Source organism: Desulfovibrio sp. An276 (genome assembly GCF_002159665.1).
In the GTDB taxonomy this organism is placed as follows: Bacteria; Desulfobacterota; Desulfovibrionia; order Desulfovibrionales; family Desulfovibrionaceae; genus Desulfovibrio; species Desulfovibrio faecigallinarum.
Genome location: NZ_NFJC01000019.1, coordinates 1 through 57,479, shown reverse-complemented (window position 1 = coordinate 57,479; position 57,479 = coordinate 1). Strand labels below are relative to the sequence as shown.

The 57,479-nt window shown below is 55.0% G+C and carries 37 protein-coding genes; 15 read left to right on the top strand and 22 right to left on the bottom strand.

Annotated features, from left to right (window positions below; all coding sequences use genetic code 11):
* Positions 1-259: 259 nt before the first annotated feature.
* The 4 genes from B5F76_RS08935 to B5F76_RS08920 all read right to left on the bottom strand — a co-directional run bounded on the left by B5F76_RS08935 (position 260) and on the right by B5F76_RS08920 (position 3,805).
* Entirely contained in the window at positions 260-1,177 is a 918-nt protein-coding gene (locus B5F76_RS08935; protein ID WP_162608780.1) for an IS630 family transposase, read from the bottom strand.
* 240 nt (positions 1,178-1,417) lie between these two features.
* The gene (locus B5F76_RS08930) at positions 1,418-1,702 is read right to left on the bottom strand and encodes a hypothetical protein (protein WP_087353439.1); all 285 of its coding nucleotides are present in this window, start codon (positions 1,700-1,702) and stop codon (positions 1,418-1,420) included.
* 46 nt (positions 1,703-1,748) lie between these two features.
* Positions 1,749-2,291: a hypothetical protein gene (locus B5F76_RS08925; protein WP_144268440.1), complete on the bottom strand. Its 543-nt coding sequence runs from the start codon at positions 2,289-2,291 to the stop codon at positions 1,749-1,751.
* Between the two features lie 215 nt (positions 2,292-2,506).
* Entirely contained in the window at positions 2,507-3,805 is a 1,299-nt protein-coding gene (locus B5F76_RS08920; RefSeq protein WP_144268439.1) for a hypothetical protein, read from the bottom strand.
* A gap of 371 nt (positions 3,806-4,176) precedes the next feature.
* On the opposite strand from B5F76_RS08920, the gene B5F76_RS08910 reads away from it, so the two are divergent.
* Together B5F76_RS08910 and B5F76_RS08905 are read left to right on the top strand one after the other, a co-directional pair.
* Positions 4,177-5,418, top strand: coding sequence for a hypothetical protein (locus tag B5F76_RS08910; protein ID WP_087353431.1), 1,242 nt, complete (start codon positions 4,177-4,179; stop codon positions 5,416-5,418).
* Between the two features lie 87 nt (positions 5,419-5,505).
* A complete protein-coding gene (locus B5F76_RS08905) occupies positions 5,506-7,593 on the top strand; it encodes a type IV secretory system conjugative DNA transfer family protein (protein ID WP_087353429.1) in 2,088 nt (695 codons plus the stop codon).
* Between the two features lie 252 nt (positions 7,594-7,845).
* Here the strand turns inward: B5F76_RS08905 and B5F76_RS15135 are convergent, their stop codons facing one another.
* The 6 genes from B5F76_RS15135 to B5F76_RS08880 form a co-directional block, all read right to left on the bottom strand.
* Complete coding sequence (locus tag B5F76_RS15135) at positions 7,846-8,496, bottom strand: Fic family protein (protein WP_204218363.1); 651 nt, start codon at positions 8,494-8,496, stop codon at positions 7,846-7,848.
* On the bottom strand, positions 8,493-9,215 hold the full coding sequence (locus B5F76_RS15130) for an AlbA family DNA-binding domain-containing protein (protein WP_204218362.1): 723 nt from the start codon (positions 9,213-9,215) through the stop codon (positions 8,493-8,495). The genes B5F76_RS15135 and B5F76_RS15130 overlap by 4 nt, the downstream gene beginning before the upstream one ends.
* A gap of 580 nt (positions 9,216-9,795) precedes the next feature.
* Entirely contained in the window at positions 9,796-10,296 is a 501-nt protein-coding gene (locus B5F76_RS08895) for a PepSY domain-containing protein (protein ID WP_087353427.1), read from the bottom strand.
* 68 nt (positions 10,297-10,364) lie between these two features.
* A complete protein-coding gene (locus tag B5F76_RS08890) occupies positions 10,365-11,144 on the bottom strand; it encodes a creatininase family protein (protein ID WP_087353425.1) in 780 nt (259 codons plus the stop codon).
* Positions 11,145-11,278: 134 nt separating this feature from the next.
* Positions 11,279-12,505, bottom strand: coding sequence for a type II toxin-antitoxin system HipA family toxin (locus B5F76_RS08885; protein WP_162608779.1), 1,227 nt, complete (start codon positions 12,503-12,505; stop codon positions 11,279-11,281).
* A complete protein-coding gene (locus tag B5F76_RS08880; RefSeq protein WP_204218361.1) occupies positions 12,498-12,821 on the bottom strand; it encodes a helix-turn-helix domain-containing protein in 324 nt (107 codons plus the stop codon). Before B5F76_RS08880 ends, B5F76_RS08885 begins: the two co-directional genes overlap by 8 nt.
* A 235-nt stretch (positions 12,822-13,056) precedes the next feature.
* On the opposite strand from B5F76_RS08880, the gene B5F76_RS08875 reads away from it, so the two are divergent.
* From B5F76_RS08875 to B5F76_RS08860, 3 genes are all read left to right on the top strand, one after another.
* Positions 13,057-14,280, top strand: coding sequence for an MFS transporter (locus B5F76_RS08875; RefSeq protein ID WP_087353421.1), 1,224 nt, complete (start codon positions 13,057-13,059; stop codon positions 14,278-14,280).
* 907 nt (positions 14,281-15,187) lie between these two features.
* Positions 15,188-27,973: a VCBS domain-containing protein gene (locus B5F76_RS08870; RefSeq protein ID WP_087353419.1), complete on the top strand. Its 12,786-nt coding sequence runs from the start codon at positions 15,188-15,190 to the stop codon at positions 27,971-27,973.
* A gap of 686 nt (positions 27,974-28,659) precedes the next feature.
* The gene (locus tag B5F76_RS08860) at positions 28,660-29,637 is read left to right on the top strand and encodes a glycosyltransferase (protein ID WP_087353415.1); all 978 of its coding nucleotides are present in this window, start codon (positions 28,660-28,662) and stop codon (positions 29,635-29,637) included.
* Positions 29,638-29,825: 188 nt separating this feature from the next.
* Here B5F76_RS08860 and B5F76_RS08855 read toward each other — a convergent pair whose 3' ends face one another.
* From B5F76_RS08855 to B5F76_RS14515, 3 genes are all read right to left on the bottom strand, one after another.
* Positions 29,826-30,827 carry a DMT family transporter gene (locus B5F76_RS08855; RefSeq protein ID WP_087353413.1) on the bottom strand — a complete coding sequence of 334 codons (1,002 nt, stop codon included), beginning with the start codon at positions 30,825-30,827 and terminating at the stop codon, positions 29,826-29,828.
* A 391-nt stretch (positions 30,828-31,218) separates the two neighbouring features.
* Positions 31,219-32,292, bottom strand: a complete 1,074-nt coding sequence (locus tag B5F76_RS08845; RefSeq protein WP_087353409.1) for an AAA family ATPase — start codon at positions 32,290-32,292, stop codon at positions 31,219-31,221.
* A 484-nt stretch (positions 32,293-32,776) separates the two neighbouring features.
* Positions 32,777-32,962, bottom strand: a complete 186-nt coding sequence (locus B5F76_RS14515; protein WP_144268438.1) for an NAD(P)(+) transhydrogenase (Re/Si-specific) subunit beta — start codon at positions 32,960-32,962, stop codon at positions 32,777-32,779.
* A gap of 708 nt (positions 32,963-33,670) precedes the next feature.
* On the opposite strand from B5F76_RS14515, the gene B5F76_RS08830 reads away from it, so the two are divergent.
* Together B5F76_RS08830 and B5F76_RS08825 are read left to right on the top strand one after the other, a co-directional pair.
* Entirely contained in the window at positions 33,671-35,047 is a 1,377-nt protein-coding gene (locus B5F76_RS08830) for a sodium-dependent transporter (RefSeq protein ID WP_087353403.1), read from the top strand.
* Between the two features lie 238 nt (positions 35,048-35,285).
* Positions 35,286-35,510: a hypothetical protein gene (locus B5F76_RS08825; RefSeq protein ID WP_087353401.1), complete on the top strand. Its 225-nt coding sequence runs from the start codon at positions 35,286-35,288 to the stop codon at positions 35,508-35,510.
* Positions 35,511-35,616: 106 nt separating this feature from the next.
* Here B5F76_RS08825 and B5F76_RS08820 read toward each other — a convergent pair whose 3' ends face one another.
* From B5F76_RS08820 to B5F76_RS08800, 5 genes are all read right to left on the bottom strand, one after another.
* Complete coding sequence (locus B5F76_RS08820; protein ID WP_087353451.1) at positions 35,617-35,895, bottom strand: type II toxin-antitoxin system RelB/DinJ family antitoxin; 279 nt, start codon at positions 35,893-35,895, stop codon at positions 35,617-35,619.
* A gap of 203 nt (positions 35,896-36,098) precedes the next feature.
* Positions 36,099-37,520 carry an alanine/glycine:cation symporter family protein gene (locus tag B5F76_RS08815; RefSeq protein ID WP_087353399.1) on the bottom strand — a complete coding sequence of 474 codons (1,422 nt, stop codon included), beginning with the start codon at positions 37,518-37,520 and terminating at the stop codon, positions 36,099-36,101.
* A gap of 168 nt (positions 37,521-37,688) precedes the next feature.
* Positions 37,689-39,056, bottom strand: coding sequence for a Y-family DNA polymerase (locus B5F76_RS08810; protein ID WP_087353397.1), 1,368 nt, complete (start codon positions 39,054-39,056; stop codon positions 37,689-37,691).
* 28 nt (positions 39,057-39,084) lie between these two features.
* Positions 39,085-40,452, bottom strand: coding sequence for a sodium-dependent transporter (locus B5F76_RS08805; protein WP_239407009.1), 1,368 nt, complete (start codon positions 40,450-40,452; stop codon positions 39,085-39,087).
* An 84-nt stretch (positions 40,453-40,536) separates the two neighbouring features.
* Positions 40,537-41,571 (bottom strand): pseudouridine synthase, encoded by a 1,035-nt coding sequence (locus B5F76_RS08800; protein WP_239407008.1) that lies wholly within the window; start codon positions 41,569-41,571, stop codon positions 40,537-40,539.
* 1,350 nt (positions 41,572-42,921) lie between these two features.
* Here B5F76_RS08800 and B5F76_RS08795 point away from each other — a divergent pair.
* The 3 genes from B5F76_RS08795 (at position 42,922) to B5F76_RS08785 (ending at position 46,730) form a co-directional block, all read left to right on the top strand.
* Positions 42,922-44,997 carry an autotransporter family protein gene (locus B5F76_RS08795; RefSeq protein ID WP_087353393.1) on the top strand — a complete coding sequence of 692 codons (2,076 nt, stop codon included), beginning with the start codon at positions 42,922-42,924 and terminating at the stop codon, positions 44,995-44,997.
* Positions 44,998-45,351: 354 nt separating this feature from the next.
* A complete protein-coding gene (locus B5F76_RS08790; RefSeq protein ID WP_087353391.1) occupies positions 45,352-46,296 on the top strand; it encodes an alpha/beta hydrolase in 945 nt (314 codons plus the stop codon).
* A 209-nt stretch (positions 46,297-46,505) separates the two neighbouring features.
* The gene (locus tag B5F76_RS08785; protein WP_087353389.1) at positions 46,506-46,730 is read left to right on the top strand and encodes a hypothetical protein; all 225 of its coding nucleotides are present in this window, start codon (positions 46,506-46,508) and stop codon (positions 46,728-46,730) included.
* Between the two features lie 509 nt (positions 46,731-47,239).
* On the opposite strand, the gene B5F76_RS08780 is transcribed toward B5F76_RS08785, so the two are convergent.
* The gene (locus tag B5F76_RS08780) at positions 47,240-48,796 is read right to left on the bottom strand and encodes an outer membrane homotrimeric porin (RefSeq protein ID WP_239407007.1); all 1,557 of its coding nucleotides are present in this window, start codon (positions 48,794-48,796) and stop codon (positions 47,240-47,242) included.
* A 55-nt stretch (positions 48,797-48,851) separates the two neighbouring features.
* Positions 48,852-49,643: a class I SAM-dependent methyltransferase gene (locus B5F76_RS08775; RefSeq protein WP_239407006.1), complete on the bottom strand. Its 792-nt coding sequence runs from the start codon at positions 49,641-49,643 to the stop codon at positions 48,852-48,854.
* Positions 49,644-49,839: 196 nt separating this feature from the next.
* Between B5F76_RS08775 and nikA the strand changes: the two genes are divergently transcribed.
* Genes nikA through B5F76_RS08750 form a run of 5 tightly spaced genes read left to right on the top strand, consistent with a single transcriptional unit; the run spans position 49,840 to position 54,921 of the window.
* Entirely contained in the window at positions 49,840-51,468 is a 1,629-nt protein-coding gene (gene nikA, locus B5F76_RS08770; protein WP_239407005.1) for a nickel ABC transporter substrate-binding protein, read from the top strand.
* A 24-nt stretch (positions 51,469-51,492) separates the two neighbouring features.
* A complete protein-coding gene (gene opp1B, locus B5F76_RS08765) occupies positions 51,493-52,428 on the top strand; it encodes a nickel/cobalt ABC transporter permease (protein ID WP_087353387.1) in 936 nt (311 codons plus the stop codon).
* Complete coding sequence (opp1C, locus tag B5F76_RS08760) at positions 52,428-53,279, top strand: nickel/cobalt ABC transporter permease (protein ID WP_087353385.1); 852 nt, start codon at positions 52,428-52,430, stop codon at positions 53,277-53,279. The genes opp1B and opp1C overlap by 1 nt, the downstream gene beginning before the upstream one ends.
* Entirely contained in the window at positions 53,276-54,106 is an 831-nt protein-coding gene (locus tag B5F76_RS08755) for an ABC transporter ATP-binding protein (RefSeq protein ID WP_204218359.1), read from the top strand. The genes opp1C and B5F76_RS08755 overlap by 4 nt, the downstream gene beginning before the upstream one ends.
* Positions 54,103-54,921, top strand: coding sequence for an ABC transporter ATP-binding protein (locus B5F76_RS08750; protein WP_087353383.1), 819 nt, complete (start codon positions 54,103-54,105; stop codon positions 54,919-54,921). The genes B5F76_RS08755 and B5F76_RS08750 overlap by 4 nt, the downstream gene beginning before the upstream one ends.
* Here B5F76_RS08750 and B5F76_RS08745 read toward each other — a convergent pair.
* The gene (locus B5F76_RS08745) at positions 54,903-56,255 is read right to left on the bottom strand and encodes a GGDEF domain-containing protein (protein ID WP_162608778.1); all 1,353 of its coding nucleotides are present in this window, start codon (positions 56,253-56,255) and stop codon (positions 54,903-54,905) included. The genes B5F76_RS08750 and B5F76_RS08745 overlap by 19 nt on opposite strands.
* Positions 56,256-56,703: 448 nt before the next feature.
* The gene (locus B5F76_RS08740) at positions 56,704-57,336 is read right to left on the bottom strand and encodes a hypothetical protein (RefSeq protein ID WP_144268437.1); all 633 of its coding nucleotides are present in this window, start codon (positions 57,334-57,336) and stop codon (positions 56,704-56,706) included.
* Positions 57,337-57,479: the final 143 nt, after the last annotated feature.

The window sequence follows — 57,479 nt, the reverse complement described above, 5'->3', positions numbered from 1 at the left end:
CACAATACTTTCCCACTTATACCCACCGCATCTACCTTCGTGCCTTCCGTGCAGCTATTGGACTTTGAGTCTCGATGCCCTCTCATCCGACACGCCAGCCTCATATGCGGTTTCTGTTCGTTTGGTCAGTGGTTTGCCATAGACTTCCTTCAGAACTTGCCTCACGACAAGCCCCTTGTCTTTCGGCTCGAGGTTCCCGCTGCCGGGCCCTCAGAGGTCTTTCACCTCCTAGAGCGTTTTCCGAATGAAAATTTATATTTTAAGTGGCGTATCCAGCCTCACGATACCAGCCTCTGATATCAGATTGGGTTACCGCATCAAGGGCCTTGGCGATAGCCTCCTCCAGCGCTTCTACGGTCCTCGCCTTGATACCTCGGAGGATGTCTTTCACCTTGCTCCACAATTTTTCAATTGGATTTAAGTCGGGGCTATAAGGGGGAAGATAAATTATATTAATCCCATTATCGCTGCATAATTTTGTTATAAGTTCAGATTTATGAGAGCTAAGATTATCTAAAACTAATGTATCTCCTGGTTTAATGCATGGAAGCAAAAATTTTTCAAGGCAATTTTCAAAAGTAATTCTATTTAGTGCTCCAGGAAAAACAACCGGACAAATATCACCATACAAGTTAAACATAGCTAAGATTGTTAAAGTTTTCCAAGAGCTTGGAGCAGAGTCGACACATCTGGTTCCTTTGTAACTTCTTCCATGGGTGCGCGTCATATCTGTACGTGTGGCCGATTCATCTAAAAAATGTAATCTATATGGATCTATTTTTAAAATAATTTCAAGAAAGTCTTTCCTAGCTTTGATTACTTCTTCACTGTCCCGTTCATCTGCATGTAGGCTTTTTTTTTTGAATGTAAACTTTATTTTTTGTATTGCTCTAAAAACTGACGAAAGAGAACAATTTTTTCCAAAATGTTCTCTTGTTTCTTCAAGGGTAGCATCTACATTATTTTCTATAAATTCTTTTAATTTAGGCAACTCTTCTTCTGAAAATGCAGCAGCTCTATGGCCTTTTGGTTTTACTGTATATTCTTCATTTCTGCAACACTTACCAATTATAACGCGAGAATAACCAGTTACTCTGCTTGCTTCTGTTTGGGTAAATTTGCCTGCTTTATATCCATCAATGACCATCTTGCGAACATCATCAGAACCATGTTTCATGCTGCTCTCCAGGACGTGGGCGATTTTGTATGGGAGGAGAGGGAGGGGCCCCTCCCTCTCTGACGATGACAGAAGTGTAGCTGGAAACTGAAAAAATTCAACCGGAAAGCGCTCTAGTACTGCGCCATGCCGGGCGCACATCAAGGTGGCCCAGACGCTTGCTCGTCTGGGCCACCTCTTGGAGTAAAAATGACAACAAAACGTGATACTTGTTGTGCTCTCTTGCTCTAAGGCCTCCTGCTACGCAAAACCCGGGGTGGGACAGTGGCTCATGCTGTCTTCAGTCTCGGGCTGCCGGGAAGTTTGCGGCGCGCTTGCGTAGTCTTCTCCCATTCCCGGCATGTTGCGCACTGTTTGGGGAACGCGGATGGTGTAGGTCTTGCCGCCAAAACCCATGAGGGTCAGGACGGGGAAGAGGGTGTTCTCTTCCCCTCGGGATGCGTCCTCAACCCCAGGCACAGCGTTGGTAGGCTGTGTCCAGTCCACGTTCCTGGTCCTGCTGGGAAAGCTCTTGCCATCCCGCATAAAACCTCGCTTGTCTGTTGCCTGTTTTTGTGTCTGCCCTCCTGTCCTAGCGGCCAAGGGAGCGGAAGCTCTCTTCTTCCTGCAGCCTGCGCGCCCTGGCAAGAAGGTAGTTTGCCTCGTTCAGATCCTCGCGGTTGCAGCCTCGGGACACACGTCGCAAAAATTCGGCCTCGTGGTAGGTGAGACTGTCCGCTTCCTCGATGAAGTCCATGATGTAGCCATTGAAGGGATCGTCAATGGAGATGGAGGCAGGTCTTGTGTCCGCAAGCTGCAGCGCCCTGTTCAAGACATACTGTGCCCTTGCTATGCGCTTTCGCGTAAAGCCCTGGCAGGCAAGGCGGATGAGCTCTGCCTGATGGAAGTTCAGGCGGGACTCTGCGCCCTCAAGGAAGGCCATGATGACATCATCGGACATGGATTGCTGCTCGTCGTCCATGGCGGACATATGTCCCATGGACTGGTATGGGGCTGGCTGCTGGCCCGCATTCACGGGGGGATTCATGGCAGGATTCATGCCTGCGCCCATGGATGCATGGGCTGCCACGGCTTTGTCCAAAGCTTCTGGCTGGCCTGCGTCAGACCGCGGCATATTGTTTCTGGGCATATCATTTCGGGTCATATCGCCTCTGTTCATGTCGGAACCTCGTTCTGTCATGGTCAAATCCTCGCATCGTGCCCCGCGGGGCAGGGTTTGTTGTGGGTATTTGGGAACCCCGGGCCTTCGCGCACAAGGCCCGGGAGATGGTGTTTCGGGGTGCGCGCCCCATATATGTCTTCCTGCCTGGCATGCCAGGGAAGGCTGGGTTATTTGGTGATTGGTCCTGCCTTGCCCGTACCGGTCCCTGCGGGAGTCATGGGCTTTTGGGAAACGGTTGCCTGGGGCTTTTGCGTCCCCTTTTCCTGCGAGAGCCTGAACCCCTTGCTCAGGCGTACCCTGGCCTGCTCGTCCGTCAGGGGCAGGGGAAAGGAGGGGCTGTTGTGGCAGGAAGCAAGGGCCATGTCCGCGTAGTGCTCCCAGGCGGAACTTGTGACAGCGTGGCCCATGAGGGACGAAACAAAGCTCGCGTCAAAGCCCATCTCTCGTGCCCTCAGCTTCATCTCGGCAGCAAAGAGGTGCCGCATGGAGTAAAACTGAAGGAAGACCTTCCTGCGCTTGGCAGTGCGCAGACAGTCGTCTGTCTGCACGATTCTCAACACATGCTGGCAGCGCCTGTATATCTTCTCGAAATCCTCCCTTGTTGGTTTTGTTGCGCCCATGGCACTGTACTGGGCAGAAAGTGCGCGCACAAAGGTGTCCACGCAGACAAGCTTCTCGTCGTTTGGGCCTTGCGCAAAGAAAAGGTGTCTGAAGGGACCGTTGCCGGCAAGATTGCTTGCCACGTACTTGGAATTGCGTACGCTCAATATCCCGCCGTCTTCGGTTTTGTAGAGGCGCGCATCAAACCACTCGAAGGGCCGAAGGCCACTTGCAAGAGTTGCCTTAAGCCACAGAAGGGTCAGGGTAGCCATGGGCGTTCCCCAGTTCTCGAGTCGTGCGAAGATGTCGCGCACCTCGCTCTCCCTTGGCTCGCGCAGGCGTTTTGCGGACGTCCCCAGATTTTCTCCCACAAGGGCGTTTGCGTCGAGTGCGCAGAGCTCCTTCATGGCGGAAGGGTTCATGACGCCCTGAAGGGCCCACTTGAGAGCCTTGCGCTCCGAGATAAAGCCCATCTTTCCTACCTTGCGTTCTTGCATGCGGTTCGCAAACCAGGCAGGAAAAAGGTCCAGATCCTCGGGGATGCGCAGCCTTTCCACCTCGTCTTCCGCGCTTTCTACGCCCTTGCCTGCAAAATTGTCTGTTCTGTCCGCCTCCTTCGGGTACATGTCCCTTGCAAAGTGCCGCAAAAGGCGCCTGACCCTGCAGCAGCGGGAAAGGACCGTTGACGAGCGCAGGTGGGCAGCTCCGGGAAGGGTGCCGGTGTCCAGCATCTCCCAAAATCTGTGCCTGCTCCTTCCAGGCATCGGGGGCGAGGGCATGGCTCTCTCCCCTGTATCGAGCAATGATTTCGGGATCTGTCCAAAGACTGCTTCCCCTGGCATAGCATCAAGTGAATCTTGCGTCATGGCGTATCCTTGAGCACAATACCTGTCATGCCTTCTTTTTGAAGATTGTTCCGCGTTGTGCGTACTCCTCCCTGTACGGGAGAAATATGCATCCCCAGCCTTTTTGAAAGTAGTGTTTGAGGTTTATACAGCCTTTCCCGGGGCTCTTCGGTCGCCCATCCATGCGCAAGGGCTGCCCTGTGCTTGCCCGGGAGAGTCGGGATGACCGCCATCCCGCATTCCATGGGTTACTTTTATCCGATGTTACTTGACATGTCAATAGGTATGTTGTAGTTTTTTTGTCAGGCGATAAAAACAGCCTGTCACGAAAAAAACAGCCCTGAAAGATACGGGGCAAAGCCCCTGCGTGGAGCAGGGAAAGGGAGAAAGCAATGAGGAAAGGCAATCCGGCTCCCAATCGGAATACCCTGTATTATTATGATGGAGATCCGGGCCTGGCGGTCTGTGTCATCGTGTGCCTTTTGCTCTGCCTTGTTATACCCGTAAAGGCGCAGGCAGCAGGTGCAGGCCTTGCTGGCGCAAGTGTTGGCACTGTCGGCGGGGACGCGAGCGGCACGAGCATTACCGGCGAGGCCTGGAGCGTCGGGCCAGGCCTTGCCACTGCGGGAAACCAGGTCCTTGGCATGCAGCAGACGGTTTTGGCAGCGCGGGCCATCTGCGCCCAGCTTGCGACCTTCAACGCTGCCCTGCAGACCAGGGCAGGAGGCAGCGTCACTGCCCAGGCAGAACTTTTGCAGGGCGCCACACGGGAGATTGTGAAGGCCCTTGAGCGGCATGCGGCGTCTTTGAGCTCCGACATGGAGGCTGCCCAGCACAATCCCCTCATCCAGGAGCCCCCTTGCGCGGACATGGCAGCAGCTCTTGCCAATACGGGTCAGGCGCGCTCGCGCTCAACCCTTGATACCTTGCAGGAGGAGGCCCTCGACGAGACAAGGAGGGATGCGACAGCGAAGAACTTCCCCCAGGCCCAGGGCCAGCAGGACGTGATACTGCTCGATTCCGAGCTCATGAAGGAACAGAAGGTCTTTCGGCCAGGGTGGCTTTTGCCGGCAGGCGGGCTCATAGAGGAGCAGGCAAGGGCCAACTACATGATTGGCGTGCTCTCGAACCCTACCCCCATGCCGCGTGTGGCCAGGGAGGCACGGCTTACGCCAGGCGGTCGCAAGGGGGCGTCCGCCATCAAGGTGAAGTCCGCCCAGACCGGCATGGCCGAGGGTGCCCTGCGCTTTGTTTCCCAGTTCTACCTGCCCATAGCCAACTTCAACCAGGCCATACCCGAACTTGAGGAGGAGAGTGGCGTAGCCCAGGCCGATCGCATGAAGCGCGATTCCCAGGGCTACAGCCTCATGCAGTACTACACGGCCCGTCAGCAGTACTTTGCGGGCAATATCAACAGACTGCGCAAATCCGCCCTGTGGAACAGTTCGGACACGCTGAAGAACATCTACATCCTTTTGGCAGAGGACTACCACATGCGGCTCGAAAGCCTGAAAAACGATCTCTACCAGACTGCCCTTCTGGCAACCCTTGTTGGCATACAGACCAGGGAGCAGAACACGGTCATAGAGAAGTTCCTGGTGCCCAGGCGCCAGAACTCGGGGCAGACAGACTGACATGGCAATATGAGATGACAAGACGACTCAAGGAGGTCTTTGCCTGATGCCTGAACAAGTGCACCCGAAGAGTGCTGGGAGGTGCCCGTGACAAGGGATGACGGACAGCTTCTGTATGGCGTACACCGCGATCAGGAGCACAGGAAGGAAGAGTTTTTGCGGGACGTTGCACCCCTCTCCACGCGCATGTACTCTGCCCTCATGCGCAGGGAGGGCTACGTTCTTGCCCTTTGCATGGCGGCCTTTGCCATGATCCTCTACCCCCAGACCATGCTCCTCGGCATGCCCCTGGCGCTTTTGCTGCACCTTGTGCGTATGAAAAGCCTTGCCAGGGACCATCTGCCCATGCGCCTGCCCGAGACCTCCGGGAAGGTGGACTACAGGGATGTCCTGGCAAAAGGAGGCTGGCACAGGGCCAGGGGAAGCTTCTTTCTTGGCAACGAGATGGATACGGGCCGGGAGCTCTGGATTGGGCGCGGGGACGCGCTCACCCACATGCTTGTGCTTGGCACAACCGGTGCCGGCAAGACCGAGACCCTCGTGTCCTTTGCCTTCAACTACCTTGCGAAGGGATCGGGCCTCACCTATGTGGATCCCAAGGCAGCACCAAGGCTTGCAGCCCAGATTTACACCATGTGCCGCATCATGGGCAGAGACGACGATTTTTTGCTGCTCTCCTACATGGCCGACAAGAAGGCCCAGGAGGCCATGCGCCTGAAGGGCCACATGCGCACGCCACTTCGCCAGTCCAATACGCAAAACCCCTTTGCCCACGGCACTGCCAACCAGCTGACCCAGCTTCTTTTCGCGCTCATGCCCGAGGAGGGAAACGGCAACGCCATCTTCTCGAACAACGCCCAGACCCTCATCTCCGGGCTGCTCTTTGTTTTGGTCGAAATGCGAGACAGGGGCGAAATACCGCTCTCCATCAGCATCATCCGCAAGTATCTCATGAGCCTTGCGGAAATCGATGCCCTGGCAAGGCGCACGGACTTGTCCGAGAAGAGCATTCTGGCCTTGAGGGCCGGACTTGCGACAGTTGGCTGGGACATGTCCAGGCATCTTGCCCAGCAGCCCAAGAACTTTGCGGAACAGTACGGCTACGCCAGGGCCTACTTCGGCAGGGCGCTCTCCCTCCTTGTGGACAACTACGGCCGCGTTTTCAAGACAACGCACGGCGAGATAGACGCAGTAGACGTGATAACGAGTCGCCGTATCTACGTGACCCTCATCCCATCCATGGACAAGGATCCGCGCGAGCTCAAGAATCTGGGGCAGATATGCCTTTCCTCCATACGCAATGCCTGTGCCGTGGGGTTGGGGGACGTTGTGCAGGGCAGGCTCTCGGACGTGTTGGGATCGCTTCCTACGGACGCGGCAACGCCCTTCGGCATGGTGGTGGACGAGTACGCTGCTATCGAGACCCCTGGCTTCGAGATTTTGCTTACGCAAGGCCGAGGTCTTGGGATTGCGGTCACCGTGGCCTCGCAGGACTTTGCAGGCATACGCAGGGCTTCGGAACACGCGGCAGAGCAGATAGTCTCCAACTGCAAGGTGAAGTGCTTCATGTGCCAGGAGGATCCGCGCCAGACCATGGACCTTATCCGCTCCATGGCAGGCGAGGCCTGGGTGCAGAAGAGCACAGGCTGGTCCGTGCCCCCTGGGGCTTGCGGCCTCGCCTATCAGGACAACATGGCCGTGGCAGTGGACAGGATTGCCAGGGTGGACTTTCGCGACCTGCAAAAGCAGGTCGAGGGCCAGATGACCATCTTCTTCAAGGGCGAGATGATCAGGGCAAGGTCCTTTTACGCCAACCCGCCCCTGGCACCCTCCCAGGAGGTGCGCTTGAACTGCCACCTCAAGGTGCAGGCGCCATCGCGCTCGTCCCTCGTGCGCTTCATGAACTCGAAGGGCAGGCTACGCGACTGGCTTTCGGCTCTGGCCGGGGAGTCTGCCGGGGAGTGCGAAGAGGCAGTGTCCGGGGAGCGCCCTTGTGCCGTGGGAATGATTGCGGACGCTGAGCTTGCAAGGGCGTACGCTGCTTGGGAGGATCTTTCCGGAGTCAGGGGACTGGATGGTGTGCGCAGGGCTGTCGTTGCCCTCCTGTGCGATCCTGTGCCGGGTGAAGAGGATCTGGCTAGAGGGAAGGAGGAGGGCGACAGGGGTACGGAGTGAGGTTGTCCTGGGGGAATGCAGGCTTTGGGAAAGGCTGGTGACTTGGTCAGTGACTTGGTCAGTGACTTGGTCGGTGACTTGGTCAGTGACTTGGTCAGTGACTTAGTCGGTGACTTGGTCAGTGACTTAGTCGGTGACTTAGTCGGCTTCTGGTATATATTTTGTAATCCTGGACGGTTATCTTGTGTGGTGACTTGGGTGGTGCCCAACAAGCCGACCTTTTCCACTGCTCTTGGTTTGAGACTCTGGGGCTCAATTACTTTGCACGGCTACATACTTCTGGTTGCTGCTCGTTGGTTTTTCCGGGATCGTCATTTGAAGCTGCCCGCTTTCAATCAAAGGACGAAGATAGTGTTGTGTGAAATTTGTTGCGTGCTTGTGTCCGCAATGTTTCATGATTTCTGCTTTGGATTTCGGCTCCTTGCAGAACACCACAATTGCAGATTGGGTAGTAGTCTGGGCACTATCCTGGGTGATGACTTGAGGCCCGACCTTTTCCACTGCAATTGGGGGCAACGGAACGATGGTGCGGAACATATCACCTTCGATAAATTCAGGAGTCTCGCCGGAGTAAAGTTTTGAGTACTTGTATGTGTTCCGCATCCCGGATCCCAGCTCATCTGCCAGCCCAATCTCCCGGAACACTTTGGAGATAGGCGGGTTCTTGGCACATGGTTCAAAAGAGGGCAGGAGCAGGGTACCATGCCCGTGGGAACGATTGGCGTTTTCGGTGAAGAGACGGCTGCGCTCAATAACGAGCTTGGCCACATAGCCGCTGGAATAATCCCTGTGTGCCAAGCTGTTGGAGCAGATCTCGCGCAGAATGTTGTCTCTGGCGCTGACGCTCTGGAATCCATCCAGTACGAAGGGGTCGTTCAGGTGCTTTTGGCCGAAAGCAATCATTCTGTCGTAGGAATCCAGCAGATGGTGATGATGACGTCCCGGTCATCGTACCGATCAACATTTTCCACCCGGAAGATGGCATCTGTCTTGTGCTGCGGCAGGACGGACATAATCGTGGAATCCTTGCCAAAGAGAAGGATTGCCGCCAGGGTGATGCCCTCGAACCGTCGTTCAGTATCTTGCAAAATTAGCCCCGCACTGCGCAGCAGCTCTTCGTCGGACATGGCCTTCCAGGGATGATTTTGCCCGCGGCAGTTCGTCATGCGTCTTGCTCGCTCGAGCAGATCGTGGCGCAGGTCATCCAGCTGAAAGCGGGTTACCGTGTTGACGAAATAGCTGCCGCTTTTGCGGGCGTACAGCTGGTACACCATATCGGTGTTGTCTGTGATATCTATATCTGCTTCGTAGCTGCGATCAAAAATGCGCCCGCGGTGGCGGCAGACCTGGCTTGCGGACGGTACTTGTATGATCAGCAGCGTACGGCCGTTTACAGTTCGTATCTCTGGTTGCAAGTACAAGGGAGGATTGATTTTCTGCCCGTTATTGATGGACGTCACGAAATCCCTTGTCATGTGGTCCACAGCCTCAGGTACAACACCTAAAACCTCCCCGTTGTCCTTGACTCCCAGGAGGATGAACCCGCCGTCTCGGTTGGAGAACGAGCAAACAGTATCGTACACATCCTTTGTGATCTCGGTGGTAGACTTCTTGAATTCCACCTGAATGTTCTCGCCCACCCTCGATCAGCTTCAGAATTTCGCTTTCAGTCATAGGATCAACAGCCCTCTTTCTATGTTAGAGTATACTTTTGCAATACGGGATTTGTCGCACATAGGCAAACCAATTCTGATCGGTGGTTGTGATTGCTTGCTTGGCAAGTTGCTGAAATAATGTGTATTGTTTTTTTGTTCAGCAATTCGATATTCAGAATTAATTGTAACTTTTGCCCAGTCCCCCGAGTTCCTTCTACTTTGCGGTGCTGTCAAACTGTTCAAAAAAAAGCCCGTTATGTCAACGGGCAAAAATTGCAAGCATGGCGCCTTGCGCAGGGGTCTAATTCCCCATTGGGGGCCTCTCCAATGCTTGTGAATTCCAATATATGTACCCTGGCAGGGCGAGTCAACGTTCTTTCAAAAGACACGCGGCCCAGTAGTTGAACGATGGGAACGTCTTTCTTACTGGGATGTGAGATTACTGTGCGAAGTCTTTCTCCTCAGGCCCCAATACCAGCACAGCCCTCCAGATCGCTCTGAAGGGCTGTGAAGAGCAGAGGAAAGCTCCCTTTTGTCAAAACACCTGTCAGCGGCGCAGATCCGCGTTCCAGTCCGTGATGATGCCAGTGCGCGCATCTACCTCGAACTCGTACTTGATATCGTGGTGGAAGAGGTGCCCTTCATAGCGCTCGTCTTCCCGGACAACACGGATGTCCGAGGCCCTGGCGCCCGGGACCCTGCCTTGCACTATCTCTCGTACCGTGGATGAGGTCACGAGCCGCGAGGGCTTGCGCTGCACCCATTCGTCGTCCACCTCGTAGTCCGCGTCGAGGATGCGGCCATTGCCCCTGCTCACGGAAAAGTCGTAGTCCCCGTAGTGTGTGTCGAACTCCACGGACCACACGGGCTCTCCGCCTTCCTCATTGGCCTGAATACGGATGTTGCGGGCATCGGCCCTTGGCACACGGGCGTTTTCCAGGGCAATACCCAAGGCGTCTTCCTTCGAGATTGCCAGGGCAGAATCGGCAAGGGCTCCATTTACGGCAATGGCAAGCAGGGTTGCCAGCAGGGCAGGGCGCAGGGGCATGTGTTCTCCTTAAGAGGTTGCATGGGTTGTCAGGGGGATGGTTCCGGTATTGGGGCCAGGTGCTGCGCCTACCCCTTTTTTGCGGCTTCTTCCCTGTCCTTCAGGATCTCTGCCACGGCAAAGTCCGCGTAGATATCGTAGACCTTTTCACCTGTCTCGGCACAGCCTGCGCGGGGATCGCCAAGGTAGGCCTGCGTTGCTCCACAGCCCATGAAGTCCCTGCCTTCGGCAAGGCGAGCCGGGAAGAACTCGCCCTCCCAGTTGGGCTCAAGGGTCTGCAGGATGTCCCTGTCCACAAGGTCCGGGTCGCGCATGAGCATGAGCGCTGTCTCGCTCTCGCCAGCGTGTATGTCCCACTCCGGGTGCGCACAGCGCATGGCACAGGCGATATTTGAGCCGAGTAGCCAGTTGGAGACGCGGGCAAAAATCCTTGTGTCGCGCTCCATGGCCCTGTTGGCCCCTTCCTGCAGGGCTTCTATATTGCGCGGCTCTGCATGGCCGCACATGATCATGATATGTGTGAAGCCCCATTTGGCAAGGCTTGTGCACACGTCCTCCACGATGGCAGCCACGGTCTCGGGGCGCAGGGTGGTGTTGCCGCAAAAGCAGTTGGCAACGTCGGCCAGGGCGTAGTTGATGGGCGAGGCAATGAGGCAGTCGAGGCCCATTGCCTGCAGTTTGGCGCTTGTCCTTTCGCAGACCTCCAGGGCGCTTTCCACGTCTGTGCCCAGGGGAAGGTGCAGGGAGTGCACCTCAGTAGGCCCAATGGGCAGAAGAGCGATGTTGGTTTTTGGGGCAAGTGCTTGCACCTCGCGGGTGTTCATGCGGAAGAGGTAGTGAGCTGGCATGTGACCTCCACAAATTCTTGTTCGTTTGGCAGACCCAAATGTACAGCTCTAGGGCCATGAGGTGAAGCCCCCTGCCAGGCAAAAACTGGGGCCTTGCCAAAGGCCCGGCAAGTTTCTTCGGACACAGGGCAGGCTCACAGGTACTCGAAGGATTCCTGCATGAGGCGTATTTCGGATGCCTGGGCTCCGGCCCGGGTCGCTTCCTCCTTCCAGTGCGAGACAGCCTTGCGTATCCGTGCCATGCGCTCTGTTGCTTCCGACTTGCCAAGACGGAAGAAGTCCGCGGCTTCCAGGGCCGCGTTCAGATCAAAGGCCTGCATGTCCGGGACAATGCCTGTGTGCAGGAAGGGGGCCTTTTCTGCAGGGTGTGAGATTTCGAGATCATAGACTGGCGAAAGCCGCCATCCCAGGGGCTCGCGGAGAAGGCCGTGATTGCGCAGGTGATCGTCGGTATTGTAGACGCACATGTTGAAGACCATACGCATCCACAGCTCGGGCAGATCCGAGGCAGGGCGCGCGCCTTCTGCCTGAAGCGCGTCCGCAATATCCACATAACTTGCGTGGTCACCATCCCTTGCCTGAAGCAGACTCATGGCAGAGAGAAAGGGAATGCGTCGTTCTCCTTCGCAATCAAATACGCGATCAAAGCGGCTGACAAGCAGCACATTTTTGCCAGCTACGCGCAGAAGTCGGACATGTGGCGTCCTGATGCCTGCCAGACTGGCAAGGCGAAGGGTCACATATTCCCAGAGGGGGACGTCGCGGCTGTCATTGCAGCCAGGGAACTTGGCAATCAGGAGCTCTCCCTTGTCCCCAAGGACTGATGCCTTGGGGCGTGCGCCGCCAAGAGAGGAGCCAGGGGCAACCAGCAGGGCGAGATCATTGTTTGTCTCGCTGCGGGTTTCCATGTTGCGCGCAGCGTGCAGAAGCCTTGGCAGAGCGACAAGAGGAGGAACGGAATTGGGGCCAGAGGGGCTTAGGAAAGTCTTTCCGTCATCGGCCAAGAGGCGCAGTGCTCCCTGGCGGGTAAAGTCGCTCACAAGCAGGAGCATGTCCGAGGAAAGCAGGGTGCGTGGCTTGCGTTTCTGGCTTTCGGCCAGGGCCAGTTCCTGTCTGCGTAAAAGCGCCTGCCCCCAACGGTCTGGCGAGCAGTCCTGCAGGCAGAGAAAAAGGCCTTCGCGCGTCTTGGGAAATTGATCAAGGGGAAGATCCGGGCTGATGGCGAATCTGCCCGGATGCACAAGCCAGTCTGGAGCGTAGACAAAGGCAGAGGATATTTTTCCCTTTATGCGGTTGAGCCAGAGCGTGCCAACATGGACTGGGTCCCTTTGCTGCAGGTAGAGGCTGTAGAGTTCACTCATAAATGGTTTTCTCCGTTTTTGGCAGGCGCGCCCTTTTTGGGAGGCGTTCCTCGTCCAGGAGCAGGCCAAAGCTGTCATTCTTCTGATCGAGAATGTCCGCAAATGGCGTTCCCATGCCCATGGCAAGGATGACTGCCGTCACATTGCCTATGCTCACGCCGGTTTCTCCCTTCTCGATGCTGCCAAGTGTCCTGACGGAAATGCCTGCGCGCTCGGCGACCAGTGCCATGGGAAGCCTGCGCCGCAGGCGGGCGGATTTGATGTCTCTGCCGAGCTTTTTAACTGTGCGGTTCACGGAGAGGTTCTGCATTGTCATACCTACACGATATTGCCTGTTATATCCATACAAATAACAATATATTTCCGGTTATGCGGCCTGTCAAGTAATGGATCTGGTCCCCTCGGGAGGGGATGGCCGCGGGGCTTTGGGCAGGAGCCCCAAGTGTAGAGTCCCTGCGTCCGCAGCCACCCGCAAGGCATTTGTCTGTTGACTGCATTTTTGCGGGGTATATTGTGCAGGGCATACAGCCTATATTGTGGAGGGAAGAGCCATGCCAAGACGCCATCTGCGCCCCAAAGCCACATCCTGTGCGGAAAAGCCCAGCCTGCGCGAGGTCGTCCGCAATATCTGCACACGCAATTTCAACATCGTGACAGCTGTCAACCTGCTCGTCATGACCGTCTACTACCTGGTCTTTGTCATAGGCACCGGCTATGTGCAGGCAACCTACGGGGCAAGCCTTTCCACTGCAGGCTTCACCTCCGGCATCATGGTCATTGGCTGTCTTGCCGGGCGCTTTGTCAGCGGAAACCTCATGTCCGTCACAGGCTGCCGTCTGCTCCTTTTGGGCGGGCTATCCCTCTACGCCTTCTCGCTTGCGCTCTTCTTCCTTGTGGGCTCCCTGCCGCTGCTCTTTGCGGACAGGCTTCTGACAGGCCTTGCGGTGGGCATAACAGGCACTGCCACGGCCACAATAGCGGCCTATGTCATCCCTGCCCAAAACAAGGCCTTTGGCATCAGCCTCTTCAGCCTGAGCACCATCCTGGCCCTGGCGCTTGGCCCCTTCCTGGGCATTGTGCTCATGCAGCACATCAAGCACACAACCATCATGCTCGTCATGCTGATTGTCGCCATAGGCGCCCTGGCAGTTGGCCTGCTTTTGAAAAATCCGCCCAAGGTTGCGCACAGGCTCCATCCTATTTTTGAGCTCAACAGCTACATTGACCCAAGGGTGGTGCACTTTGCAGTGGTGCCCCTCATCGTCTTCCTTGGCTACGGCTGCATACAGGCCTTCATGGCCATGTACGCTGCGGAAAGGGGCCTTCAGGCAGCAGCCAGCGTCTTCTTCCTCATCTACGCTGTGGCTGCTCTCGTAAGCCGCCCCATCACGGGCTCCACCATGGACAGCAACGGGGAGAACATCGTCATCTACCCCCTCTTTGTCCTCACGGCCATTGGGCTGCTTCTTCTGGCAAACGCGGATTCCTCGGCCATGCTGCTTTTGGCAGGCGTGTTCGTGGGTCTTGGCTACGGCAACTTCCAGTCCATAGGCCAGGCAGTCTCCCTCTCCATGGTCACCCCCTCGCGCTTTGCCCAGGCAACCTCCACCTTCTTCATCTTCATGGACTTTGGCATTGGCCTTGGTCCCTACATCTTCGGCTTCCTTGTCCCGCACACGGGCTTTGAGGGCATGTTCTACGCACTGACGATAACGCTTGCGGCTGCCATGGTCCTCTACCATTTCCTGCACGGGAGAAGGGTGCGCTACGTATAGGCTCTGTTCTTGCGAAAAGGAGTTTGCAGGCTGGGACGCGTGGGGCATTGCCCCTGGATCCGGCTCGCTGCCTTTCACTTTCCTGCGCAAAAGGTGAGCGCGATGCTTCCCTGTATCCCGTGAACCCTGGGGAAAGAAGCGGGTCTTCCACTGCATCTGGCTGCATTTGAGGCGTTGCCCGAAGCACGAGGGGCAGACCCGCATCCTGGCTGCTGGAAGAGCCATGGAAGCCGTGACAGACGCGCCTTTTACCCTTCTTGATGCTGCCCGGGGAGCAGGCGGGGAGGCCCGTGCGCCCTGCGCCCAGGGCAATACAGGGCCCGAGTTACGCTCGAAGCTGAAGTCGCTGTCAGGGCTTTTTCGATGCCGAAATCTGTGTGTTCTTGCCACTGAGAGTGGGCAATTGGCAGCATATTCCCTGTTGTGCAGAGGCCTGAGGGCGTGTTTTCGTTGTCCTCTCAAAGGGGAGAAGCTTTTTGGTTGTGCATCGCTGGCAGCCGAAATACATGCTGCCTTGCGCGTTTCATGTGGGAGATATGTCGTGGAAGGCGGCGAAAAAAGCGAAATTTCTGCTTGACAAAATTGCCTGAAAGACTCAATGTAACCGCAACAAATCCCCCGGTCTGGAAAGTGGGATTTGCAGAGTTCCTGCAAGATACAGGGAGCTTGCCTGATAGAATGTTTTTCTTGTCACGTAAGATCTCTCACGTCTGCAGGATTTTTTTGTATCTTTTGTTTGCCAGAAAAGAGGTTGCAGAGAGAATTTTTCTCTGTATTTTTCCAGTATCTGACAAATCCTTTCAGGAAAGCCTGCAAGACCAAAAAAGCGATTTTACGCATAGAGCATAACAGACAACCTGAATTTTTTTCAGATATATTCCAGCTTGCAGATAGAAAGGAGTCCATCATGGCAGACATACGCCTTGTCAAGCCTCAGGCAAACGCAGTTCACAATGTCCCCTGCGCGACCGGAAACCGCTTTGTTCTGGAGTTTCCCTCAGACGCGGCACTCTTTGCCAAAGACGGAGACGACCTTGTCTTGAGCTTTGAGGACGGTTCCTCCATACGCCTGCAGGATTTCTACACTACCTACTCGAAGGAGGAGATGCCGAGCTTCGAGATGGAGGGTGCGGAAATCTCCGGCGAGGACTTCTTTGCTGCCCTTGGCAACCCCGACCTCATGCCTGCTGCAGGTCCTTCCGCTGCAGCTGCCACCCGTGGCGGCGGCTTCAACCAGTATGGCAATGTGGAACTTTTGCAGGGCATCGACCGTCTGGGCGGGCTCGACATCAGCTTCAACTGGGGCCAGGAGCACGAGGACGATCTCTATGCCTACGGGCACAGGGATATCGACTATGGCGTAAGCGTGGTCCCGGTTGTGCCGGGTATACTGGATCCGGACATCCCGGTTGTTGACGATCCCGACAACCCCAATGACGGCGGCGTAGGCCCAGTGGTGGACAGGCTTGAGGTCTGGGAGGAAGGCCTTGCCAACGGCAGTAACCCTGCAGGGAAAGATGTTCCCACAGTGGCCCATGGCGGCATGGACATAAGCGCCCCCGACGGTGTGGCAACCATCGTTATTGGTACAGTGACGGTCTTTGCCAATGGACATCTTGTGCGTGGGAGTGACGGAGCGCCGGTCAAGGTGGACACAGGCGAGGGCTATCTGCAGGTCACAGGCTTCAATCCTGCCACAGGGCGCCTTGAGTATGCCTATACTCTGAGGGAATCTACCCAGGAGCACGATCAGGGCAAGGCAAACGAGCATTTCACGCATCTTCTGCCTGTGACCGTCACGGATAGTGACGGGGACAGGGGATCGAGCACTATTTCCGTTGTTATCAGAGACGATGAGCCTACGGCTTACGACGATGCCAATGCCATGAAGGAAGGCGCAAACGAAACGTATCAGTGCAGCGGCAATGTCATTACCGGCATGTGCGACGAAGAGGAAATTGTCGGGAGTGCGGACATACAGGGTGCCGACGGCGCAAGCCTGACGGCCGTTGTCAGCGTGGGCAACTCGAGCGCCAGTGCCGAGAATGTCGATGGCGCACTGGAAATAAGGGGCGAGTACGGCACGCTGACCATCTGGCCCGACGGCTCCTACACCTATGATGTCGACAGGGAGAACTATAACAAGCAAATCATGGGACTCAAGGATGGAGAAAGCCTCAAGGACGTCTTTGCCTATACCCTCACGGACAGGGACGGCGACCAATCCGGTGCATATCTGACCATCAGCATCAACGGTACAAGCCATAGCATCCCCGAATTTTCCGGGAAGGTTACCGTGGACGAGGCGGATCTGACTGACGACAGCAATAAAGGCCATGAGGGGAATGCTCCAGGCATTGAGGGCATAGGGACTGCGACACCAGGAAGCTTTACCCTTGAGGTCATGGACGGTCTTGTCTCCATGACAATCAACGGCGAGAAAGTCGACCTGATCCTCAATGACAATGGCACGGTGACACTCACTCCTGGACAGCAATTTTCTGACGACAACGGCTATCTGACAATCGACAGCATTGCGGGCGTGGGCGAATACAAGGTGACCTACACCTATCACCTGACCAATTCCACGCTGCACCCCGCAGGCGCTGACCGCAATCATCTTGCCAATCTCCATTCCTTTGAAGTCACTGTCTCGGATCAGGACGGAAGCAGCAAGTGCGGCCTTATCAATGTCGATATCATCGACGATATTCCCGAACTCGAGAGAGAACCCGATTTTATAGGGGATGCTGCTCAGGTCAGAGAAGAGGCTCTGCAAGACTCTGGCACTGGCCTTGCCACTGCTACTGTTAATCTTGCCGCTGCCTTTGCCAATCTCCTGGAACATTACGGAGCGGACGGCCCTAACCAGGCTGATGCGGCCAGGGAGAAGGGTGTCTACACGCTGGAACTGTCAGCTGAGCGTGTTGCGACAAATCTGGAGGGACTGGTTGGCGACGGAGAGGGCCCAGATGCCTACGCGCAAATCTTTCTTGTGAAGACTGAAGATGGTGATGTGCAGGGTGTGGCAGGCGATAATGACACACCATGCTTTACCATCAGCATTGATGAGGACGGCAAGGCAACCTTCACATTGCAGCAGCCTGTGCAGCATGGTGCTGAGGGCACGAAGACAGACGACATTCTGACTTTGGAGACAGTGAATGACGGTTCCTTCACGATCAAGTACACCATCACGGATGCTGACGGTGACACGGCCAATAAGTCCCTGGATCTTGGACAAGCAGGCGTTTTCACGATTGAGGATTCGGAGACTAAGGTTCTAGCTAATCAGGACCAACACTCTGCCAATACTTCCCTCACTGTTGACGAGAGCTTTGCAAACAGAAATGACGATCGTTTTGCCCAAGGGGATCAGGAAGAGCCTGACAATATAGGCACAGCTGTGCTTGATAAGGAGTATGTGCAGGGTCTCTTTGAAATCCAGACAGGGGCGGATGATAAAGGCCTGACAGGCATGGAAGTTGCCCACAAGTTTTCCCTGATCTTTTCAGGTGATGCTAATTCCGGTCTTACAGGTCTCTATGAGGACAAGAATGGCGTAACACAGAGTGGGTCCATCTTTCTGTACAAGAATGAAGAGGATGGCTCCATCTCCGGCCGTGTCGGTGGCAAAGACGGTCCCGAGGCCTTCAAACTGGAAATTGACGACCAGACGGGAGAGATAACGCTCACCATGACAGATGCTGCGTCCATCAGGCACGATAAGACAGACAGGTTCGACGAGACAGCAACGCTTGCCGGCAAGATTCAAGTTGAGCTGTCTGTCACGGACAGGGACGGAGACAAAGATTCTGCCACAGCCAATGTTACCCTGAACTTCCAAGACGACGGGCCTGCCCTGAGCCTGCCCTCGGCCAAGGAGATGACCAGTAAGGCTCAGGTGGCGGACGATGGCACGATAACAGGTCATCTTTCCGGAGAAATGCAATTTGATTTTGGTGCAGACGGACCTGCCCAAAGTGGGGCCGTCACTGTGGAAATTCGCTACGGTGAGGGAGATCTGATTACAATCACTTGCACCTATAATGCGGAGACAGGGAGCTGGAGCGGCGAGACTGAAGATGGGCATGCCTTTACCATAAAGCCCAAGGGGGATCCTTCCCTCGACGACCTCTATACCTTCGAATACACCCGTCCTGTCAGTGTTAGCGAAACTTCGGATGGCGATGTTACAATCAAGGTGACAGTGACGGATGGTGACGGGGACAGTATTTTCCAGCAGACAACAGATTATGCCCCGACCATCACTGTGGAAGATAATGATGATGCCGCAGTCAAGGAAGCCGGCGTTGCCGGACATGAGGAGGTCCAAGGAGATCCTGATAATCCCAATGCAGAGGTCTCCGGAAAGCCTTCTGTTTCCGGGCAAATTACCCTTGCCCAGTCGTCAGGTGAGGACAAGGCCGACGACGATGATCTTGCCCTGATCCTGTACGGCGGTTCGATCGAACACACAACCCTGACACTTGATGATCCCAACGATCCTGCTGATCAGAAAGAAGGAGAGCAAATTACCAGTGAAGTCGGCAATTTCGGGAAGATAGATGAGGAGAAGGGAGGTTCGTTCTATCTTGTGCAGAATGGTGAGAAGCTTGCCCTGAAAGAGTCTGTCTCAGAGGGCGAAGATTACTACGGCACGCTGACCTTCACCAAGGGCGAGGAGGACACCTGGACCTGGGAATTCACGCTCAACGACGGAAACAGCGATCTTGTGAACAGCATGACTGAGAGGGAGGAAATACATCTTTCCCTCAAGCTCGGCGTGTCGGACGGTATGCTGCAGGATGGCAGCGGGAAGCTCGACATCACCATCCATGGCACCAACGATCTGCCGTACTTTGTTGTGGGCGAGAACTGGGCTGACAAGGCCGGTGATGCCGTTTTGACAGCTACGGATAGTGCTGCATCCCAGGAAGGTTGGAAAACCGAGTGGGAGGGCACACTGCAAGCAGAAGATCCCGATAAGGACAATGGTGAAGGTTCGCAAGAGCAGGGTGTCAATCATCTGAAGTTCAGCCTCACAAGCGAATTTAGCACGGACGCAGGGCAGGTAACAGAGGAGGTTCCTAATCCGTATCAGCCCTATCAAGATAGCAACGACGAGAAGAATAATCTGCTTAGTTCTATACAGAAAGATCTAACGAACGGCACAGACACTGAAAAAGATCTTAACTACACCGAAATAGCGACAATCTATGGAACTTTCCGTGTCTACGAAAACGGAGAGTATACATATACTCCTTCTGATACTTCAAAGATAGGTGCCGATGAATACGTAACAGAAACCTTCACGGTAAGGGTTGAAGATGCCCATGGTTCCTTTACAACAGAGACGATAACCATCACCCTGCGCGATAATAATTACGCCACTGCTGGTGGGAAAAAAGTAACTCTTGTTGCCAGGGAAGAGGGTGTACTAGGTGATTCTGTCAAACAAGCCACTGCGGAGGGCTACAATACGCACGTTCCCACTGAGAACGGAGAGACAGAAGGAGAGGGAAGCAGCGTTCTTTTCAGGGATGATGATGTCAACGATACGCTGACTCTAACGGCAGAAAACTCCACGCTTTCCTGGAAAGAAGGTGAAGAACAGAAGACAGAAAGTATTAACTTCCCTGAAGATGGGATCATTGTTTCCATCGCAGGGGGGCCTGCTACTTCGCTCTCTCTTGTGGCCATACCAGGTGAAGATGGCAATTGGAGCTTTGCCTGGCAGGCACGACCTGCACAGAATGCAGATGTCGTGGGCACGCTCACGCTCACCAGAACCGAAAACGGGGAGGTCACAAGTTCTTTCGAACTGGATCCCAAGAACAAGGATCCTTTTAATGAGGATAATAATAACGACATCGACAACAGTCGTTTCCTGGATCAGTTGAGCCAGGGAGAGACTGTGACGGTTAAGTTGCCGCTCACTGCGACATCTTCTGGGGGCGGTAAAGAGGCTCAAAGTTCACTGACCATCACTATCAAGGGAACCAACGACAGGCCTGTGATCGAGTCTGTCATGGTACAAGATGAAGATGGAAGTTTTGATGAAAGTACCGGACAGAATTCCACCCTTAGGGTAGATTCTGCTGATGAAAATAGTGCCTCTGGTTCAGAATCCGTCGAGACAGAGCCGGATCTCACAGGAAAAGTCCTTGCCCATGATGTGGATGAGGACAATGGTGGCGGCTCCAATGAATATACCGAGCATCAACTGATCTTCACGCTCAGCAACATGGAGAGTCGTGTACAAGGTCAAGGCGTCGAAGGTTCTATAATAGAGAGCAATGGATCTACCTTCTTTAATCATGAGGATGATAATCCCGGAGATTTTACAAATCAGTACACAACCATCAAGACCACCTATGGCAAACTTGAGCTTAATCCAGATGGTACATTCGACTACTACATGGACGAGCCCAAGCTTGTAGAGAACGAAGATGGTACAAAAACTCCCAATGCCATCATGGCCCTTGGGCTAGGTCATTCTGTCACAGAGACCTATACTGTGCGTGTGACGGACAGCCATGGTTCATGGACAGAGAAGACCTTCGAGATCACCATCCAGGGCACCAACGAAAAGCCTGTCATCACCTCGAAGGAGCTGGAGGTGCATGGTGTGGAGAGGAATACGGCGGATTCCTCATACCATGATGAAGATGGCAAAGGCTACTCCGTTGCTTGGGTAACAGGCAAGGATTACGACATTGGAGATAGTGTTACAAGATACTGTTTTTTGGATAAAGGTAGTGAGGATGCCCAACCTACTGATTCCATAGAGATCAAAGCCATCGCTCTGTTAAATCTGCTTCTGCAAGAAGGAGGAGAAAAATATTTTACTGCCGATCCAGAAGCTCTTGCAGTTCTGAAAACCTATCTTACTGACTATTCAGATGAAGTCGTGGCCACACTGAAGCTGCAAACTGTCACTGGCGAGAACGGTGCAACGGAAGGAAAGCTCACTCTGGTTCCCAATCAGAATTCCTACTTTATCCAGTCCCTGAAAACATCGGACAGTGTGAGCTTTGATCTGTCCGACATCTGCTCTTCTCTTATCGTTGCGCAGGATAAGAACAATGCCTATAGCGAAGGTGTTGACGTCAAGCTGGTTCTGCATGGGACCAACGATGCGACCAATCCCTCTACTGTAGATGTGCCCCATGTGAAGGAAGAAGGGTTCTATCGTGACGAAGAAGAGAGCATACAGGGAACTACTCAAAAGGTTAATAGTGACGATGACGATAACCTTCATAAGGGCGAACATCTGAATTCTGACACGGGCTCCTTTACCATCAACGATCGTGACGCAGGCCAGGTGATCTTCAAGCTTGAAGGTCAAGAAATTGGCAAAGAAACGAACATACAATATGGTGAAGACAATAAAAACATAGACTTTGAAACTGACAGCAATGAGCCCATGTATGTGCTCGGCAAGTACGGCTATTACGAGATCACTCTGGGCTCTACGATGGATCCGTCCACCGGATCCAAGACCTTTGAGTACAGCTATCACCTCTTCAATGGTGACGCGGATACGCTCCCCCAAAAGGTACAAGAGCTGCTTCAGGAGAAGAGAGAGGATTTCCAGGACAAGCTCAATGCTATCGATTCCATACCGCAGGGCGAGCAGGTCCCGGACAATGTCACCATCCAGATTAACACCGGAAAGGGAGATAAAGATCTGATTCTTTCGGCCACAGTCTCCGGCAGCAACGACAAGCCGTATATCAATGATGTTGTGGCTGTAGAGGATGCGAACCTAGATACTGGATACGAAGCTCTTGAAGTTGTGACATCTAAGCCTGAACAAGAGAATCCAGGCGAACAAAATTGCATGTATTTCGATAAGGCTAAAGGAGAACTCCATATCACGCTGCAAAGCAACAGTGATGGCAGCACAGGAAAATACATCGGAAAGATTGCCGGTTTGGACAGGGATTCTGACCAATATGAAGGCGCTCAGGGAACTCACGTCGTCAGCTACAGCTTTGTGTATACTGGCGAGGATGGCTTAACCCAGGCTGCCAACATGTGGACCATTAACGGGAACACGGCAACGTCCTCCTTTGGCACCATCAGCATTGACGCCGAGGGGGTCATTCGCATTGAACTCGACAAGGATGCGGGAAAGAATATCTCTGCCGGCGAAATAAAGAATATTTTTGCTGGTCTGTCCGTGATCTGCAAGGACGATCTCGGGGCCCACTCCGATCGTGTGAATCTTGTCGGCATGCTTGTGGGTGTAGACGATGAGGCCACGGCAATAGACAGCACGGAGTACATCTGGGAAGGGCAGCATGTCCATGATAAAAATATGTCGCAGCTGGATACGGATTTCAGTGATGTCTGGGCTGACAGAGAGGATTCTGTGCTGCATGGGTTTGTGAAAGTCACGGATCCCGACTTGCAAGACACAATCAGCGTGACTGTGGATATGGGCAGTGGCAGTGGTGTCGAAGAGTTTGTTTTGAGCTTCACTGATGGTAAATCTCAGGAAATTCCAGGCAAATACGGCACCTTCATCTTCACCTGGAAACAGGATAAAGACAGCAACACTGTGACGCTTGACTATGAATACAAGTACACTACTGGTGAAAATCAACTAGAACATCTCAACGTCGGTGAAACAATGGAGCTGGAAAATGTCCAGCTGTCATTCACCTCGAAGGCTCCCAATGGCGGGACACATACTGTGCCTTCCTCGATCGACATCATCGCAAAGGGCACCAATGATGCTCCCGAGATTACGGTAACCGACAGCTGCCAAGACGGTCCTGATCAGGATGGTGTGTACACTCACAAGGGTACAGTCCCCAACTGGGGACAGGTTGAGGGAGAGCTTGAATTATCCGACGTGGATAATTCTTCCGAGGAGCTGTATTGCGGTTTCCTCAGCTACACCAAAGATGGGACGACCTATTACGTCTATGGCGAGACCGGGAAGGATGGCATTACAGTTTATAAGCAGTGGTATCCAAATCCTGAAGCAGAGGGATCGCAGAACCTTGACACATTGCATCTTACTCTTGATCAACTCACCCCAACGCAGAGCGTCCAGCTTGATCACGGCACTCTGTATGTGGACGATAACGGTCACTACAAATACAGTCGAAATCCCGAAGATATAGTGACTTCCGATGATAATAGCGACATTTTCTATGTAACCGTGCGTGACGAGCATGGTGCCATGGACTCTGTAGCCATCAAATTCGAATGTGAAGGAGCACAAAGTGGTGGTCCCTTGCCAGCAGTGGATATGCAAAACCCCATCGAGATGCCTGTGACTGAACCAGGCCCTGATGGTGGCCTTGTTCATGTCGGTGACGAAGAGGGAACTGTAGGTCTCTATGATGAAGGGATCTATAACGGCTTGTCGCTGACTGTGTACTACACTAAAGACGATAGTGGGTCGATCAATCTGTTGCACTGGAATAAAGACGGCATCTTGGTGGATGCAAATGAGGAGGGCGTACAAGAAAGTGAGCTTTCGCAGGCCACTGCCACATTGGAACAACAGGATGATGGTTCCTTTGAATGGGTGTATAAGGACCAAGAAGATGTCACAATACAAGGCTTCCCCGAGGTTGATCTGGAAATCCGCTTCGGAGAGAGCTGGGAGACCGGTACCTATTCCCTCGAAACAGAATACGGCACTGTCTATTGGGACAAGGCGACTGGCGAGGTACGCTACGAACTCGACAGCAGAGCAGACGCGCTCAATGCCGGCCAGGTGGTCACGGAAAATGTGAGCATCTGGATCAACGGGAAAAAAATGTCCGAGATGCTCCAGCTGGAGATAACCGGCACAGGGGATGCCTCGGAAGTGGACGCTCCTGCCCTGACCGTTGAGCTTGGGAGCGAGGACAATGAAGAACAAGGCACGCTGCACATCGAGGACATCGACAATGCCGATGGTGCGGGAGATGTCTACGACACGCACAGTCTGCAGGTGAAGCTTGGCGACAGCAAAACCATTGATGTGGATGATGGCAAGACAATCTATGTGCTTGCCGACGGGAATGGTTACAAGCTTGTCTCTAAGGAGGCATTCAATGAAGAAGATGGAGATGTCTGCTACGGCGAACTGACATTCCATGTCAACGGTGACAATTTCAGCTATACCTTTACAGCCCATGAAGACTCAAAGGTCAGCAAGGATCTCAAGGATGGTCAGTCTGTAGACTTCACTGTTCCCATCGTTGTGACCGACAAATCTTCTGTCGAAGGTGCCACGGAAGCAGATCACAATGACCAGACAACAACAGAGTCCGCGATCAACATCACCCTTGTGGGCAAGGCAGATGAGCCTGAAATCACAGGGACCTTCGATGTCGGCATCACCGAGGAGGGTGTAATTCCTGAAGGAGAAGAGGGAACCCAGGGCCCTGGATCCCACGCTGTCAGCGGCAGCCTGAATATTGAAGCCTACAACGAAAGCTACACTGTCAAGGGAGTATTTCTTAAAGAAGGCCAGACGGATGAAAAAGCCGATTACACTAATGCCTCTACCTTCATCCAGGGCACATATGGAACCCTTGTTCTCAGGCAGGACGGCTTCTACACCTACACTTTGGAGTACGACAAAGTGCAGCATTTGCGTGAGGGCCAAGAAGTTGAGGAAAATTTCGCAGTACAAGTAACTTCGCAAGGGGGAACAGTTACCGAGACCATCACTGTCACCATCCATGGCCAGAACGATCTTCCCGAAGTGATCGTGACGCGTCCGGTGCTTTCCGTGCTGGAGAAGTATACTCCCGAGGACTCTGGGGAGCCGGACATTTCCGCTACAGGCAAGGTCAACGCCCAGGATATCGATACGGGTGACGAGCTGACCTACGGCATTCAGGTTGGAGAAGACTTCATCGCTGTTTCTGAAGAAGAGAGTCAAGTCACTGTCTACGTGACAGGGACAAAGTCAGCAGACGGAAAACTCACGTTTGAGCTTGCCCAGCAGGATCCGGATGACGACAACTATGTGGGCAAGATCACAATGAGCTCTGACGGCAACTATACTTTTACCCTCAATCAGGGAAGTGATCTTGTGCGCGAGCTCAACACGGGCGAGAGTAAGAGCTTCGAGGTTCAGGTCGGTGTCAATGACGGCACAGATACTGTCACCAAGCCTGTGCAGATTACCATCAACGGCAGCAATGAAGCTCCCGAAATCACAGCAGATATCAAGATTTTCGAGGACGATATGGTGGTGAGTGATTCGCAAGAAGGTTCCTACACTCTGACCATTACCCCCGGTGAGGAGGATGGCTATGGCTATCAGGTCACGGACGCGGAAGGCGAGAATCTGACCTATACCTTTGAGCTCCCGCGTGGCGAACAACTGCAGTCGTACACGACCAGGCTGTCTCTTGGGGACGATGGCGAAAAGTATGAAGTCACCTTTGTCATTGACAAGGAGAGCGGTGAAATAACCCTTACCTATGGTGATGATCTCAGGAACGCCATTGACGCATTGGCTCAAGATGCCAGTGCCGTGCTTAAGCCAGAAGACCTGCTGGTTGTGGTTCAGGATGAATCCGGAGCCAAGGCGAGCAGTGATTTGACCCTGACAGTCACAGGTACCAATGACGCTCCAGTAATCAATACGGCTCTCTCTAATGTCACAGACAATAAGGGGTCGGTGGTCTTTACCGATGTGGATACGTCAGATACGCATACCATAACCTTCAATGGTCTGCTTGATGCATCTGGCAATGCGCTCACGTTCAACACAGAGGAGCTTCCGCAGTCTCTCGCTGTATACGATGAAGAGCATAAGCAGATCGGCACACTGGAGGGCATTACACTGGCACAAAAAGATGCTCAGGACACACTCACCTATACCTTCAGGCCAGATAATACCTATCTGAATACACTTCCTGTCGGGGAGTCCAAGGAAATCAGCTTCAGTGTGACTGTTGATGACAATCATGGTGAGCCACAGGACATTGATCAATCCTTCTCAATAGTCAATAACAATGATAGTCCCGAGATAGAAGACGACAAAAGCACTTCTATTGAAGATAGTGAAGGAATAACTGGGACACTTGTTTTCTCTGATGACGATATCACGGACACGCACACTGTTGTCTTCGATGGACTTCGTAATGGAAACGGAGACAATATAACAATTGATCTAGCTGATTTCTCCCAGCAACAAGCAGTTCAGTCTGTATATCTTGAAGGAGAACTGGTTGGAAAATTGACTGTTTCCTACGCCAAGGGAGAAGACAATCAAAACAATAAAATAACCTACACTTTCGAGGCTGCGGAAAAGCTGAACCACCTTCAGGTAGGTGATACCGATTTGCCTTTTACTGTCAGCATAAAAGATGCAGGAGGTCTGAAGACAGAAGAATTTAAAGATGGTCTGACACTTGTCAATAAAAACGATGATCCCATAATAACTGTCACCCCTGGGCAGGGGGACAATACTGGCACCATTGAAATTGAGGATGCGGACAAGCTGGATAGGCACACAATTTTTGTCCTGTATGATGGGACTAGCTATCCTCTTGCCGAGGGAGCAACCGAGGTGAGCATCCCTGACCTGGGTGTCATTGTCTTCGAGAAGACAGAGTCAGGCTGGAGCTACAGCTTTGAGGCCAATGCCTCTGTCCAGAACAAGTATCCTGCGGGCACGACCACTCCTGAATCTGTCAGCATTCAGGCAAATGATGGGCATACAACTGTCACATCCGATGATTTCAGTGTCATAATCAAGGGAACAAACACCATCCCGGATATCTCGTATGGTGAGAACATCACAATCGCAAGCCTTGAATCCTATGCTCTTTCTTTGCCTGCCACCGATGATGATGGCGACACTCTGGAATACACATTTGCTCAGACGAATGGACAGTATGGAACACTTGTCTTTGACGAGGACAGTGGTCAGTATACCTACGAAATTAATCCTGAAGCTTTTGCAGGCATCTCTGATCGGGACGAGCCACTGACAGAATCCTTCGACTACACTGTCGATGATGGCGTAAACGCCCCTGTTCAAGGTACCATCACCCTGAATCTGGATCTGTCCAATCTTGAACTCCCACTTCCGGTAGAGCCGGAGGAGACGCCGGGCGAAGAGGAGACAACCATTCCCGATTCCTCCCAGGGCGACAGTTCCGAGACTGCAGATACAGACGCAGACGAGGATTTCGAAGCCATTGTGTACAGCATAGAAAATGGCGATGACGACACGCCCCTCTTCACGAGAGACACGTACTCCCTTGCCGACGGAGAGGAAATGTACTCCCTGTCCCCGGATGAGCCGGAAGAAAACACTGTCGACATCGTGGCCTACGACAGTACGGACTACATGGTTGATGGCGGCGAGGGTGTGAGCTTCATGGTTTCGGAGAACGAGGATCTGACCATGGACGACATCCTGCAGGGAGACGGCCAGCATGGCCCGATTGTGAGCAACATTGACGTTCTCATCACAGGCGAAGGTGCCGAGAGCCTGACCAACATGGATCAGCTGGCAAGGGACTACGGCATTAGTGTTGACAGGGATGCCAATGCCCTCACTCTGGACGAGAGCTGGCAGAAGGTCGACTCTGGACACACTGACACCCAGGTGTTCAGCAACGGTTCCCTGACCCTTGAAACCTCACTCGACGTGAGCCTGCCGTCCGACGATCTGAACGTGCAGGCGGCCATGAACCAGGTGAACAACAACTAACCCCTGTGCACATATCCGGTGGCCGTCCACCTCATCTGTGGGCGGCTCCCGGAATTTCTCTCTGCGGCCCGCATTGTGCCAAGGAGAAGGTGATCCATGCGCCAATCCCTTGCGTGGGGCCCCTGGCTGTCCAGACTCTCCGCATGGTCTGGACAATCCGCAAGGTTCATTCCCGAACCCTGACCTAGCCAAAAGGCCCAAGCCTCGTGCCCCAAGCCCACGCGGAATGCCGGCAAAGGTCCCTGGCATAGATGCCAATCCCGGAAGCATGGCCCTGCCTTGCCCCTGTGCTTCTTGTGCAAGAGAGCAGCACTGTTTTTTCATTGGCACTTCAAGCTCTTCCCTGTATGCTGTGCCAAACTTTCCCCTGTCGAATCCCCCTGGGCCATCCTGTAACGCAAGCCCGCTTTGGGCCTGTCATATGGGATAGTCTGGCACAAGGCCCTTCGCGCCCCAGAACCCCTATCCCGGAGCTTGCATGCGCATCCTGTTCATCAACACGCACTTTCCCGGCACCCTGGGGCCACTCTTGTCCTTTCTTGCGGCAGAGGAAAGGCATGAGTGCTTCTTTGTCTCGGGGTACAAAAGGCAGGGCTACAGCATGCCTGGCGTGCGCCATATCCTTCTCGGGGGGGGGGGTAGAAAAACGCCCTCATTACCGTAGCTTAGCCCAGGAAGTGGAGGCCATGCATGCTGCCGGCTGCCAGGCCCTGCGCGCCTTTGAAAAGCTTAAGGAAGGCGGCGTTGTGCCGGACATGGTGGTCTCAACATTTTTTGGCAACTACGCCCTTTTCTGGGAACAGGCCTTCCCGGATTCCTTCAGAGCCTGCTGGACAGAGTCCGCGGAAACTCTTTTGCACGCCACACCCCAAAATGCCCTTGAAACAACCCGCCAGGGCTTGCTGTGCAGGCAGGTTCTCGGCTGCCATCTTCTGGTCAGTCTCTCAGCAGGCAGACCCAGTGAAGCCATGCCCGGTTTTTTGCATCAGCGGGTCGAGCTGCCGTATCCCGTAAACGACGACTGGTTCGCTCCCCGCACAGTGGAGAACCTTGCCTTCGACAACCTGGACATTGCCCAGGCGAAGGAAGTCGTACTCCTTTCCGCAGGCAGGGGGCTTGCGTGCATCGCGGGGCTGGAACAGGTTTTGCGTACCCTCCTTGTCACAAGGAGGCAGTGCCACATTGTAGTTCTGGCCGAGGGACGGATTGGGCAGGGCGAGACGGCAAGGGCCCTTGCTCCCCTTCTTGCAGACTACCCAGAGCGTCTCCTTGTTGTGGGCACCCTGTCTCTTGCACGGTATCGGGACCTGCTTGCCCTTGCCACACTCATGCTGGTTCCCGGGCAAAGCCCGCTGCCATCATCTGTACTGCTTGAGGCCATGAGCACAGGCGTGCCCCTTGTTCTGTCACCGCAAAACGCGACGGAATCCTGCCTGCGGCACGGGACAAACTGCCTGTGCCTGCCGGAACTTGCCCTGTGCGAGGAGGTGGAGCCCATAGTCGCAAGCATCACGCACCTTTTGGAGGATACTGCGCTTTGCGAGCACATTGGCAGGGAGGCCAGGGCAACCATTGTCAAACATTTCAGCCAGAAGAAGCTTTTGCCTTCCCATGCGCATTATCTGCTCGACGCCTGTACAGCCTGGCAGAAGGGCAAGGCCTGAGCGCCAGGCAGAGATTGATGTCCTGGGCAATTTTCGTTGCCGCATTCTTTCCGATGAGGCATCCTGAACTTTCTCCTGGCAATCCTTCCTCCGGGTTTTGGACAGAGGCTATGGACCTTTTGCGTTTCCCCCGAGAGACAAAAAAGGCCCCGCAAGGGGCCTTGAGATTTTCATGAGGGCTTGCGCCTTCAGTTCTTCGCGTGCCAGGGAAGCAGGGTCTTCAACTGCGGTCCCACTGCAATGAGGCAGGCGCCTGACATGGTCACAAAGGCCCCCACAAAGCCCAGCAGATTGAGGTTTTCGCTAAAGAAGCGCGCAGGTGCCATCAGATGGAAGAGATGGGCAAACATGAGGGTTGCCAGGGGTGTCAGGGTGAGTACCGCGCCGATCTTGGGTGTCTCCCACACAGTCATGGCCTTGGTGAAGGCGCCATAGGCAAAGAGGGTGTTGACGCAGCAGTAGGCCAGACACAGCGCCTGGAAGAGGGAATTGATGTTGAGAAGGTGCGAGGGTGTCGCAAGGGGGAAGAGCCCCAGGGCGATGAGGGTGTAGATGAGGCGCATGAGGCGGCCAGAGGCCATCTCCCTGAGGACAACCTTCTGGGCTATGCCGAACATGGCCCAGACCAGGGTCGCGGCGAGGCCCACAAGGACGCCCGTGCCTGTGCCGGCTGCGGGGTTTATCAGATCGCCAAGGCTCTGGTTGAAGAAGAGGGTGATCCCCAGGAGGAGCACAGGGATGCCCACGACCTGGATGCGGTGCATGGACTCGTGCAGGAAGAGGACCGAACCCAGCATGAGCAGCATGGGACCTGCCTGGGAGACGATCTGGCAGGCAGAGGCCGTGAGGTAGATGACAGAACAGTTGTAGAGCACGAAGTTGCCGCCAAGGCCGGCTGCGGCAACAAGGATGAGCAAAAGCGTCCGCTTTCTGTTGTAGGGGCCCGAGGCAACCAGATGGCTGAGGGCAGGGTTGTGGCTGAAAAGGTGCACCAGGGGCAGGAAGAGGCGTCCTTCTGCCCTGTGGGGCAGGACAAGCCACATCCACAGGGCAATGGTTGTGAAGCGCAGCCAGACGATGGTGAAAACGTCGACACTGGCGACAACCTGTTTCAGGGCAATGGGCAGGGTACCCCAGAAGATGACTGTGGTCAGGGCAAGGCAGGGCCCTCTGAATTTTGCTGGAAGCATGCTTGTTCTCGAAATATGTGTCTGCCGGGGGGCTTGTGGCAGGGTTGCGGTTTTTTGGTGAGAAGAGCGGACTTGTACGCTTGTGCAGGACAAAAGAAAAGAGCTTGGATAAGGACATTTCCGGGACGGATCCTTTGCGTCTGTGTTACGCCCTGCGCCTATTGCTGTCCCTGCGTATCCTGCCTGCTCAGGACAGAAGATGAGCGCCCTTTGTCCCCAGCGTCAGGGCTGAACGCGATAGCCATCTCGTCGGACAGGGCGACAGTCTGACTGGCCGCAATCAGGCTTGTCCGGAAAGCCCGCGGGTAGCCTGTGCAAAACTGCCAGCAAGCACATCACGCACGGATCTCTTCGGTCTGTCCCTTGCAAAAGACCGGCACGCGAACCGTGTTCAGGGTCTTCCTCCCAGAAGATTCTTCTGCCACAGCTCGCCCGGGGAGTACTCTTCGAGCCATTCTGTGAGGGAAGGGACGTCCAGGCGATGCAGAAGCGTTCCTTCCATGCTGCGGTCAGCCACGATGATGTTTTCCGGGGCAAATTCGTCTACCAGGGCCACGGATTGGGTAGAGACAAGGATCTGCCGGGTGTGCGATGTGGAGCGCAGAATGCCTGCAAGAAGCTTCAGGGCATAGGGGTGGAGTCCGAGCTCGGGCTCGTCAATGAGAATGGTTGCGGGCTTGAGTTCTTCTGGCAAGAGCAGAAGGGTTGCAAGGCACATGAAGCGCAGGATGGCGTCCGAGAGCAGATGGGCCTTCAGGGGCACGTCACAGCCCTGTTCTGTCCAGTAAAGCTCGATCTGACCTTTGTTGTCCTGGCAGGGGCGCAGGACGAAGTCCCGAAAGAAGGGCACAGCAAGCCGTATTGTGCGCACAAGACGGTTGTAGTGGTGGGGATGAGCGCTTTGGAGAAGGTGGAGTATGGGGGCAAGATTGCTTCCGTCCGGGCGCAGAAAGTGTGTGTCGTTGATCGCCTGACGCTGCCTTGCGCATGCACCAGCGTCATTGAGGTGCACAGGATGCCAGTTTCTCATGGCAGCAAAAACCTGAAGGCTTTCGTGACGCTCGCTGTGCGCAGCAAGGCGTGATTCGAAATGGCCTGCATCCCGGAAAACAGTGTTTTCCTCGCTATCCTGTACACTTTCCTCCGTATAGAGGAAGCGGTTGTCCTGCGTTGGTTCCAGGGTGCAGGAATAGGTTCTGCCGTCAGCAAAGGTGACTTCCAGATGAAGCTTTCTGCTCTTCCTTGCCCCGTACCACAAAAGGGCGTCGGGGCCTCCGTATTTGCCGGCATACATCTGCAGTCTGCCTGTCGCCATGTGCTGCAGAAGGGAAAAGACCTGCAGGAAGCTGGACTTGCCGGCACCGTTGGAGCCTATGAGCACATTGAGGTTGCCGAGGGCAAGGTCGCATTCCCTGATGGACCTGAATCCCCGCACACACATCCTTGAGACAGCGGGCTTTTTCATGCGGGCCTCTTTCCTTCATTGGCTGTCAGCCTACAAGGCATTCAGCCTTTCCTTGCGTTTCCCCTGTTCTGGCCTGCACCTTTGCTGCCAGTGCGGATGGCAGTCGTTGAGAGGGGCTTTCCCGAACAATGAGTGCAGGGGCTCTCTTGTTGGCTCTTCCGGGCTCTCTGTCCCGAAAGCGAGGACGAAGGGCAAGAGATACCGTGCAAGATGCTTCCCCGGGATCGTCCTGTCCGTCCTGCTTCCCGGATGCTGCCTTTCTATGCCACGGGAAACGGGAATGCAAGTGCAATATTTTGTGTTGTCGTACTGTATTGTTTTCGTGTTGCTGTGTGTTTTCATGAATATTATCAATGATAGTAGCGCAGCAATTGTGCCCTGTTTTGTGCCTTGAGTCTTTGCAAATTCGAGGACTGCAAAGAAAGAGCATGGATTTATTGCTCTGTAAAGGGTAATATCAGGGAGGTGTGCTGCTTGCAATCATCTATTCGTTGGCGTCATCAGGAGCGAGCATTGTCATCTTGCGCACCTTGCGCGCTCTCACGAGAGCGGCTTGAGGCTCCATGCTGCCAATGCCGCAGCCGATTGCCATGTGGGCAAGAAGTGACCAGTTGGGCAGCTGCTCATGTGCGAAGATAGTGGCGAGAGGTCCAGAGACAGTACCAGCCACCACAATCACCGTGAGCCGCTGGAATATGTACCAGCGATTTGTGCAATGCCCCTGAATTTGTGTGCCTTGGACGCACACAGTTTTCGCTCCACATTCCGGACAATGGAACATCCTGGTTCTACCTGCTATAGAGAATCCTCGGGAAATCAATCAACAACGGTTGCAATAATAGCTATCGTTTCGCCGACTTCGGTGAGAAAATCGCCCAGGTAGCATGCTGGTTGGGCTTTTCCAGGACAATCCCGATGGCATCATGGTTGGCGTGGTCGTAATGGTTGCAAGCTATGCGCTGACATTTTGGGAGTCTAAATTATGAGCACTTCAACATTTTCACCATTATGGTGTTTGGAGTCATGGGAGTCGGCGTCATCGCGGGCCTCATCCTGAACAAGCTCTCCTGATGTTTCACCCCTCTTCGGAGGGGCTTTTCATTTCTCGCACCCCCTCTCTTTGTGTAGAGCCCAGTTTGGACAAGGGGATTTGCTTGCCTGAGTTTTGCATGAATTTCCTGTGCAGGAAGACCTTCCTCAAACAGGGCCAAAGTGCCCGCAAAGGCAAAATGCGGCTTGCGAACAGTCCAGAGGGGGCCTATAGTGCACGCCGGAAGCAGGCAGGGAAAATCCTCCTGCCCGGAAAAAGCCCTTCTGATGCGACGGGCTTTTCTTGTCTTCCCATTCCCCCACATCACTTCATTCTAAGGACTCACACATGGCTTCGGAAAAACGTGAAAGCTTGGCCTCGCGCCTCGGTTTTCTGCTTGTCTCTGCGGGCTGCGCCATTGGCCTTGGCAATGTCTGGCGCTTCCCCTACATCACCGGCGAATACGGTGGTGCCTGGTTTGTCATTCTCTTCATCCTCTGCACCTTTCTGGTCATGCCCGTCATGATTGTGGAATTTTCCATAGGCAGGGCCTCAAGGCGCAACCTTGGGCTTGCCTACCATGTCCTGGAACCCAAGGGGACGAAGTGGCACCGTCTCGGCTGGTGGGCCATTGTCGGCTCCTACATGCTGCTCATGTTCTACGTGGTGGTGACGGGCTGGCTTCTGCTCTACTGCTGGTACATGCTCTCCGGCGCCTTCACGGGCTTGAGTCCTGCGGAAGTGGGCCAGTTCTTCGGCGGCCTGCTCGCTACCCCCTCCAAACAGATCCTCGGCATGACTCTCACTGTCGCCATAGCCTTTGGCGTGTGCATCATGGGCCTGCAGGCAGGTGTTGAGCGTGTGGTGAAGATCCTCATGGCAGGCCTTTTCCTCGCCCTGCTTGTCCTGGTCGTCAAGGCACTCACCCTCGAGGGTGCAGGCAAGGGTCTTGAGTTCTACCTCATGCCCAACTTCGAGAACATGCAGAAAACGGGCTTTCTGCCCATCTTCTCCGCAGCCCTGAACCAGGCCTTCTTTGCCCTGTCCGTGGGCATTGGCGCCATGACAGTGTTCGGAAGCTACTTAAACAAGGAAAAGAGCCTTCCAGGCGAAGTGCTTATCATCACTGGCCTCGACTTCATGGTGGCCATCCTTTCGGGCCTCATCATCTTCCCCGTCTGCTTCACCTTCGGCGTGGAGCCCTCTTCTGGCCCTGGCCTTGTCTTCGTGACCCTGCCCAACATCTTCACCAACATGGCTGGCGGAAGGCTCTGGGGCTGCCTCTTCTTTGTGTTCATGAGCTTTGCTGCCCTCACCACGGTCATTGCCGTGTTCGAGAATATGGTCAACTACTTCATCGACGTCTTCAAGACCTCAAGGCGTACAGCCAACATCATCAACGGCGTGCTCCTGTGGATACTGGCGCTTCCCTGTGCCCTGGGCTACAGCGTGTTCAGCGACTTCCAGCCCTTTGGGCCCGGCTCCAGCGTGCTTGACCTCGAAGACTTCATCGTGAGCAACCACCTTCTCCCCCTGGGCTCCTTCATTCTTGTGCTCTTCTGTACCCTGCGTTGTGGCTGGGGCTGGGAGAACTTCGAGAAGGAAGCCAATATGGGCAACGGGCTTAAGCTGCACAAATGCATGCGCTTCTACCTGCGCTGGATCCTGCCCCCGCTCATCATCTTCCTCTTTGTGATCGGCTATATCGACAAATTCAGCAAGTAGCAGGCTATGCCTGGCACAGAGCCAGGCAGGCCAGACAAGGAAAGACCCTCCTTCGGGACAGCTCCCGGGGGAGGGCTTTTTTCTGTGGATATGCGGCCTGTATGCCCTGTTTGAGATGCGTCGCAACTTTGGCGGGGACATTGACAGGGGGCTGTCTTGCCAATACTGCTTGTTTGTTGCGCGATGGATTTCATCGCAGGAAGAGGCAGCCCACAAGATGCCGCAAAAGGAGAGACAAATGCGTGAAGAGTACGATTTCTCCCATGGGATCAAGAATCCGTACCTGGGGCAGCAGAAGACAAGCGTAACCATCACCGTGGACAGGGAAACCATGGACTATTTCCGGAGACTGTCCGCCGAAACAGGCATATCCTGCAGGACACTGATGGGCTCGTATCTGGCCGACTGTGCAGCAAGGCGCAGGCCCGTGCCATCGTGTACGGCAAATGCGGACAGTCTCTGATATGTGAGACTATCGTGCGTGCATGTCTCCCCGGGGCAACAGCCCTTCTTTACGAAGGATAGGGGAAATCCCGATTGGCTCAGGAACGATGAGAGTGCAAGAAGCCCTATATCCCGAGCTTCCTGAAAAGCTCTTCCGCGTCCCTTGCGTGAACAAGTTCCTCTCCCCGGTCCGCTTTCTCCATTGTTTCCCTGGTCAGGGCATTGGGAATATCGGAAGTATGGATATCGATACTGCAGGGCAGGCGTTTTTCCCTGGCCACCCATGTGATCGCCATGTGGCAAAGATCGGAGGCGGTCAGCCCCATTGTCGCAAGCACAGCATCCGCTTCTTTCTTGATGGCCGGATCAATCTGGACGAAGGCAACATGGTCTTTCTCCTGCATGGCACTTCTCCCTGTTTCCGAAATGTTTCCGCTTGTAGCCCAGAGCATGGCGGAAGCAACGGGATGTCTTGCGCGGTGGAACTGACCCCTTTTGCGCCACAAGACTGATCCCCTTCGAGACAGCAAAAGAGGGCCCCTTCCTGCAAGCGGACAGAAAGGAGCCCCCGAGACTGGCCGGCTACCCGGCACGGAATGCCTTGGCTTTAGCAGACGAAGCGTCCGTCCTTTGCGCACTCCTCGCGCACGTATTTGAAGAGCACGGGGCTCAAAAGCAGGATGCCTGTGAGGTTTGGCAGGGCCATGAGCGCATTGCAGGTGTCGGCTATGAGCCAGACAAGATCCAGGGCAACCAGGGCGCCTATGCCCATGCACAGGCAATAGACGATGCGGAAGGGCATCTGGGCCCTGTCGCCAAAGAGGTAGATGACGCAGCGCTCGCCGTACACGCACCAGCCAAGGGCCGTGGTGAAGGCAAAGAGCACAAGGGAGATGCTGACGCCCACTTCGCCAATGCCGCCCAGGGTGGAGGAGAAGGCAAGGGCGGAGAGGGTTCCGCCGTTCAGGCCGCTGCACCACAGGGGCGAGCCTGCTGCCACGTTCGCGTTTGTGATGGTGCCGTTTGCGATCATCTCCGGAGTGACTACGGCGACCAGGATGACAAAGCCTGTCATGGAGCAGACGATAAGCGTGTCGATGAAGACGTCGAGCATGCCAATGGATGCCTGGACAAGCGGGCTTTCGGCAGTGGAGGCAGCGTGGGCAATGGGGGCTGTGCCAAGGCCTGCCTCGTTGGAGAAGACACCGCGGGCAACACCCATGCGGATGGCGAGCATGACCGTGGAGCCCACAAAGCCGCCTGTTGCAGCAGTGGGAGTAAAGGCGTCGGTCACGACCCACAGGAAAACAGAGGGCACAAGCTCGATGTGCATCACGATGATGACAAGGCAAAGCACTATGTAGAAGATTGCCATGAAGGGCACGAGCTTGCCCGAGAGCGAGCCTATGCGCTTGACGCCGCCAAGCAGGACCATGGCCGCAAGAACGAGCAGCACCAGGGCGACAAGCCAGGAAGGAATGCCAAAGGAGGACTGCAGATTGCCGGCAATGGCGTTGGACTGGACCATGGCGCCGGTGCCGATACAGGCACAGGATCCAAAGACAGCAAAGGCAGTGGCAAGCCATTTCCAGCGGGAGCCAAGGCCGTTCTTGATAAAGTACATGGCGCCGCCGACCCAGTTTCCGGCAGGCGTCTTTTCCCTGTACTTCACGGACAGCATGACTTCGCAGAACTTTGTCATCATGCCGACCAGGGCAGTCATCCACATCCAGAACAGGGCACCAGGCCCGCCAATGGCAATGGCCGTGGCAACGCCGACAATGTTGCCTGTGCCGATGTCTGCGGCAATGGCTGTCATGAGAGCGTTCCAGGGCGAGATTTCACCGCGATCCGACTGATGCTGGCGTCCCTGCCAGAGGCACTTGTAGGCGCTCATCCAGTTGCGGAAGGGAAAGAACTTGAGACCGATGTTGAGGTAGAGGCCAGTGCCAACCAGCATGATGAGCATGACCGGTCCCCAGACAAAGTTGTTGATGGGAGAAAGCACTCCCACGAGAAAGTCTTCCATGTATCCTCCTGTAGTGTGTCTCGCCCTTGTATTCCTTATGGCACACTGTGTCCAATTGTTTTTGCCCAAACGCTGCTTCTTTTGCAGGAAAGGTACAGAAAGCCCCTCCTTAAGGGACGTTCCAGAAGGAGGGGTTTTTGTCCTGTGGCACAGGATACAGTCGCAGCATCACATGACGTTTGGCGGAGGAAAGCTCTTCCTTGCCCGTGCAGCCTTCAGGGGGCCGGAGCCAGGCTCTTCCGTGATGGGCTCCCAGTGAAACTCGTGATCCGGGCTTTTGTGCGCCTTGAGGGTGCGCCAGGGTGCTTCTTTATTGCAGCCTTCGCTTGCAAGCCTGAGCCTGGCATCCCCAGGGGCGTAGCGGGCGTTGATACTGTCCATGACTGCCATGAGCCGTGATCTGCGCTCTTCCTCTGCGCTCACCTCCATGTCCAGGAGGCTGCGCTGCACCTGATCCGGGCTTTTGACATCCGTGAGCAAAATGCCTGCCTTGGCATAGGGGTGCCCCGGCTCATAGATGCGCTCAAGGCAGCGCATGGCTGCCTGGGTAAAGGCTATGGTGTCCGAGGAATAGCGCTCGAGATACTCCGTGCTTGTGCGCTCGAAGAATTCCACCCTGCCAAAGTAGGAGGTGCGTATGCGCACCTCTATGCAGCGCGCAACAAGCCCTTCTGTTCTCAGCCTCTTCAAGGCCTGCCCAGTGAAGGTGGCAACTGCCTCGCGCAGATCGGCAAGGTCCGTCACCTTGTTGCCAAAGGAGCGCGAGGCTGCAAGGGTCCTTCGCTGTCCGCCAGCGCCCACGTCGATCATGGGAACACCGCGCAGCTCAAGTATGGTGTTGAAGACATTGACGCTGTAGAGCCTTTGCATGCGAAAGGGGTTTGCAGCGCGCAGCTGGGCTACGGTCTCGATGCCCTGTGCGGTAAGCCTTTTGGCAAGGCGCCTTCCCACACCCCAGACCTCTTCCACCCGTATGCCGGAAAGAAGATCGACCATGCTCTTCTCATCCGTGGCAAGGGAAAAGGTGCCGCATCTACGCCTCTTTGCAATATGGCTTGCAAGCTTTGCGAGGGTACGGGTGCGGGCAAGGCCTATGGACACAGGGATACCAGCGTAGTGCAGGACGCGGTCTATGAGGTAGGGACAAAAGTCGTCGCTGCAGGCCTCAAGGACGCCGTCGAGATACAAAAAGGCCTCGTCTATGCTGTACTGTTCGACCCTGGGGCAAAAATGGGCCAATATTTCCATGACCCTGCGCGAGACTTCGGAGTAGAGGCGGAAGTTGGAGGAAAAGACCTCCACGTTGTTGGCCTCGAAAAGCCCTCTCAGCTGAAAGGCAGGCACGCCCATCTTGATGCCCAGGGACTTGGCCTCTGCAGAGCGGGCAATGACGCAGCCGTCGTTGCTCGAGAGCACGACCAGGGGCCTGCCCTTCAAGTCCGGGCGAAAGAGTGTTTCGCAGGAGGCGAAGAAGTTGTTGCAGTCGACTATGGCCCAGAGGCCCCTTGTCGAGGGAGGAGGAAGCCTGTTTTCCATGGCCTGACCTCTTGCGGATGGGCTTGTGCTACTTTGAGAACTTGTCCACGTAGCCCACGATGAAGAGGAAGAGGATGATGGCTGGAAGTATCCAGCGCAGATACAGGCGAAGACCCTTGTGCATCTTGATGCCGGATCCTGCGTTTGTTTCCTCTTCAAACCCGTGCCAGCCCCAGCCGCAGCGCAAGGAACAGAAGAGCACAAGCAACGTCGCGCCAAAGGGCAGAAGGTTGTTCGAGAGCACAAAGTCTTCAAGGTCGAGCACGCTGGAACCGGGGCCAAAGGGCTGGAAGGAGGACCAGACGTTGAAGCCAAGCGCACAGGGCAGGGAGAGGAGCCAGAGGCAGATGCCGTTCACAACCGCGGACTTCTTTCTTGTGAAGCCAAAGATGTCCATGCAAAAGCTCACCAGATTCTCGAACACGCCTATGACGGTCGTGACTGCGGCGAAACTCAGGAAGACAAAGAAGAGGGTGCCCCAGAAGCTGCCCGCAGTCATGCTGGCAAAGATGTTGGGAAGCGACACAAAGACAAGGCCTGGGCCTGCCGCGGGTGCCACGTTGTAGGTGAAGCAGGCTGGAAAGATCACAAGGCCAGCCAGGATGGAGACAAGGAAGTTTAAGGAAGCAATGATGAGCGCCTCGCCAAAGAGGGAGCGCTCGCGCTTCAGGTAGCTTCCAAAGACCGTCATGGAACCAATGCCAACTGAGAGCGAGAAGAAGGCCTGGGTGAGGGCAGCGGAGACGATGGGGAGAAGGCCTGTTTCCCGCATCCTGTCGAGATTGGGCATGAGAAAGAAGCTCACACCCTCGCCTGCACCCTCAAGGGTCAGGCACTTGATCACAAGGGCTGTCAGGATGAGGAAAAGGCCTGCCATGAGGATCTTCACAATGCGCTCGACACCGGCCTGCAACCCAAGCCAGCACACCACAAAGCCAAAGCCCACGGAAAGCGTCATGCCGAGAATCATGGCTTTCGGCGAGGCCAGGGTTGCGGCAAAGAAGTCCTGCACGCCGGATGGGCTCATGCCGGAAAAGGTGCCTGTCGCCATGTGCCAGCAGTAGAGCAAAAGCCAGCCTGTGATCACCGTGTAGAACATGAGCAGAAGATAGCAGCCCACAAGGGAGATCCAGCCGAACTTGTGCCAGTGCGTGCCCTGTGGCTCAAGGACGCGAAAGGCGCCGCCAAGGTTTTTTTGCGAGGCCCTGCCTATGGCAAATTCCGCGACCATGATGGGGATGACGGCAAGCATGCACAAAAGGAAGATGATCACAAACCAGGCCCCGCCGTAGGCTCCGGTTATGTAGGGAAAACGCCAGACATTGCCAAGACCTATGGCGCATCCTGCCGCAACCAGTATGAAGCCCATGCGCGAGCCGAGACTTTCCCGTGCCACTACTTCTGTCCCCCTCGAAAAAAAGATGTCCCCCATATGTGGGGGACAAAGAGTCTAGCAAAGCTTTGTTCAGAATACAAGATATCAATGATATCGGCGTCTTGGCCCGGGAGCCTTCCTGCGCGCAGGGGAAGGAGCACGACCCTGGCTCCTGTTTTTGCCAAAACCCTTGCCTGACATCTTGTCTGATCCTTGCGGAGAACGGGTTGCGTGGCCCTGCATGAGGGCAGCCACCTCTTCCTGCGAGAGAGCCCGTGTCTCGCCCTCGGGAAGATTGCCAAGCCTGAGGCCTGCCTCTGCCACGCGCTTCAATTTGAGCACTGTCAGGCCGCAGTCGCGGCACATGCGGCGGATCTGGCGGTTCAGACCCTGCTTAAGCGTTATGGTGAGCAGGGTGTCCCTGCCAAGGTCCTCTGGTTCCACGCCCGCAGGAGCAGTGACGTCGCCCTCGGCAAGGGTCATGCCGCTGCGCATGCGGGAAAGGGTAGCGTCCGTGACCCTGCCTCGCACAAGGACTTTGTAGACCTTGTGCTGGGAATGACTCGGGTGCATGAGGCGCTGGGCAAGCTCGCCCATGTTGGTGAGAAGGATAAGCCCCTCGGAGTAGTAGTCGAGGCGGCCTACCGGAAAGAGGCGCAGGTGGCGGTATCTTTGCGGCACAAAGTCAAGGACAGTCCTGCGGCCCTGGGGATCGCTGGCAGTGGAGACCACCTCCACAGGCTTGTGCAGCATGAGAACGACCTTTTCCTCTTCCGATGAGAGTCTTTCGCCGTCCACGCGGACAGTGTCTGTGGCTTGTACGCGATCGCCTGCCTGGGCCGGGTGGCCGTTTATTGTGACACGTCCCTGGGCAATGAGCTCGTCCGCCTTTCTGCGCGAGCAAAGGCCCGTGCCTGCCAGGTATTTGTTCAGACGCACGCCATCCTGACTGGTTTCAGTCTCGTCCTGGGAGGGGCGGGTGGTGCGAAAGGAATGGCCTCTGTCCGCGCCCCGAGGAGACTGGCCCTTTGGGCGTCTTGTCCTGTCATCGGGGCCTGTGTGGCCCTGGCCGCGGGAGAAGTGCCGATGTGAGCCCTCGTGTCCGAAAGAGTATGATTTGTCTGGCTTGAATGGAGCCACGTTGTAGCCTCGTATGCTGTGGGATAGCCCCTTGGCCCTAGGCCAAGGGAAGAAGTAGGGTCTGCGGTATATCCGAAAAGCCCTGTAGCCGCAATACGGGGAAAATTGAACGTGCCTTTTGTCTTGTGATTACAGATGATTGTGTGGCGTGAAGGGCCTGGACTCTTTGTGGGCGGAGAGACGAAAAGTTGTCAGACACTCTGTCAGTGAAAGTACGGAGGATCAATACGCTAGACGGTTTGCAATGACAAGAATCCTGATTGCATTTTGTGTACGTGCACAAGCAATTTTCTGTATAAATTCATACTAACTCAATATGCTATTGCGATGGGTATGTTGTTCCCTTGTAGACAGAGTGTCTGTCTATGGAAAATATCAATAACAGGCCGTCTCGTAGGCATCAGGATACGGAGGAATTTGGTCGTGAAACAGACAAGGGGAGCCATTGGCAATCTGATCAATCGCTACAGGGCAGTACTGAAGAAATGCCATCTGCTCAACACCTTTGGCTCGCTGGCTCTTGCCGGCATGCTGGTGCTGGGAGGAGCGACGGTAAGCTTGGCAGCCAACGTGACAATCTATAGTCTCGATCAGGCAGCAACGGGTGTATACGCAGGAAACTATCAGGAAACTCTGACATTCGCCTCCCCAGAGTCCTTCCGCTTCTCCGCTGTTGCTACCGGTTTTGGTACGATTCATGTCAAGGAAGGTGTTACTGCCACAATTGCAAATCTCTGTACAGGATATGTGGGAGACGGAACCTTAGAAACTAAGGGGGGTGGTTTTTGGGGAAATGTACTCAATAATGATGATCATAAGACATTTACAATCACAGGAGGCGGAACACTTATAGCTGAACATGTCAGCATAAATACTGGACAAACAATATCTGTCTCTGGTAATCTCATGCTTGTTAATATATCTGATGGGATAATAAGTGAACTTGAGATTCAGAATGGAGGAAATCTAATTGTCAAAAGTGGTGGCTCTCTTGATGTGACAGGAGCAACTAAAGTAGAAATTACAAATAAAAATTTTAAAATAGAAGATGGTGGTACACTTAAAATAAGACCAGATTCACTATTTATTGTTAATGGAGATATAGGAAGCATTGAAGATAATTCTGGTATTATTGTAGCTGACAAAAGTAAACTTTATGTGACAAAAAATAATATTTCAACTGGAAATATTAATGTAAAACAAATTGAATTGAGTAATAATGGAACTATACAAGCAGATGATAGTATAGTAGTAGATAATTCAATAAAAAATGCAAACGGATCAATCATTGCTAAAAATATAAATGTTGGAAATAATGACATAAGCAAGGCTGACAATGCCCAGCTGACCTTGGATGCTGGAGATACCTTAACAGCCAACAACATAAATGCGACCCATGTTGCAGCCCAGACTCTGAAAGCCCAGGAAGCAACCGTCGACGGCGGTACTCTGAACCTGACCGGCGCCAATGAGTCAGCAAGCGAGGTCAAGAATCTCTCCCTGACCAACGGAACCAAGGCCAATATTCAGGGAACCCTGAATCTGGAAGGTACAGGCAGCATTCTCGCCGTGGGATCTGAGAGCGATACTGAGGGCGGCACCACCCTGGCGGCCCAGAAAGTCAATCTCAAGGGCGGCATGATTCTTGTCGATCCCGAGTGGGGCAAGGAATCCAGCAACGTGGCCGTCGAAAACCTTGGCGACCAGACACAAACCTCCGATGTACTGACTCTCAGCGGCAAGGTCGGCGTAGGCCAGAACTCCTACATGGCTATCGGCACCAAAGACGCAACGTGGCTGCGGGGCGTGGCCGGCGAATTGAGTAAAGATGGCACCCAGGCTGCTTTGGGTCTCTTCAAGCCCATCACCATTGAGAGTGGCAATGGCCTTGTCGTGAACGGCAAGCTGACGGGTGTCGCGACAGACACAGAGTTGTATAAAGCGGTGAACAGCGCCACCAACAAGGCTGTCTTCGCGAGCAATACCCTGCTGGTCGTCAACGGCCAGGCCCTCAATGACGACACGGCGGCCATTACCTTTGATGCGCCTGGCACAGTCGATGTCGAGACCGGCGCCAAACTGCTTGTTACGGGCGCCGTAGATGGTCAGAAATACATCATCGTCGCAAATGCAAGTGAACAAGGTTCAACACTTGCTGGCTGGAAGAAGTACACCACCACAGACATGCTCTCCTTGAGTGATGCCACATGGGAAGACGGCAGCAAGGTCGTCGTCACTGTCACCCGCAACGAGGCGAGCAAGGTCTTCCCTGGCCTGAGTGAAGAGCTTGTCGGCACTGTGAACGCTCTCTACGCCGGAACCCCGAACGTCTATTCCACAGACCAGGGCGTTCGCTTCCTTTCCCGCGCAACGGACAATGAGTTCCTTGGCTACGACAAGAGGGGCGCAGTCGAACAGATGGAGAGTGCCGCGCGCATCGCCTTTGCCGCTGCCGTGCCGCAGATGACGAAGATGGCCTCCGATGCCGCAACCAATGCGGTTGTCAATCGTCTGGGCCTTGCGAACCCAGAGAATGGCGCAAAGGCCATGAACGTGGATGGCAAGCTTGTGGACGACAAGGCCCTTGGCCTGGCCCTCTGGATAGCTCCCCTGTGGTCCAATCAGACAGGCTTTGGTATGGAAGCCGGCAACCTCGACTACGGCTACAGTGCCAACATTGGCGGCGTCTCCCTTGGTGCCGACTACACCTGGGCCAACAACATCCGTGCAGGTCTCATGTTCAATGTGGGCGGCGGCTTTGCGCAGAGCAGCGGAGATTTTGCCGACACCACTAATTCCATGACTTTTTGGGGAGTAGGGGCCTACGGCGGCTGGGAATACAACAACTTTGCAGTCATGGCCGATGTCTCCTACACATCCACTTGGAACTCCGTAAATCAGGACGTGGATTCCCGTATGAAGATGTCCGACCTTGAGGCAGACATCCAAGCTTCCGCAATCTCCGCCGGCCTGCGCTTCGAGTACAAACTCGAGACCCAGTATCTCGACCTCATCCCCCATGTGGGCGCCCGCTACATGAGCATCAATACCTGGGGCTACGACGTGGACAATAACGAGGGAACAGTTCTCGAAGGCGACGGCTTCCAGCAGAACATCTGGACCTTCCCGGTTGGCATCACCTTCAGCAAGGAAGTCGAGAGGAACAACGACTGGTACTTCAAGCCATCCGTTGACTTCACGGTCATTCCTGCCGCAGGCGACATAAAGGCAAAGCAGGACGTGCGCTTCGGAAATCTCCCCGTCACCGAGATGGAAACCCAGATGATGGACTACTTCACCTGGCAGGGCGGGGTCGGCCTTGAGTTCGGCAACGAGAACATGAGCGTTGGCGTGAACTATACCCTGCAGGCAGGCCAGAACAGCACTGGTCACGGCGTGTTCGGCATGTTCCGCTACGAGTTCTAGGCAAGATGAAGTCTGCCCTTTGAGCAGACACCCCCTCCAATACAATGGGCCCTGGCAGTACTTTCTGCGGTATTGTCGGGGCCCGGTTCTTTTGCGGAGATTCGCGCAAGGCACAGGCAGGGAAGGCTATTGAAAATTCACCTCGCGCGTCATGCACACAGTGTTTGTTGATAGAATTTGGCAACTTTTTGGCAAGCCGGTCTCTTGTCTTAGGCTATGAGACTTCATATACATAAACTCATACAAGGGCGGAAATCCTGCAGGTTCCATCCATGGTTTTCTGAAGACGTCTCCCGAAATATCTGTTTGGTATTTCGAGTGTTTAAGATTTTTATCCCTGGAGGAAAAACTGGTATGCCATTTGCAACGGATACTCACTATCAGGAAGGCACCCGCGTCAGCTTCATGAAAACAGGCCTCAAGATTACAGGTCTTGTGTTCTTTCCGCCCAATTTCGATGCCAACGCGATCTATCCGGCCATTGTCTTCACCCATCCCGATGGCGGAGTGAAGGAACAGGTGGCCTCGTTGTATTGCTGGAATCTGGCCCAGAAGGGCTATGTGACCCTGGCCTTTGATGCCTCCTATCAGGGCGAAAGCGAGGGCACCCCGCGCCATCTCGAGGATCCCACAGCCCGCGTGGACGACATCCGCGCTGACATAGACTATCTCACAACCCTGCCGTATGTGGACAATGAGCGCATCGGCGCCATGGGTGTCTGCGCTGGCGGCGGCTACACCATGAGCGCAGTGCAGACCGAGATGCGCATCAAGGCTGCGGCCGGCGTGTGCGCCTGGAATGTGGGCACATGGATCAGGGCTGGTCTGCCCTTCAAGGGCAAGAATGCTGCCATGGCAGACGCCCTGAAGGCAGCTGCTGCGGCCCGTACAGCCGAAGCCAATGGCGGAGAGCCCCAGTACGTGGGCTATGTGCCCAATTCTCCGGCAGAGTTCACGGACACAACACCAACCATCATGAAGGAAGCGTCCGACTACTACATGACGGAGCGCTGCAAATACCCCACGGCCGTGAACAAGATGGCAGTGCAGAGTCTGGACAGGCTTGCAGCCTTCGATGCCTTCCAGTTCCTGGACACGGTGTCTCCTCGTCCCATTTTGCTCATTGTGGGCAGCCTTGCGGACACCATCTTCTTTAGCCAAGAGGCCTACGACATCGCGAAGGAGCCCAAGGAGCTCTTTGTGGTCGAGGGTGCTACACACGTGGACCTCTACGACAAGCCCAAATACGTTGATCAGGCAGTTGCCAAGCTTGCAGAATTCTTCGGAAAATACCTCTAGCCCCATATCCTCAAATCCATTCTCGAAGAGCCCTCCAGCACCAGTTTTGTGTGCCGGAGGGCTTTTTGCCTTTAGCGCAAAAGTTTGATTCGGGCTTGCCATGCGCAAAAGCGTGTGCAAGACTTGTGGCAGGAAAGAAGTTCAGCCTGTGCGGTTGAAAGGGACAAGGGCGAAATGGTTCGCCAGGAATTCGTTTCAGGGAGAACAGCATGGAGGAAAGAGCAACCTTACGCATACAAGCCACATACAAGCCTGCCACGTGCGGGGATGTGCAGAACACTACAGGGCTGCTTAAGCAGGACTGCGATCAGTTTGAGATTCGGTTCAGGCAGACATGCATGAGAACCTTCATATGTCTTTTGGGAATAGCCTTCGTTGGCTTTGGGACACTGGCTGTTCTCCTTGCCATAGGCTTTGGCTGGCTCGATTTCTGAGAACCAGAGCTACCCGCAATCAGCCTTGAAGAGCTCGAAGGAAAGGGCAAAAGACATATGGGAGGAAACACATGAACAAAGGCGAATTGGACACGCCCCATGAAGAGCACAACCGCTCCATTGAGCGCAAAATCGAGGCAGGGGACTCTGCCTTGCAGCATGCCACAACAGAGAAGATGTGAAGCATTCCACTGTGCTGCTCAGGAAGGATTGTGAGCGCAGCTGAGGCTGCAGATCAGAAAGTCGGCCAACACGCTCATCAAATGGCAGATAGGCATTGGAATTGTGATTGTACTTTGTCTTGCCAAGGGCTTTGGCTGGCTCGGCTAATGTCCGCAAATGCCCGGGAATGCCAAAATGGAGGGCAAAATCATGGATATCTGGCTTGCATATACTCTTGGTGGCGCAGTTGCCGTTGTCATTGGCCTTTGGGCGGACTTTTTCCTGAGGTCATGAAACACATGACACTGGACTCTTTGCGTCCAGTGCCCAAACAATGCCCCCCCCGGTTAGAAGCGGTAGATGAAGCTCACGTTCACGTTCCAGCAGTCCTCGACGCTGTTGGCCCCGACCCTTTGGCCTGCAGCATTGCGGTATCCGCCCCAGACGTCTGATGACTGGTCCAGCCACATGGCAATGTAGTTGGCTTCCACAAGAAGGCGCAGGTTCTCGTAGATCTGATAGGTGGTCATCATGCCAATCTCCATGGCATAATCCTTTTCTGTCAGATAGATGCCATTGGGATTGGCGGAATAGAAGTCCGGAGTGTACCCGTTGCAGGTGGCACCCGGCACTTCAACACCTGCAGCACCGCTCTTGATGTGACGCGCCATCGCCGCATCGTTTGTGCCGTTGTAGATGTTCACGCGCAGGGTTGTCTTCAGTTTGTCAACGAAGCTTATGTCCTTCAGGCGCGCACCTATGCCCCATGTGCCGGCAAAGGTGTAGCCAAGGACAGCATCCCTGCCAATGGTCCAGGTGCCGAGCTGGCCGAATCCGGAAAAGCCGCTGGTGGACTCGTTGTTGTAGTCCAGAGAGGGCATGCGCTCGGAGCCGTTCCTGATATTGCCGTCATCGCCAGAGGAGTACCAGCCGTAGATGCCGGGAGTACCCCAGTCGAGCTTGTATTCCGCAAGGAGCGAGGCGTGCCATCCCCGCTTGTTCAGGCATTTCTCGCCAGTTTCGAAGGAGCCGTAGTTGAAGGTCCAGGCAAGGCGAAAAGGGTCTGCAGCTGTTACCTCGCCTGTTATGCCAGCCCAGAAGGCTGTGCCGAAGCTCAACGCATTGTCCCTGCCGTCGAGCATATAGGCAGCAGGGGAGAGGCCGCCACCATAGCCTGCATCGTAATACTTGCCGGAACCACTGCTCCTGAAGGCATTCTCGCCCACAAAGCCGACCATGGCCCAGGGCGTTATGCGTGCGCCATCGAAAGTCATGGGAAGGGTGAGGGCAAAGAGGTCCACGTTGTCCAGATAGTTGGCAGATCTCTCTTCTGCTCCGCCCCAGTTGTCGTTGAAGGGGCGCGCCCAGAAGGCCGTGAGGCCAAGAAGCTCGTTTACGGGCACATTCACGGAAACGCCTGCCACATCTGCGTCAAAAACCTGCGAGGCCTCCGAGGCATAGTCGGGAAGATGGATGCGCTGCAGCCCCATGCGGGTCTTGATCTTGGTTCCGGGAATGGCCCAGTCCATATAGGCACCCTTGACCTTCACGATTGCGCCGTCACCGCCAAGGGCGCCACCCTTGCTTGCCCGCCCCCAGGCAAAGGCACCTATCTCGAAATAGACTGAGCCCGACAGGTTTTCCGAGCCCACGGCGTCCAGTTGCAGGCGCACGCGTGTCTTGGCCTCGAACTCGTCTTCGCCCCAGCGGCCCCAGCCCGTGACGCCCTTGCCCTGACGGTCTCGGGATACAAAGTTTCCGCCATTGCCGTACTCAAGCATGGAGATCCAGACACCCCTGGCCCTGAAGTCGATGGCCTTGGTGGTGCCTGGAGCCAAAAGAAGGACTGCCGCAAAAAGGCATGCAACAAGAGTCCGCGCGCGGAACATGTGGCGCACAGGCATAGAGTCTTCTCCTCAAGGAGAGTTTTGTCCGCCCTTCTTGCGGACGTTGTTGGTATCAGGCCCTGCGGGCAGCAACGCAAAAGGCTGTGACTATTTCCCTGTCCTGCCCCATATAGCGTGCGGATTGTTTCTCCTCGCTTACCCTGATGTCCACTGCACCAAGCCTCTCAAGGGTTTGCACATCCCACTCGGGCCTGTCCTCGCGACTCAGGGGGAGGTTCCAGGCTATGGCCTCCATGCGCGAGGGGTCTACGCCCTGCATCATCTGCGGGGTGTGGGCAGTGTCGTCCAGACGCAGCTTTTCCTCTGCGTAGAGGGGGCTGAAGAGATAGCGGTAGTGGTTGCCGTCGAAGTTCACAAGCTCGGCCCCGCATTTCAGGACACGCAGCCACTCCGCGTAGCCTTGTGCCGGCTGTTCCATATTCCAGGTGAGGTTTCTTGAGACTATGAGGTCAAAGCTCTCGTCTGCAAAGGGCAGGTTTTGCGCATCCCCCTGGCGCAGCGTGAGGGAGACGTTGTAGCGCCTGGCATTTTCGGCAGCCCTTGCAAGCATGTCTTCGGCGTAGTCAAAGGCAGTGACCTCGTGTCCAAGGCGGGCAAGAAGCAATGAGAAAAAGCCGGGGCCTGCGCCTACGTCCAGGATGCGCATCCTCTTTTTGTCAAGGTGGGGGAGAAGGCGCTTGAGCCAGCTCTCTTCGCCTGCATCGAGATCCAGTGCCTCGAGATCCTTTCTTGTCTTGCAGGAATAGCCAAGGGCACGGCTGTTCCAGTAGCTGCGTATGCTCTCGAGAGCGGATATGCCGCTTGTCGCAGCATCAATATAGGCGTGTGCAGTGCTGTCCATCATCTCCCCCACCGGGACCTGTTCCAATCGCAAAGTGCAAGGTGCCGAAACAAACACACTTTCGCGCTCAGCGTTGCAATCACGCCCGGTCTGTGCTAGACAAAATCCGGTAACACGAAAATATCAATGCGTGCTACCAAGAAAGCTGATAGCGCTTTTTTGAAGCCCTGTCACGCAAAAAATTCGCCCGGAGAAGACCATGCAGATTTGGCAACCCTCGCGCCGGATATTCGCCCGCGCAGCAACACTTCTTCTTTTGCTGAGCATAGCCTTCATGTGCGCCGCATGTGAGGACACTTCCGAGAAGGCATCCAAAGCCCAAACCCCGTCCGCTTCGGGCATTGTCTACGCCAGCACCAAGGACATACGCGACATCAACCCCCACCTCTACGGAGGGGAGATGGCTGCCCAGGGCATGGTCTTCGAATCCCTGGTCATAAACACGAAGGAAGGGGTGAAACCATGGCTTGCGACGTCCTGGGACATATCCGAGGACGGCACAACCTACACCTTCCATTTGCGGGAAAATGTCTTCTTCACGGACGGAACAGCCTTTGACGCGGAGGCTGTGCGCCTCAATATCGAGGCTGTCCTTGCCAACAGGCTGCGCCACGCCTGGCTCGATCTGGTAAACGAGATAAGTTCCTGCGAGGTGGTGGACAAACACACCGTGCGCCTGACCCTGGCCCATCCCTACTACCCGACGCTTGTGGAGCTTGGGCTGGTACGTCCCTTCCGCTTCATCTCACCCAAATGCTTCAAGGAGGGCGGGACAGCCAAAGGTGTAACAGCCCTTGTGGGCACAGGCCCCTGGATCCTAAGAGAACACAAGAGAGGCGAATACGCACTCTTTGAAGCCAACACAAAGTACTGGGGTGAGAAGCCCGGGCTTGATTTTGTGCGCTGGAAGGTTGTGCCAGACCATCAGGCCATCATCCTCGGCCTGCAAAAGGGCGAGATAGATCTTGTCTTTGGGGCAGACGGGGACATGTTCAGCCTCGACAACTTCGAGGCTCTGAAGGCCATGGGAGGCCTTGCCACAGCCCAAAGCCAGCCCATTGCCTCACGGGCAATCCTTGTCAACGCCCATCAGCCCTTCACAGGGGAGCGTGCCGTGCGCGAGGCATTGCAGTACGCAGTGGACAGGCAGGCCATTGTGGACGGCCTTTTGAACGGCACAGAGACAAGGGCAGACACACTGCTCTCGCCAGAAGTTCGCTACTGCGACGTGCCCCTGGAAGTTCGCGCACACGATCCTGCAAGGGCAGCAAGCCTTCTCGACGAGGCAGGCTGGATCCTGGGCGAGGACGGTGTGCGTCAAAAAGGCGGTGAAAAGGCAGTGGTGCGCCTTGCCTACAACGCAAACAACGCCCAGGAAAAGAGCATTGGTGAATTTTTGCAGGCTGATCTCAAGAAGCTCGGCATAGAAGTCAGGCTTCTTGGCGAGGAAAAACAGGCTTTTTTGGACAGGCAAAAGTCCGGGGACTTCGAGCTGCAGTACTCGCTTTCCTGGGGAACGCCCTATGACCCGCAATCCTACGTCTCCTCCTGGCGCCTGCCTGCCCACGGGGACTATCAGGCGCAGGTTGGCATGGAGCGCAAGGAGTGGCTGGATGGGGAAATCACGCGCCTCATGACAGAGCAAAACGAGGAGGCCCGCAAGGCCCTCTATCGGGACATCCTCTCCTACGTGCACATGGAGTGCGTCTACATTCCCATCTCCTATTCGCGCACAAGGGCAGTCTTTGTGAAGGAATTGCAAAACGTCTCCTTCGGGCTTTCGCAGTACGAAATCCCCTTCGAGAAGATGCGCCTTGGGGCGAAGTAGCCTGCCCGTATCCGGAAAAAACTCATGTTTGGTCTTGTCCTGCGACGCCTTGCGGCCCTTGTGCCCCTTTGCCTTGCCATCTCCTTTCTGGCCTTTTGCCTGACCTCTTTGAGCCCCTCGGACCCGGCAGAGGTGGCATTGCGCGTAAACGACATTACACCCACGCCAGAGGTGATCGAGGCAACGCGCCACGAGCTTGGCCTGGACAGACCCTTTTTCGAACGCTATCTCGTGTGGCTCAAGGGAGCTTTGCAGGGGGACCTTGGCAAGAGCTTTGTGACGCACTTGCCAGTGGCAGAGGAGATGGCAAAGGCCCTCTTGCCCTCCCTTGCCCTGGCTTTCTCCGCAGTCCTTGTGGTCCTTTGTGTGGGGATTCCCTGCGCCATACTGTGCTTTGTGACAGAAGGGCGCTTGCCGGACGCAGTTGCGCGCGCCCTGGTCTTTCTGGCCTCTGCCACACCTACCTTCTGGGCAGGGCTGCTCTTCATCTGGCTTTTTTCCGTGCACTTGAACCTCTTGCCCACAGGAGGCCTTGAAGGGCCAGCCTCCTTCATCCTGCCAGTCTTGACCCTTGCGCTTCCCTCCCTTGCCACCTACACGCGCCTTTTGCGCGCAAGCATGCTTGCCACAGGTCAGCAGGACTTTGTGCTCTATCTCAAGGCCCAGGGAAGGCACCCCCTTGCAATCCTTTGCAGGATAGTTCGCAATTCCCTGAACTCTACCCTGGCAGCCCTTGGCATGACATTGCCAAAGCTTCTCGCGGGTACCTTTGTGGTCGAGTGCGTCTTTGCCTGGCCTGGTCTTGGAAGACTGTGCGTCACAGCCATCTTCAACCGCGACTTTCCTCTCATCCAGGCCTACGTCGTCTTCATGGGCCTCTTCTTTGTGCTCTTCAATCTTGTGATGGACATCGTGGGAACATATGTTGACCCAAGAAAGCGCAAGGGAGGCCAGCCATAATGAGACGCCTGGGCCTTGCCTGGCAGATCCTCTGCCACAAACGATTGGGGCTTTTTGCGCTTGCCTTTCTTGTTCTCGTGCTTTTGGCAGGCCTTCTTGCACCCCTCATAGCCCCGCACGATCCCATGATGGTGGATATGAAAAACAGGCTTGCCCCCTGTTCCTTCGAGCATCTTCTGGGTACGGATCATCTGGGACGGGACCTTTTCTCTCGCCTTTTGTATGGTGCCAGAACCAGTATGGGGATGGCGCTTTCGGTCATGCTGGTCACGGTGGGCGTAGGCTCCCTTCTGGGCCTTGTGGCAGGGGCCTTTCGGGGCATCTTTGACACCATTCTCATGCGTGTGACAGACGTTTTCATGTCCTTTCCCTCGGAGGTCCTTGTGCTTGCCCTTGTGGGCATGGCTGGTCCAGGCATGGAAAACGCCTTCTTGGCTTGTGTCCTTGCGCGCTGGCCCTGGTACGCACGCATGGCGCGCTCCTTCACCCTGAACATCCGCGACAGGAACTACGTCTCCTACGCACGCGTGGCAGGCTTTTCCAAAACCCACATCCTCTTTCGCCACATTGTGCCCAATACGTTGGGCGAGCTTTGCGTGCTCGCCACCCTGGACTGCGCCTCTGTGCTGCTCATGATCTCGGCACTCTCCTTCCTGGGCCTTGGCGTGCAGCCGCCAACACCCGAATGGGGCACAATGCTTGGAGAGGCGCGCAACGTCATGATCCTGCACCCCTGGCAGATGCTGCCGCCAGGCCTTGCCATCCTGACAGTAGTCGCTTCCTTCAACTTCTTGGGCGATGCCCTGCGCGACGCCTTCGATCCCTATGGCAAACCCGGAGGCAGGGTATGACACGCGCGTGCGACAATATGGTACATGAATCGGATGCGCCATTGCTTTGCGCGCGCACTGTCAGCGTGCGCGAGAGCCTTTCCTCCCGCGTCCTTGTGGATGGGGTGGACCTTGAGCTTCGGGCAGGGGCCTCTCTTGGCATAGTGGGGGAATCTGGCTCAGGCAAGACACTGCTTTGCCGCGCCCTTTTGGGACTTGTGCCCAGGGGCCTCGAGGCAAGGGGCACAGTCCTATTCGAGGGCAGGGACGTTCTTGCCATGGCAGAGCGCGAGCGGCGTATTTTGCGCGGTGTGGGCATGAGCCTTGTGGCACAGCAGGCCATGACAGCCCTTGATCCGCTTGAAAAGGTGGGCTCGCAGCTGGCAAGTCTTTTTCGCGACAGGCTTCACCTGGGAAGGAGTGAGGCAAGGGAGCTTGTCCTGGACTCTCTTTTGAAGGTTGGCCTGGATGAGCGTGTTGCAAATAGCTACCCGCACGAGCTTTCCGGGGGCATGCTTCAGCGCTGCATGATAGCTATCTCTCTTGGCCTTGAATCGCGCCTTGTTGTTGCGGACGAGCCCACCACTGCCCTGGACGCCCAAAGCCAGTACGAGGTCTTGCTGGCCCTGAAAAAACTTGTCCAGGAGAGGGGCACGGCACTCATTTTGGTGTCCCACGACCTTGGGGCAGTGCAGATGATGGCGGACACTGTGCTTGTCTTGCAGGGCGGACGCTGTGTGGAATACGGCAGTGCCCAAACCGTCTTCAACGCGCCGGAGCACGAGTACACACGCTACCTTGTGCGCACGCGCAAGGCCCTTTCGGTGAACTTCGGGAGAAAGCCATGAGTTACGACGCGCTTCTCATCGCCCGCAACCTCAAAAAAGCCTACAAGAGGGGGTGGCGCAAAAGGATATCTGTCCTGCAGGAGGTCTCACTGTCCCTTGAGCGCGGGGGTGTGACAGGGCTTCTTGGCGCAAGCGGCAGCGGCAAGAGCACGCTTGCAAGGCTGCTCCTTGGCCTTGAAAGGCCGGATGCAGGCGAGATAGTGGTGGAAGGGCAGGATCTTTTTGCCTGGCGTGCAGCCAATCGTGGCCGCATGGCCGTGGTCTTCCAGGACTACGTGACCTCCGTGAATCCGGCCTTCACGGTAGAGGAATGCATAGCCGAGGGCTTTTGGGCCAGGGGCTCAAAGCAGGCCCCTGGCGGATCGAACATGACAACCCTGCTGGACAGGGTAGGCCTTGCAGGCTCGTTGCGCGAGAGGCGCTGTCTTGAGCTTTCCGGAGGACAGATACAGCGCGTGTGCCTTGCAAGGGCCCTGGCTGCAAGGCCGGATATCCTTGTCCTTGACGAGGCCTTAAGTTCCCTGGACGTCTCTTTGCAGGCCGGGATGGCAGAGCTTTTGCGCTCTGAGACCTTTGATATGGCCTGCCTTTTCATCACCCACGACATACAGCTGGCCTCCAGGGTTTGCGAAAAAATCCTTGTGCTCGACGGGGGCAGGATCACGGACGATATCGCGACAAAGGCTCTCTTCAAGGACAGGGAAAGTCTCTCCCCCAGGCTCAAGCAGCTTTTGCAGAGCACCATAGTCTTTCGCTCAAACTTCGAGGATGGGGAGGAGAGTGGGGTGGCGGACAATCAGAAGGCGCGTACGTAGGTGTCCGTGAAGTAGACAAAGCCGTTGCGGCCCTCCCTCTTCACCATGTAGAGAGCAGTGTCCGCGAGACGGAAGAGTTCCAGAACGCTGTTGCATGTGCCTTCGGCAACAGCTCCGCCAATGCTCAGCTGTATGGGCAGGCTCATGCCGTCCATCTCAAAGCTCTCGAGAGTCGTGCGCAGTTTGTGCAGACGCTCTGTCACAGCCTCCATGGAGCGAAAGTTCTTCAAAAAGAGCAAAAACTCGTCTCCGCCCCAGCGTCCCACAACGTCTTCCTTGCGGAAGGTCGCCTTCAGGGTCCTGGCAATGAAGGAGAGGACCTTGTCGCCTGTTTCGTGACCGTAGTTGTCGTTGAAGTGCTTGAAGTAGTCGATGTCCAGGATGAGGAGCAGGCTGCTTTCTCCTTCCGGCTGCACGTGCAGGTAGTGGGCAATGTCGTTTTCCGCTGCCTGGCGGTTGGCGATGCCGGTCAGGGGATCCAGACGACTTTGCTGCATGAGCTGCCTGCTGTGTTCCCGTATTTCCTGCAGATGGGTAATGTCCAGGACATAGGCGAAGAGAAATTCCCTGTCGCTGCCACAAGGGGATCCGCATGGGGCTGGAAGCAGGCTGATGACATTGGCCACATCATGCCTGTCATCGTCGATTTGCAGCGTGAAATGCGCGCAGTAAAAGCCCCTGTTCCTGCGCAGCAGGGGCACAAGGTTTTCCGGCTCGAAAAAGCGCAGGTATTCCTCGCGCTGCTCCGGCACGAGCAGGTTGTTGGCAAACCACTCTATCTGTTTTCTGAATGATACCGTATCCTGCATGTTCCCATCTGTATGGGGAGGGCGCACACATCTGTCGTTCTCGAGATCCGCCACCAGGAAATTGGTGAACATGTCGTTGTCACCCATTTGCATGCCCTGCTGGTACGGCAGGATCTGCGGGGAACTGCCCGCTGGCAGGTCGGCAGCCTGCGGGTTGTTGGGATAGCAGGTGAGGACGATTTCGTCTCTTGCCTCCGAGATATAGAAGAAGTTGGCCTCCACCCAGACTATCTGGCCGTTGGCAGAAAATCTGCGAAAGAGCACGCGCTGCTGACTGCGCTCAAGAGCCTCACGCATGGCGTCAATGGTCAGCGAATGTAGAAAGTGCCTGCGATCCGAAGGATAGATGCGCTGTTCGCTGGCCGCGATGAGCTCCTCGTGGTAGTTGCCCTCCTTGGGAAAGATCTCGTAGTCCTGCGAGCTGTGGCAACTGGTGAACCGGCCGGTTTGGCAGTCGATGAGCAGGGCGAATTCGTAGTCGTGGGCTACAATGGCTTTGAGAATGCTGTTTTGGGAAGTACTCATGGCTCCTCTTGCAGCAGGCATATGGGGCGAAACAAAAACGCGGGGCCGGTAGTCCGACCATGGTGGAGCATATGCAAGATCCTGTGTTTTTGTGAAAAGGGTCTGCATATACCCTGTTCGTCCCCTGTATTCCGGGAAGCGAAGTCTTGAATGGACTGCCAAACGGGGGCTTGGGCGGAAAAGTGGTTGCTGTTCCCGGGGCAGGGAGAACAGGGTATGGTTCCCGAATGCAAGCACTGTGCCGTGCGCGATTCGGGAGGCAGCTTTCTACACTCACACGAAAGGTATTGCAATACCTTGAGAAGTGGTTTTGTGAAAAAATGTGCCTGTCATTTGTGAGATTTGCGTCACAAATGGCAGGCGTGGAAGTCCGGAAAGGGAATGCGCTAGAGAGAGGCCTTTGCTTGAGGCTTTCGGATGCCCTGAAAGAAAGGGAGCCGAGTCAGCCTCAGTTCTGTTTTTCTACAGAAGTGTAGTAGCCGGGAAGCGTCTGGAGCTGATTAAGAAAGACTTCCAGGGAAGCGCTCGCGTTGGCCATGTTGAGCAGAGTGATTTGTTCTTCATCGTCGGGCGTCTTTTCAATATAGGCAGTCACAGGTTGGGGCAAAAGACCAAATTTGCTTCTAAGGAATTTTAGCAGAAGCTTCTGCTGTCCTTGCTGCAGTCCTTCCTGTAGTCCCTCCTTTCGTCCTTCCTGTAATCCTTCCTGCCGTCCCTGTGAAATGTACTTTTCTTTCCACGTCACAATATTTTCTTCCAGCATGGCATGCATCTCCTCAATAGTTTTAACTTTGGGAATATCTTCGATTCCTGCTTTCCTCAAATGGTAGTAAATCAAATCAAGGAATAGTTCTTGCAATGGTAAGGCAAAATCCCTCGGGAGAAGCGGTTTCATCTCTCTGACAATGACTTTGATAATATCAGGGTCGTCGGTCCGTTCCAGCCGGATCAATATCCCTACCAGTCCTTTCTTCTCCTGAAGTTGCTGTTGGGGAACAAAGTTTTTATCCAAAAGAAAATAGTTCAGGTGCGGACAATAGAACTCACTGTGCGGAGACATGGGGCCGTACATGGGGGTCACACCGAGGGGTGTTTTCCATGGATCCGTTCCATTGTATTTGACATCCTCCCCCGCCTAAAGGCGGAGGATTCCCAGCGGAAACAAGCTAGCTTGATCCCTGGGCGGGTTCCGCTTCAACGAGGCAAGGAGCCTCTCCACAGGCT

Coding starts and splice junctions, on each gene's coding strand:
- B5F76_RS08935 (WP_162608780.1), bottom strand. CDS start 1,177: ATGAAACATGGTTCTGATGATGTTCGCAAGATGGTCATTGATGGATAT.
- B5F76_RS08930 (WP_087353439.1), bottom strand. CDS start 1,702: ATGCGGGATGGCAAGAGCTTTCCCAGCAGGACCAGGAACGTGGACTGG.
- B5F76_RS08925 (WP_144268440.1), bottom strand. CDS start 2,291: ATGCCGCGGTCTGACGCAGGCCAGCCAGAAGCTTTGGACAAAGCCGTG.
- B5F76_RS08920 (WP_144268439.1), bottom strand. CDS start 3,805: ATGACGCAAGATTCACTTGATGCTATGCCAGGGGAAGCAGTCTTTGGA.
- B5F76_RS08910 (WP_087353431.1), top strand. CDS start 4,177: ATGAGGAAAGGCAATCCGGCTCCCAATCGGAATACCCTGTATTATTAT.
- B5F76_RS15135 (WP_204218363.1), bottom strand. CDS start 8,496: ATGATTGCTTTCGGCCAAAAGCACCTGAACGACCCCTTCGTACTGGAT.
- B5F76_RS08895 (WP_087353427.1), bottom strand. CDS start 10,296: ATGCCCCTGCGCCCTGCCCTGCTGGCAACCCTGCTTGCCATTGCCGTA.
- B5F76_RS08890 (WP_087353425.1), bottom strand. CDS start 11,144: ATGCCAGCTCACTACCTCTTCCGCATGAACACCCGCGAGGTGCAAGCA.
- B5F76_RS08885 (WP_162608779.1), bottom strand. CDS start 12,505: ATGAGTGAACTCTACAGCCTCTACCTGCAGCAAAGGGACCCAGTCCAT.
- B5F76_RS08880 (WP_204218361.1), bottom strand. CDS start 12,821: ATGACAATGCAGAACCTCTCCGTGAACCGCACAGTTAAAAAGCTCGGC.
- B5F76_RS08875 (WP_087353421.1), top strand. CDS start 13,057: ATGCCAAGACGCCATCTGCGCCCCAAAGCCACATCCTGTGCGGAAAAG.
- B5F76_RS08870 (WP_087353419.1), top strand. CDS start 15,188: ATGGCAGACATACGCCTTGTCAAGCCTCAGGCAAACGCAGTTCACAAT.
- B5F76_RS08860 (WP_087353415.1), top strand. CDS start 28,660: ATGCATGCTGCCGGCTGCCAGGCCCTGCGCGCCTTTGAAAAGCTTAAG.
- B5F76_RS08855 (WP_087353413.1), bottom strand. CDS start 30,827: ATGCTTCCAGCAAAATTCAGAGGGCCCTGCCTTGCCCTGACCACAGTC.
- B5F76_RS08845 (WP_087353409.1), bottom strand. CDS start 32,292: ATGAAAAAGCCCGCTGTCTCAAGGATGTGTGTGCGGGGATTCAGGTCC.
- B5F76_RS08830 (WP_087353403.1), top strand. CDS start 33,671: ATGGCTTCGGAAAAACGTGAAAGCTTGGCCTCGCGCCTCGGTTTTCTG.
- B5F76_RS08825 (WP_087353401.1), top strand. CDS start 35,286: ATGCGTGAAGAGTACGATTTCTCCCATGGGATCAAGAATCCGTACCTG.
- B5F76_RS08820 (WP_087353451.1), bottom strand. CDS start 35,895: ATGCAGGAGAAAGACCATGTTGCCTTCGTCCAGATTGATCCGGCCATC.
- B5F76_RS08815 (WP_087353399.1), bottom strand. CDS start 37,520: ATGGAAGACTTTCTCGTGGGAGTGCTTTCTCCCATCAACAACTTTGTC.
- B5F76_RS08810 (WP_087353397.1), bottom strand. CDS start 39,056: ATGGAAAACAGGCTTCCTCCTCCCTCGACAAGGGGCCTCTGGGCCATA.
- B5F76_RS08790 (WP_087353391.1), top strand. CDS start 45,352: ATGCCATTTGCAACGGATACTCACTATCAGGAAGGCACCCGCGTCAGC.
- B5F76_RS08785 (WP_087353389.1), top strand. CDS start 46,506: ATGGAGGAAAGAGCAACCTTACGCATACAAGCCACATACAAGCCTGCC.
- B5F76_RS08780 (WP_239407007.1), bottom strand. CDS start 48,796: ATGCCTGTGCGCCACATGTTCCGCGCGCGGACTCTTGTTGCATGCCTT.
- B5F76_RS08775 (WP_239407006.1), bottom strand. CDS start 49,643: ATGATGGACAGCACTGCACACGCCTATATTGATGCTGCGACAAGCGGC.
- nikA (WP_239407005.1), top strand. CDS start 49,840: ATGCAGATTTGGCAACCCTCGCGCCGGATATTCGCCCGCGCAGCAACA.
- opp1B (WP_087353387.1), top strand. CDS start 51,493: ATGTTTGGTCTTGTCCTGCGACGCCTTGCGGCCCTTGTGCCCCTTTGC.
- opp1C (WP_087353385.1), top strand. CDS start 52,428: ATGAGACGCCTGGGCCTTGCCTGGCAGATCCTCTGCCACAAACGATTG.
- B5F76_RS08755 (WP_204218359.1), top strand. CDS start 53,276: ATGACACGCGCGTGCGACAATATGGTACATGAATCGGATGCGCCATTG.
- B5F76_RS08750 (WP_087353383.1), top strand. CDS start 54,103: ATGAGTTACGACGCGCTTCTCATCGCCCGCAACCTCAAAAAAGCCTAC.
- B5F76_RS08745 (WP_162608778.1), bottom strand. CDS start 56,255: ATGAGTACTTCCCAAAACAGCATTCTCAAAGCCATTGTAGCCCACGAC.